We start from the raw sequence: 48,883 nt of genomic DNA, 5'->3' as shown, positions 1-48,883 counted from the left end.
GGCTGGCAGGCCAACGGGTCGGAGTCGGTGCAGGTGCGAGAGCTGGCGCAGCAGCACTTCGGCGGCAACTCATCGGCTGCGGTGCAGGTCGTCATCCACTCCGACCGCGACACCATCGACAGTCCGACGATGCAGGAAACCATCGCGAATGCGACGGCTGTTTTCGTAGATGATTCTCGGTTCGGCGATGTCGTGCCTCCACAGCCGGGGATGACGATCAGCCGCGATCAGCACACCGGCATCCTGATCGCCGGTGCGAACGCGAACACCGATGACATGGTCCGGGCCGTCGACGAGGTCAAGGGGGAGCTCACCGAACTGTCGCGCGATGGTGTCGAGGTGTATCCCACGGGCGCCTCTGCCCTGTGGAGCGACTTCAACAAGGCCAATCACGACGCGATGATCAAGGCCGAGCTGTTCTCGTGGCCAGTGACTCTGGCGATCATGGTGTTGGCGTTCGGTTCGCTCGTGGCAGCGGGTTTGCCGCTGCTGCTGACGATCGCCGGCCTCATCGCGTCAGCCGGCGGTCTGGTACTTCTCAATCAGGTCACGCCGATCTCGGTGTGGGCCATGAACTTTGCAATGATGTTCGCCCTCGCACTGGGAATCGACTACGCCCTGTTCATCGTCTCCCGATTCCGGGATGCCCTCAACAACCACACCAACAAGACCCACGCGGTCGCCGAAACTATGGACACCGCCGGTAAAGCCGTGGTGCTCTCGGGTCTGACCGTGCTGGTGAGCCTGTCGGCGGTGTTGCTGGTGCCCGCTCCTGCGGTGCGGACGATGGCCGTGGGCATCATGCTGGCGGTGACGTTTGTCCTCGCGGCCACGTTGACGTTGCTCCCGGCCACCCTGGGTGCACTGGGTCCGAAGGTGAACGCCGCGGCGCTCCCGTACGCCAAACGCCAGCAACACCGTTCGCCGCTGTTCGAACGCTGGGGCAAGATTCTGCACAACCACCCATGGCCGTTCGCGCTCGGATCGCTGGCCGTGCTGATCGCGCTGGCCATCCCGGTCATCGGCCTCAAGGTCGCCATGCCCTCGATCTCGGTGGTCCCCGAGGAGGCACCCGTGCGCCAGGGATACGAATTGGTCCAGCAGCAGATGGGCGAGGGCGCCCCCGGCATGCTCCAGATCGTCGCACCCTCGGCCCAGGCACAGCAGGCTGCCACCGCAGCTGCACAGACACCCGCAATCAGCATGGTCACCCCGCCGCAGCCGGCGCTCGACGGCACCGACTACGTGATGATGCAAGCACTGCCCGCAGTTGATCCCTCCGATGCCCAACTCGGCGCCATCGTCGATGACCTGCGTAGCGCACTTCCCGGGAATGCGCTGGTCGGCGGCGCCCCGGCCGAGAACCTCGATCTGCAACAGGCTCTGGGCGACTACTTCCCGCTGATCGTCGGTATCATCTTGGTTCTCGGGTTCGTCCTGCTCCTGGTCTCACTGCAGGCCCCACTGATCGCATTGATCGGCACAGTCGTCAGCCTCCTGTCGACTGCGGCTGCGTTCGGTGTCGCCAAGCTCATCTTCCAGGACGGCCACCTGTCCGGGCTGCTCGGGTTCACCCCGCAGGGCTTCCTTGACGGCTGGGGGCCGGTGTTCTTCTTCGCGATGATCTTTGCCATCGCCATGGACTACACCGTCTTTCTGCTCGCCACTGCAAAAGAACACTACGAGCGCACCGGCGATGCCGACACTGCACAGATCGACGGCATGGCTCACTCGGGACGAATCATCTTCGCCGCCGCGGCGGTGATGGTCGCAGTGTTCTTCACCTTCGCACTGGCAGACCCGTTGCCACCCAAAGAGATGGGCATCATCCTCGGTGTGGCTGTACTGCTCGATGCGGTACTCATCAGGCTGATGCTGCTGCCCGCCCTACTCCGCCTCACCGGCCGGGCCGCATGGTGGTCACCGACCTGGCTCCGCAAGATCCTGCCCGCGATCTCGTTCTCCCACTGAATACACCACCAGAAAGGCCTACGACCCGATGAACAGACGAACAACCGCACCCACGTGGACCGTCGAACGAGCAGTGCCACTCCTGGCAGGATTGATGATTCTCGCGAGCCTGGCCCTGGCCACCAGCGTCTCGACCTGGTGGCTGCTGCTGACCGCCTTCGTAGCACTGAACCTGCTGCTCTTCGCCGCCGTCGGCTGGTGCCCCGGCCAGCCTGCTCATGCACCGCCTCGGACTACCGCGCCGCGCCGAACTCCACTAGATCCGAACACGAAACCCCACCCGGAAGGAAAGCTGTTATGTCACTGTCCATCTCCACCGTTCTAACCGTCCCGTTCGACGAGGCGGTCGCACGTACCCGTGCCGCATTGTCCGAGCAGGGTTTCGGGATCCTCACCGAGATCAACGTCAAAGACACCCTGAAATCAAAAATCGACGTGGACATGGAAAATTACCTGATCCTGGGTGCCTGTAACCCACCTTTGGCGCACCGCGCACTGGGGGTCAATCGGCAGATCGGACTACTTCTGCCGTGCAACGTCGTGGTCCGCACCGACCCTGCCAATCCATCGAACTCGATCGTCGAAGCCATGAATCCCGACCTGATGGTTGAGGTGTCCGGGGAAGCTGAACTCGAACCCGTGGCCACCGATGCATCAGCCAAACTCACCGCCGCTATCGCTGCGCTGGAAGCCGCAGCATCCGCTTGAACCCAACAGTCCGCACTTGAAGGAGTAAAGATGAGCGCAGTGACGTTCTATTTCGACCCAGCATGCCCGTTCGCCTGGGCCGCGTCTCGGTGGCTTGTCAACACCGCGCAGCGCCGCGACATCGAGATCGATTGGCGGCAGATGAGTCTCGCGGTGCTCAACGAGGGCACAGATGTTCCTGAACGGCAGCGGCACCACGTCGAAGTCTCTCAGCAACTGGGCCGTGTCCTGGCCGCCGCCCATGACCGGGCCGGCGACAGCGCACTTGGACCGCTCTACACCGCCCTGGGCCAGCGGGTGCACCAGCAGGGCGCCGACGTCACCACAGCGATGGTGGCCCAAGCGCTCACCGAGAGCGGCCTCGATCCCCAGCTCGCCGACAGCCTCGACGACTCCACCTACGACAGTGCAGTGCGCGTGGCACACCAGCAAAGCCAAGACAGCCTCGGCGACTCCGGTGGTAGCCCCATCATGTGCATCGACGGCCAGTGCTTCTTCGGGCCAGTACTTACCGCCATTCCCGATGACCACGACGGGGACCAGCTGTTCGACGCCCTGCAGACGCTGTCGGCAACAAGCGCCTTCGCACAACTGCAACGACCACACAGCGGACCGCCGACGTTCAGTTCCTGAGACCGTTCGCGGTAACGCATCGGCGCAGCGACGGAAAACGGGGCACCGGACTAGGCATGCCTCACGTCCGGTCCTGGCCGCAGCTAGCCGCACAGTTGCCGCGCGGAACTGCTAAGCGGGGGCGCCGACGCCAGGAAGCCCCAAAGCAGTTGTTTTCGTAGCTGAGAGACGCTCAAGATCGGTGCGCTTGCGGGCCAAGAACGACAGGGTAAGGGCGATGCCCTCGACCTCGCCGATCCATCCCTTTGTCTGGGCAATGTCTCGGCGGGCATGCAGGTCTGTTTCGAGTTCGTTGAGTCGGTCGAGCATGTCCGGGCTGACGTGCAGCATCGGGCATCGGATGCATGCATGTTCATGTGCACAGGGCGTGCCGTAGGGCCGCCCGCAGGTCCCGAGTTCGACTTTACGTTTGTCGAAATGTTCTTCGAACTCGCCCCATTCCTCGGGCGTGACGGGGCGGTATTCCTCGGAGTTACGTTGTGCCCGGCGGCGTTCGAGGTACTGCTGGTAGTGACGGACCACGTCCTCGTTGAACACTGCGACGTAGCCGCGGGTTGTTTGCAGATTGGTGTGACCGAGCAGGGCGGCTCCGATGTGGATGGGAAGGCCGTTGTTGACGAGTTCGGTGGCGAACAGTCGCCGTAGATCGTGGGGGGTAAAGCGCAGTCCCTCGAATTGGGGGTGCTCGGCAGCGACGTCTAGGCAGATGCGCGCGAGCGCATCGTTGAGCCATCCGACGCTGTTGCACCGCGCCACCGGTCCCTGCGAGTTCTGAAATAGATACGGCAGGGCTGGTCCGACTGTCGATTCGTACGGGTCCCATCGTTGCAGCGCCGGGATTGTGCGGCCGCTGGAGGTGTGCCGGCCGATGATGGCGGCGACGATGTGAAAGAGCTCCGCCGACATGGGGATAACTCGTTCGCGATCGCCTTTGGATGGTGCAATCACCAGGAGTGCGACTACTTCGCCGCCGGGCCGGGTGTATTGGCGAACGCTCAGTTGGGTGAGTTCGAGGAGCTCTTCTTGCCGAACTCCTGCCAGGCGCAGCACTCCGAGCAGCGCCCAGTCCCAGAAGGCGCGGTCCTCAGCCATCTGGAGATTGAGGATGTCGCCGGTGCGATGGCTACGGACGCGAACCCGGGCGGCGCCCGAGCGGTCAAAGTCTTTGTGTTCACGGTCGGTGGCCACTCGAGTGAACCGCGCGCCGACGTGCTCGAAGGTTTCGTCAATCGCCGCGGCGCTCGCCCGAGTGAGGAACTCGAGCGTGGCCTGCCGTTCCCGCTCGACGTGCGCGGTCATCGCAGGCAGCATCGGCTGACGCTCGCGGGTGCGGTTGGCGATGCGCTCACTTTGCCGGCGCCGTTCCTGGCTGTACCCGGATGTCGCGGACGCGGGGAGCGGGCAGGGAGCGACCCACTGCGCCCATCGTTCCGGTTCGATCGCCGACCAGCTTTGCAGGTCGAGGTAGAGTGCGCGCACCGTCATCAGGATGTTGTGAAGATCGGTCCGCGGGTGGGTACCTGCCGGTGTTCGAACAACCGAGACGTCCTCAAGCCACAATGCGTACGTGGCGGGGCTCAAGTGCAGATCCTGCTGGCCCGGGGATACTCGTTCGACGGTCTTCCAGAAGGTTGATGCCAATGTCCGGGACAGGGCTTGGAGGGTGTTGTGATCCATCCCTTCGCTGCTGCGGTGCCGGAGATAGTCGATCAGCAGGGTGCGTACACCCTGATTGCTGAGGTGGTATTGGTCGACGAGCTGCTCGACAGATCGGGGCCGGCGGGCGCGCGCCAGCGCCAGAGTGCTTGGCGTCCCGGGCCCGAAATGGCCCATCCTGACCAGGGCCTGCCACGCGAGATGCACACCAGGACGCTCCGCGTAGGCCCTGTCACCGCAGGCGTCCATGTGAGCTCGCGCGTAGAACATCAGGGCTTCGGGCGTGAGGTCGACCAGACCAATTTGCTGGCTGGTCAATGCGAAACACAGTTCGTTGCGAGCCTTGTTCCGCTGCATCACTCGCGCATCGATGCTGCCCAACTCCACGTAGAAGGCGTCGAGTAGTGGATCTTTCTGCGCCGGCCCGAACGATGCGCCGTACTGGGCCATCGTCGAATAAACGCAGCGCGACCACACTGGGAGAGATCACCCGCAACGCGGATAGGCTCTTCATGCCGTCGACATGTGAGCCGCTCTTCATAGCTCCGTGGGTGATATCGGTGATGGTGCGATCGCCGGAGTCGAGCCCGCTCATCACCCACCGCTCCTGCCACGTCTCACCAGGCAAGGTCGCCAAATAGTTGGTGAACATGCGGATAGACAAGGACCGCTTCTGTCTCGTGGACTTCGCCTGCGGCCAGGCGTGCGTCGCCGCTTCTGTCAGTTCAGCCGCTCCTGCGGCAGACAGATCCCCGAATGGGGCAGGCAGGTTTGGCATCGCGGGGGCCGGCGTGGTTGTCGTCGGTGCAGGTGGATGCCGAAGGCACTCTGTCAAATCCGGCAGAGGGCGGCGACGCGTCCGCGAGGTGGTCGTGCCTCGTGATCTAGTCACCGAACACCACCGAGAAGTCGGCAGCGTCGTAGTCCGCGTGAAGATGCAGCGCGGGGGTTGGTCGAGCGTAGAACGCAGCCATGGTCTCGACCATCTCTTCCATCCGGGGGACGGTGTAGCGGCTGGTGGTGCGCAGATCAGCATGGCCGAGGACCGTTTGCACCTCAGGAAGGGTGAGCGTTCCGTCGGTTGCCATCCGGACCGCCGCGGTATGCCGCAAGTCATGCAGAGTCCAGTTCGTTCCTAGGACTACGTTCACGCGTTGGAAGACGCGTCGTGCAGCCGAATAGCTCAGTGCACGTTCAGGTTTCCTCAGCGTCCGCCACAGCGGGGCAGCAACATCGGGGTTGGTCGCTGTGTGAACATACCCAGCCAGCCACAGGAGCGCTTCGGGCGACACAGGAACCGGGCGCCGCATCCGGGTGCCCTTGGATATCACCCATATCCGTTGATGGTCCCAGTCCACATCACCGTTTGTCGCGCCTAGCAGCTCTGAGGCCCGGGCGCCGCTGCTGACGAAACACAGCAGCAATGCACGGTCGCGAGGACCGCGTAGAACCTCGAACAGCTCGGACCACAATGAATCGGGTATCGATCGAGGTAAGGTGTCGGCCGTCTTCTGCCGCAACCGCGCCCGACGGTGGCGTTGACGAGATTCGATCGGGCTGCGGTGGGCCAACGCTCGTCGTCGTTGTGGGGACTGCGGCACCGGGTTGAGAACGGGACCCTGCCCGGAATGCCCATGGAAGGCGTAGAACTGGTAGGTCGCAGCAAGTGCAACGTTGATCGTCGACGGGCTGTATCCCAGCGCGAGTTCAGGCTTGCCAGTCTTGAGATTGACTGCCCCAGCCACGTTCGTCGACGCGGGCGACCGGCGACGTTGAGGATTGCTGGCACTGCGCAGCCAGCCGACCATCGCGGCCACATCGGACTCGGTCGCATGATTCCAGCTGACACCCAGAAACCAGAGAACGCGAAACCACGTAAGGAGTGAATAGCAGTAGGCGCGAACCGTTCTCGTGCTGCGATCGCACATCACCAGGTCTCGAACCCACACGTCAATCGCATCGACTCGAGCTCCGTCAGCATCAGCGACCCCGTACGGCACCACAGTCGAGCTATCCGAGATGACCGAACCGATCCGAGGCAGCTCCACGACACCATCCATGAGTGCATACCGTTCATTCGACGCTTCTGCGTCCATGTTGCCCCCAGGATTAGGTCGAACCCTAGCCCGTTACGGCTCTCCTGGTGCAGTTAACTCTCCAGGCGGGGGAGCGCCGGCCGGGCTGGTAGGTCGAGGTGACTCTTTTGGTCACAATGCCTTCTAGGCCATGTTCTTTCGCGGTGTCGAGCATGGCCTGGATGTCGACGTTCGTCCAGAACGGTGGAGTCTGTACGGACTTGCCCGACAGTGCCAGCTCGTCGAGGATCTCGCGGCGCTCGAGATAGGGCAGACGAGTGGTGTCCTGCCCGTCCAGCTCCAAAATGTCGAACACATAAAACTGCGCCGGCGTGGCCGCCACAAGCTGGCCTGTCGGCTTCTGTACGTGCATGCGCCGCTGTAGGCGGCTAAACGAGGGTCTGCCCTTGGGGTCCAGGGCCACGATCTCACCGTCGAGGACCGCCGAGCGCCCATCGAGGATGTCCGGAATGGCCGCCACCAACTCGGGGTAGCTGCTGCTAAAGTTGTTTGAGTTCCGACTGAACAAACGCGTTGTCTCCGAGCGGTTTTCGGCGATGCAGCGAACTCCGTCCCACTTAAATTCCACCGCCAACCCCTGAGATCCTCCTTGTGGAGGTTCTCCCAGGGTGGCGAGCATGGGGGAGGGGGCAGGCGGCATGGGTTCAGTGTGCCCGCCGCGGTGAACCCCAAACGAGCTTCCGGGGCAGGGTCGATCAGACGATGATGGTCACTCCGCCCGGACCGAAGTGGCCCTGGGCGGCAGTGATGGCGGCGAGCGCCGAACCGTAGCTGACGGGGGAGTGCTCGGCCGCTGCCCGGCCATCGCCGGGGCGAGAGGTCCAGGACCACTGCCCGTCGCCGGCGAGCTGGTGCACATCGACCCGCACGTCGGAGCCGCCCACCGTCAGGTCTCAGCCTTTTCATCGACAGGTGCGGGAGGCATCTTCATGATGATGACGTCATCACTGCCGATGTAGCGGTAGCCGTACGCCCCTGTCGAGAGCAGCACGAGTCCAGGTTGACCCTCGTCGGGTTCAGGTGGGTATGGCATACCTCAAGTCTCACATGCCCGCCCGACAACACCGCCACAGTCGTTGGTCTGGCCCTGGCGGTGTCTGGCCGTAGCATCGCTGCTGCGGAGGAGTTGAAGGCTCATGTGAGGAGTCCAGCGTGTTCGACGACCGCCATCCGCCCTCTCGGTGTCCGAACGGGCACCAGCTCGGCCCCAACAGGGTGCTGGTGGGCTGGGACAGCCTTCGCCGGCCGCCGTGCCGGTCCTGGACCTGCCGCACCTGCTGGGCCGTGGTGCACGCGACACCCCAAGAGAAACCAGCTGTCATCCATCCGCACGGACTATGAACCAAAAGGCAAGGTGCTGCCGCGGCACTCGGTAACCCGACTACCTTGCCCTCGACATGGTGCTGGTGACGTCAGTCAGTTCGAGGCCAGGAGGCGAGCTTTTGACGAGCAGATACTGGCGTGCAGCCGTCGCGGGTCCTGTCCAACAAGTTGGTAAACGACTCCTCGCGACACTGCGGTGGCTAGCGGCAGCAGGTTGGGTCCAAGACCTGCCGCAGCGCTTGCAGCGCGTCGGTGTGGGCACGGTAGAAGACGTTCATGCCGCGACGTTCGGGGTGGACCATCCCGGCTTTCTTGAGCTGCCCGAGATGGTGGCTGACGGTCGGTTCAGAGAGCCCGACGGCGGCCGCGAGGTCGCAGGTGCAGACTTCGCCCGCGTCGTCGGTGAGCAGGATGGACATCAGTTTGATCCGAACCGGATCCGCCAATGCCTTCAGCCGCAGCGCCACCTGTAGGGCCGCGTCGTCATCCATCGGGGAGGCCGAGACGGGTGCGCAGCATATGGGTGCGGTCATGTCGATCACCGGCAACGTCTTGGGCATGGATCCGATCTTACGCACGGTATTGACATATGTCGAAGAGGTCGGCACTCTGGGTGGTGACGGTAGTTCGATGTATGTCTCACAGGTGGAGGTAGTTATGTCCCGTATGCAGTTGGCGCTCAATGTCGACGATCTTGATCAGGCGGTCGAGTTCTATTCGAAGTTGTTCAATGTTGCTCCGGCCAAACGCAAGCCGGGTTATGCGAACTTTGCCGTGGCCGAGCCGCCCCTGAAGCTGGTGTTGCTGGAGAACCCGGGCCAGGGCGGCACCATCAACCATCTCGGGGTGGAAGTGGAGTCCAGCGACACCGTGCATTCGGAGATCGCCCGGCTCAGCGGCGAGGGCCTGTTCACCGAAGAAGAGATCAACGCGACGTGTTGCTTCGCCACCCAGGACAAGGTGTGGGTGACCGGCCCGGCCGGGGAAAAGTGGGAGGTCTACACCGTGCTCGCTGATTCCGATACGTTCGGCACCACCCCGAAGTTGTTGGAAACCAACCATTCTCCGGCCGAGGAATCGGGATCTGCGTGCTGCGGGACCACAGAGTCCGCGCCGGTCGACGCTGCTGCCCGCTAGGGGCACTGGTACGAGAGCAACTGTGGCGGGCACCTGTGGGGGTGCCCGCCACAGGTATGTGTCCTGGCGGTTTAGGTGGTGAGGCGGGTGTGCAGGTCAGTGACCCGTCCGGCGATGTCGTCGCGGACCAGGCGCATCCGCTCGATGCCGTCGATGCCGCGTTCGGAGGGCTCGTCGGTGTCCCAGTTCTCGTAGCGGGGCCCGTCGACGACCGGCGGCTGGGCTTCACGGCCGAGGGTGACCACCACGTCCATCTGCGCCAGCAGGTCAGGATCAATAGCCCGGGGTGTGTTGGCGGAGATGTCGACGCCGACCTCGAGGAGCGATTGGGCAGACAGTGCGTTGATGGTCGAGCCGGGAGCGGTGCCCGCAGACTGTACGTCGATCGAGTCGCCGGCGACCTTGGTCATCAGGCCGGCCGCCATTTGCGATTTGCCGCCGTTCTTGACGCAGACAAATAGAACACGAGGAGTCGAACTCATGGTGACAGGCAATCCTTTTCGGTGTTGAGGGTCTCGGGGGTCAGAGGTGGATTGGTGTAGGGACGTGAGGTGTCGATGCCGCTAGGTTCTCCAGTGCGCTGATGCCGACAGGCTCGGCGGGCAGCATCGGGATGACCGCAACACGGTCATGGGTGGTGGTGATCGCCGCGATCTCGTCGAGTTCGGCGGCCGCCCGCCGGGCCAGTAGCGGGGACGTGGGGTGTGCGGCAGCGAGCGAATTGTTGATGACCCACGCCCACGGGGTAATGCCGGCCCGCTGCAGATCCTGCTGCAGGCCCTCGGCCTCGAGGCGCGGGGTGGTCTCAGCCAGCGTCACCAGCAGTACTTTCGTCTCGTCCGGGTTTTGCAGCCGCATCATGGGGGTGGTGAACGAAGTCTGCTCGCCCATCTGCCGGGCGATCTCACGGTGATACGAACCAGTCGCGTCGAGCAGCAACAGGGTGTGCCCGGTGGGTGCGGTATCGACAACAACGAAGGTCCGCCGTGATTGGTTGATGACCCGGGAAAAGGCCTGGAACACAGCCACTTCCTCAGTGCACGGTGAGCGCAAATCTTCGGCCAGTGTGGCTCGGCCCTGTTCGTCGAGGTGCGCACCTTTGGTGGCCAGCACCCGCCGGCGGTACTGCTCGGTCGCCTCGGCAGGGTCGATGCGCGAGACCGTCAGATTGTCCAGATGTCCGGTCAGGGTCTCGGCGAGGTGGGCAGCGGGGTCGGTGGTCGTCAGATGCACCTGGTGGCCGCGGCTGGCCAAGGCCACCGCGATCGCCGCGGCAACGGTGGTCTTGCCGACCCCACCTTTGCCCATACACATGATCAGCCCGTGGCCCTGAGGCTCAAGCTCGTCGATCAGCGCTGACAGCGGTGCGGCGTCGACGTCGGCGGCTGGCGCTGGCTCGAGCTGCTGATCACTGCTGGCAGGGCGCAGCAAATCCGTGAGGGCGCCCAGTCCGACGATGTTGGTGGGTTTGAGTTCGATGTAGTCGACCGGCAACGCCTGCAGCTCACGGGGGAGATGGGCGATGGCCCGTTGCTCGCGGTCGAAGATCGCTTGAGCCAGAGGGTCATCGACGTCCGGGCGTGGCAGGACGCCGTTGATGACCACGTGTTGGGTGGTCAGTCCGATAGCGGCCAGTTCGGCGTGGGTGCGGGCGATTTCGGCCAGGGTGGAGCGCTGAGCGCGGGCCACCAGGACGAGCCGGGTGCGGGCGGGGTCGGCCAACGCAGCAACCGCGCCGGCGTACATGCTGCGCTGCTTCTCCAGCCCGGACAGCGGTCCGAGGCAAGAGGGGTCGCCTTTGCCGTCGTCGAGGAACTCGGTCCACGACCCGGGCAACTGGAGCAGGCGGATGGTGTGCCCGGTCGGTGCGGTATCGAACAGCACGTGATCGAACCCGGCCAGGGCAGCACCGTCGTCGGTGAGCAGGGTGGTGAACTCGTTGAACGAGGCGATCTCGGTGGTGCACGACCCCGACAGCTGTTCGGTGATGGTGGCCAGCTCAGCCTCGGGGAGCAAACCTCGGACCGGTGCGATGATGCGTTCGCGGTAGGCGGCCGCGGCCTGCTCGGGATCAATCTCCAACGCTGACAGTCCTGGTACTGCGGGGATGTCGGTGATGGTGTTGCCGATGGTCAGCCCGAACACCTGACCCACGTTCGACGCCGGATCCGTACTGACCAGCAGCACCCTTTTACCCGCACCTGCCAGGGTGATGGCTGATGCGCAGGCGAGGGAGGTTTTCCCGACCCCACCTTTGCCGGTGAAGAACAGAAACCGGGGCGCTTCGTTGAGGAACTGGAGATGCGACACGGTCAGCAGCAACCGGACTCGGCGTCGCTGTTGGTACTGCAGCAGCTGCTGGTGTCGGTGAGCGTCAGCAACCCGGCGGTGGGCGCAGCGGCCTCAGGGGCGGGCAGGCCGGCCCAGGTGGCGAGCTGGCTTCGCGTCGGGTAGGTGCCGGTCATGGCCGTCACTCCGTTGACCAATGCCAGTGGCAGGCCTTGCGATCCGGTCAGCTGTAGGAACGCTGTGACTGGTTCGCGCTCAGCGAAGGCCATCGGCTCGCTGGCCAGATTGAATCGGGTGATGTCGGCGCCCTGGCTGCGAAGCCAGTCGATGTCGGCGGAGAAGGTGATCAGGGCTTGATCGACGTCGTCGCCGCACACGCCGGTGGCGCAGCACAGTGCTGGTTCAAAAATCTCGATACTCATCGATGTCACGCTTTCTAGATGGGGGTCAGGAGACGGTGGCGGCGACCGGGGGTACGGAGTTGGTGGTGGTGTCTGCGCGGTCGGCGAGCCAGCGTTCGGCGTCGATCGCTGCGGCGCATCCGGTCCCGGCTGCGGTGATCGCTTGCCGGTAGGTGTGATCGACCAGGTCTCCGGCGGCGAACACCCCGTCGATGGAGGTGGCGGTGGTGGGGGATTGCACCTGCACGTAGCCGGCGTCGTCGAGATCGATCTGGCCGGCGACCAGGGCGCTGCGCGGGTCGTGCCCGATGGCCACGAACATGCCTGTCGCGGCCAGGGTGGTGTGCTCGCCGGTGATCGTGTCGCGGACAACCAACCCGGTGACACTGCCCTCACCGAGGACCTCGATGGGTTCGGCGTTGGTGAGGAACGCGATCTTGGGGTTGGCTTTGGCGCGTTCGAGCATGATCCGCGATGCCCGGAACTCGGTGCGGCGGTGGACCAGGGTGACGCTGCGGGCAAAGCGGGTCAGGAAGGTGGCTTCTTCCATCGCCGAGTCGCCGCCGCCGACGACCACGATGTCCTGGTCCCGGAAGAAGAACCCATCACAGGTCGCGCACGCACTGACCCCACGGCCCAGGAGTTCTTGTTCGCCGGGAATGTTCAGGTAGCGGGCCGCGGCGCCCATCGCCAGGATCACCGCATGAGCCTGGTAGGCAACTCCGCCGGCGTGGGCGGTCTTGATCGGCCCGCGCAGCTCGAGCTGGTCGACGTCCTCGGTGCGGATGTCGGTGCCGAAACGTGTTGCCTGCTCCCGCATCTCCTCCATCAACTCCGGGCCCATGATCCCGGCGCGGAAGCCGGGGAAGTTCTCCACCTCGGTGGTAGTCATCAGCGCCCCACCGAACTGGGTGCCTTCGAACAGCAGCGGTGCCAGTTCGGCGCGGGCGGCGTAGATCCCGGCGGTGTACCCGGCAGGGCCCGAGCCCACAATGATCAGATCGTGCACGGTCGGTGTCATTGTTCTCCTGGTTGAACAGTCATCAGGTTGAGAGTTCGTTGATCAGCGGGTGGTGGGCTGGGAGGTGAGCTCGGCGATGAGCGCCTCGACGCGGGTCTTGATCTCGTCGCGGATGGGCCGGACCGCCTCGACCCCTTGACCGGCGGGGTCGTCGAGGACCCAGTCCCGGTAGCTCTTGCCGGGGAAGATCGGGCAGGTGTCGCCGCAGCCCATGGTGATCACCACATCGGAGGCCTGCACCGCGTCGGTGGTGAGGATCTTCGGGGTCTGGGCGGTGATGTCGATGCCCTCTTCGGCCATCGCTTGCACCGCTGCGGGGTTGATGCTGTCGGCGGGGGCGCTGCCGGCGGAGCGGACCTCGATCGCGTCGCCGGCCAGATGGGACAAGAATCCGGCAGCCATCTGTGAGCGGCCGGCGTTGTGCACGCACACGAACAGCACGCTGGGAGTGGTGGTCATGGGTCGAGAACCTTTCGTCAGGGAGAAATGCAGAAGGGGTGGGAGCGGGTTCAGGCGGGAACAGCAGTCAACTGTCGCAACAACTCTTGGACCCGGGTGTCGAGGTCATCGCGGATGGCGCGGACCACCTCGAGGGATTGTCCGTGGGGATCGTCGAGGGTCCAGTCCAGGTAGCGCCTGCCCGGGTAGATCGCGCACGCATCACCGCATCCCATGGACACGACCACATCGGCCGCGGCGACGACATCATCGGTGAGCGGCTTGGGATACTCGGTGCCCAGGTCCAGACCGATCTCCGCCATCGCTTCGACCACGACCGGGCTGATGGCGCCCACCGGTGCCGAGCCCGCCGACCGCACATGCACGCGGCCCTTGGCGTAGTGATCGAGCAGGGCGGCGGCCATCTGCGAGCGGCCGGCGTTGTGCACGCAGATGAACAGCACTTCGGGCACGTCTTTGGGTGCGGCGCCGGTGGATTGGGCCAACGCGGACAGGCGGTCGGTGGCGAACCGGCCCGCCAGCGACGGAAGGTGGTTGTAGATCGTCGCGGTCCGGCGCAGCGCCGTGTAGGACTCGAAGACGTAGCGTTCCACCGTCTGCGGGGAGAACACACCTTCGTACTTGTCGGCTAGGGCCTCGGCGGTCCGGGACAGCAACGCTTGGGGCATCAGCAGTTCGGGTTGGGCGCGGTGCTCGGACATCTAAGACTCCTTGGTCACAGACGAGATGGCAGAGGGTGCCGGGGTGAAACGCTTACGCAGAGCCAGAGAGACGTACACCAACCCGACCAGGACCGGGACCTCGATGAGCGGGCCGACCACACCGGCGAGGGCTTGCCCGGAGGTGACGCCGTAGGTAGCGATCGCGACGGCGATCGCGAGTTCGAAGTTGTTGCCCGCCGCGGTGAACGCGAGGGTGGTGGTGCGCTCGTACCCCAACCCCATCACCGCTCCGAGGGCGTAGCCGCCGCCCCACATGACGGCGAAGTACACCAGCAGCGGCAGCGCGATGCGCACCACGTCCCAGGGTTTGGAGGTGATCTGGTCACCTTGCAGTGCGAACAGGATGACGATGGTGAACAGCAACCCGTACAGCGCCCACGGGCCGATGCGGGGCAGGAACTTCTCCTCGTACCAGGTGCGGCCCTTGGCTTTTTCGCCGTAGCGGCGGGTCAAGAACCCAGCCAACAGTGGGATGCCCAGGAAGATCAGCACGGACTTGGCGATCTGCCATGGGGAGGCGTCGATGGTGGTCTGTTCCAGGCCGAGCCAGCCCGGCAGGACCGAGAGGTAGAACCAGCCGAGCACGGCGAACATGACGACCTGGAAGACCGAGTTGATCGCCACCAGCACGGCTGCAGCTTCACGATCACCGCAGGCCAGGTCGTTCCAGATGATGACCATGGCGATGCAGCGGGCCAGTCCGACAATGATCAGTCCGGTCCGATACTCCGGCAGGTCGGGCAGCATGACCCAGGCCAGGGCGAACATCAGTGCCGGCCCGAGGACCCAGTTCAGTGCCAGCGACCCGAGCAAGAGTTTGCGATCGCCGGTGACGGTGTCGAGGCGGTCGTAGCGAACCTTCGCCAGGACCGGGTACATCATGATCAGCAACCCGATCGCGATCGGCAGCGAGATGCCATCGATCTCGACTGCGCTCACCACATCGTCCAGGCCCGGAATCATCCGGCCCAGCAGCAGGCCGGCGACCATGGCCACGCCGATCCACACCGGCAGGTAGCGGTCCAGGGTGGAGAGTTTGCCGACAACGGCCGGCTGGTCCGTGGTGGTACTCATGCCGACACCTCGTCCGAGGGGGCCTGCAAAGCAACGGCAGGCTCACCCAGGACAGCGGAGAGCTGTTGCAGGGCCGCGGGAATCACCCAGTAGTACACCCAGGTGCCGCGGCGCTGGCAGTCCAGCAGGCCCGCCGACCGCAACACCTTCAGGTGGTGGGAGATGGTCGGCTGAGACAGATCGAACGACTCGGAAATATCGCAGACGCACGCCTCACCACCTTCGTGGCTGGCCACCAAACTCAGCAACCGCAGACGTACCGGGTCGCCGAGAGCTTTGAACATCCGGGCCAGATCGCCGGCCCAGTCCTCGGTCAGCGGCTCGCGCACTAGAGGGGAGCAGCACGGAGCGTCAGGCTCCACCTGTTGTTTCGACATACGTCTATATTGACGGTGATCGATTCTGCGGTCAAGTGAACTCCTGGCTAACGACAGTGGTCACCCCAACCAGTTGCATAGATGGCGATCTATTTGTCATGTGGGCGCCCGGCCCCGTTCACCCTGAATGCATATAGACCGCGTTCTATACGTCTGGTGCGGGGCGCGAGTCCGCCCGGCGGATGCTCATCAACAGAGAAGGAACAATCACGTGTTTACACTTCCCAGGCGCGTACTGGTAGCGGTCGCGGTGTCGGGTGTAGTCCTTGGCAGTGCGGCGTGCGGTGGCCAGGATTCGGGTGGCTCGGGCGATGGGATCAGCGGCGAGGTCAGCGTGGACGGTTCCTCGACGGTCGAACCGCTCAGTTCTGCTGCGGCCACAATGTTTCGCGATGAGGAGGCCGGGGTCAATGTCACGGTCGCCACCTCGGGAACCGGCGGCGGGTTCAAACGTTTCTGCGCCGGTGAGACCGATATCTCTGACGCCTCCCGTTCGATCAGCAACGAAGAGAAGGCTGCCTGCGAGGCCAAAGGCATCAAGTACACCGAGATCGTGATCGCCAACGACGGACTGTCGGTGGTGGTCAATCCCGGCAACGACTGGATCGATTGCCTGACCACAGCCCAGCTGGCCACCATTTGGGGACCGGGATCGGAAGGCAAGGTTACGAGCTGGAACCAGGTCGATCCGTCCTTCCCGAACGAGAAGCTCGACCTGTTCGGCGCGGGTACCGACTCGGGAACCTTCGACTACTTCACCGAGGCCATCAACGGGGAAGAGGGCGCGATCCGCACCGACTACACCCCCTCCGAAGATGACAACCTGACCGTGCAGGGTGTCAGCGGATCGACTGGCGCACTGGGCTTTTTCGGTCTGAGCTACGCCGAAGAGAACGCGGACGCGGTCAAACTGGTGGGCGTCGACAACGGCAGCGGCTGCATCACCCCCAGCAAAGAAACCGTGCAGGACGGTACCTACGCTCCGCTGGGCCGGCCGCTGTTCATCTACGTCAACAACGCCAGCTACACCGACAAGCCCGGCGTGCGGGCCTTCGTCGACTTCTACGTCGCCAATGAAGAAAAGGTTGCCGAAGACGCCCTGTTCATTGACCTGACCGACGAGCAGCAGCAGACCGCGCAGAAAGAACTCGCCAGCCTCGTCGGCTGAGCGGCACGGCCATGAGCACCACTACTGTCCTGCCGCAAGGCTCCCCAGATATCGAGCCCTCGATCCAGCGCAGCTCCAATCGCCGCGGCGAGCAAGTGATTCACGGTGTGTTGCGGCTGTGTGCCTGGTTGTCCATCGCGATCACCGTCGGGATCGTCATCTCATTGCTGATCCCGGCGCTGAGCTTCTTTCAAGACGTCTCGGTCTGGGAGTTTTTGACCGGGACCCGGTGGGCGCCGCAGTTCGCCAATCCCTCCTTCGGTGTCCTGCCGCTGGTCACCGCGACGCTGTGGACCACGGGGATCGCGCTGGCGGTCGCGGTGCCGTGTGGGTTGGGGGTGGCGATCTATCTCGCCGAGTACGCCCGCCCGCGGGCCCGTAAGATCCTCAAACCGATCCTGGAGCTATTGGCTGGAATCCCGACGGTCGTGTTCGGGTTCTTCGCGCTCTCGTTCGTCGCGCCGACCATCCTCAAAGGTTGGTTGAACCTGGAGGTGGGGACGTTCTCGATCCTGGCCGCTGGCCTGGTGATGGGTGTGATGATCATCCCGACCGTCGCCTCGTTGTCCGAGGACGCCATGACCGCTGTGCCGCAGGCACTTCGGCAAGGATCGTCCGCGTTGGGCGCCAACCGGATGCAAACCTCCCTGCGGGTGGTGTTCCCGGCCGCCTTGTCCGGGATCGTCGCGGCCATCGTCCTGGGAATCTCGCGGGCCATCGGCGAAACCATGATCGTGGCGATCGCCGCCGGCGCCCGTCCCCAGATGGTCACCGACCCCACCATGGAGGGCGCCACCATGACCGGCTTCATCGCCCGCATGGCGTTGGGTGATGCCCGCGTGGGGTCACTGGAATACAACACCCTCTTCGCGGTGGGCCTGCTGCTGTTCGTGATGACCCTGGTTGTCAACGCCGTCAGCATCCAACTCGTCCGCCGCTTCCGCCAGGAGTACTGACATGGCCATCACCACCCCCGCCCGCCCCCAGCCTGCGCGCGAGCACACCCCGATCCCCACCGGATCACGCAGCAAAGAACGCAGTCCCGCCGCCCTGATCTTCCTGATGTTGTTGTGGCTCAGTCTGTTCATCGCCTTCGCTACCTTGGTGGCGTTGATCGTGACCACTTTCGTCGAAGGCGCCGGCCGCCTCGACACCGGGCTTCTCACCGAGTACCCGTCCTCGCGGCCAGATGAAGCCGGGGCGCGTCCGGCGATCCTCGGATCGCTCTGGGTCATCGGCACCACCGCGATCCTGGCGATCCCGCTGGGTATCGCCGCGGCGGTCCACCTCGAGGAGTTCGCCGACAAACGGCACTGGTTCAACAAGTTCATCGAAGTCAACATCCAGAACCTGTCCGCGATCCCCTCGATCATCTACGGCATGCTCGCGATAGGCACCCTGGCGCTGATCGGTGTCGGCAACAAAAACATCGTCATCGGCGGCGCGCTGGCGCTGGCGTTGCTGATCTTGCCGGTCATCATCATCTCCACCCGCGAAGCCCTGCGGTCGGTGCCGCGGGAACTGCGGCACGGCTCACTGGCTTTGGGATCAACCGAACTGCAAACCGCGTGGCGGATCACCCTGCCCTCCTCGATCCCCGGCATCGCCACTGGCACCATCTTGGCGCTCTCGCGAGCGCTGGGGGAGGCCGCCCCGCTGCTCCTGCTGGGAGCCCTGGTGTTCATTTCCTTCGACCCCAACGGCCTGATGAGCGGCTTCACCACCATGCCGATCCAGATCTACGGATGGACCAACGCCCCCCAGGCCGGTTTCCACGAGCTCGCCGCCGCCACCTCCATCTTGCTTGTGGCGATCCTGCTCGTGATGAATGCGCTGGCGATCGTCATCCGCAACCGCTACCAGCGTCGCTGGTGAGCACCAACAGAAAGCCTTCCACCATGAACAGCGCCACCCCCGGATCCACCGACATCACCACGGCAACCGAGACCGCCGCCGACGCTGACACGGCCACGCCGATCTCCACCCGCCCCGCGAACTTCCTGAACCGGCGGCTGCCCACCAACCCCTTCCAGGTCCTCGAATGCACCGACGTGCACGTCTACTACGGCGGTTTTCAGGCCGTACGCGGGGTGTCGATGCCGTTCGCGCACAACGAAATCACCGCCCTCATCGGCCCGTCAGGGTGCGGCAAGTCGACCATTTTGCGCTCGCTGAACCGGATGAACGACCTGGTCGACGGGGCCCGCGTGGAAGGGCAGGTCCGCTACCGCGGACAAGACATGTACGGCAAAGGTGTCGACCCGATCGAGGTACGCCGACGGATCGGGATGGTCTTCCAAAAGCCCAACCCGTTCCCCAAATCCATCTACGACAACATCGCCTACGGCCCCCGCGTGACCGGCATGAACGTCGACTCCATGGACGAGCTCGTCGAGCAGGCACTGACCCGCGCCGCCCTGTGGGATGAAGTCAAAGACAAACTCAAACAGTCCGCCTACGGCCTGTCCGGCGGACAACAACAACGCCTGTGCATCGCCCGCACCATCGCCGTGCAACCGGACGTCATCTTGATGGACGAACCGTGTGCCTCACTCGATCCCATCGCCACCATGCGCATCGAAGGGCTGATGACCGAACTGCGTGATCAATACACGATCATCATCGTCACCCATAACATGCAGCAGGCCGCCCGCGTCGCGGACCGTACCGCCTTTTTCACCGCCACCGTCGACGACACCACCGGCGACCGCACCGGGGAACTCGTCGAATTCGACCTCACCAAAAAGATCTTCGAAAATCCCGCTGACCGGCGCACCGAGGACTACATCACCGGCCGGTTCGGCTAAACCGCCATGACGATGACCGCCGATGCGCGCCCGGGCCGCCGCCTCGTACCGGCCTGGGTACGCGCGAATGCCGGGCCCGGGTCGGTCGTGCTCCTTGATCCCGACGAACAACCCGCGGCCGCGCTCGCCGACCGGCTGCGCTCGCTCGGCGTGCACGTACGGCTGTGCCAGGACCCGGTCCACGCCGCCGCGATCCTCGGATTCGAAGGCATTGCCGTGGTAGTCGTCAACGCCTCGATCGGCGCCGAAGCGATGCGCCGGTTCGTGGAAATCGTGCACGGAAAGCTCAATGTGACAGTGCTGTTGGCCTACAGCCCCTGCCAGATCACCGACATCGGCCCCGCGGTCCTGGCCGGTGCCCGCCCCCTGCTCGCGTTGCCGTATGACCCAGCCAGCTTTGTCGCAGCACTCAAACAAAGCGCCACCCCAGCCCCGCCGCCACCGGTCATCACCGTCGCAGGCTTGGTCCTGGACAGGGCCAGCTACAGCGCCTCGATAGACAATCACCGACTCGGGCTCAGCGCGTTGGAGTTCGAGCTGCTGCTCGAGTTCGCCTCGCACCCAGACACAGTCATCACCCGAGAACGGTTCGCCCAACGATTCTGGCCGGACTCTGCGGACCCAGACGGCACCATCATGGCCGCCGTCAAACGCCTCCGCCGCAAACTCGACGCCCACGGCATCGGGCACGCCATCAGCACCGTGCGCGGCGTCGGCTACCAGCTGGTGTCGAGCACCCTGCGCGCACCGATCACCGGCTGACCCCGCAGCGGTCAGCAGACGTCGAGTTCGCGGACCAAACCCTGCACACGGGTGGAGATGTCCTCCACGATGCGGCGAACCTCACCGGCCGGACGCCCTACCGGGTCGGCGACCTGCCAATCGACGTACCGGCGACCCGGGACCACCGGACAGGCGTCCCCACAACCCATCGTCACCACCACCCCCGATGCACGCACCACCTCGCTGGTCAGCGGCCGGGGAAACTCGGTCAACCCCGCCACACCCCGGCGCACCAACTCCGAACGCACCACCGGATCCACCCGCGCCGCCGGCAACGAACCCGCCGTACGCACCCGCAACCGATCCCCGGCGACCGACCGCATCAACGCGGCCGCGATCTGCGAGCGACCTGCGTTGCGCACACACACGAACAACACATCACGCCGAAAATCATGATCAGCATCTGCTGCCTGCACCAGGGCAGTGAGCCGCTCGGCAGCGAACCGGGCCGTGAGCGCCGGCAAATGCACACGCACCGTTGCCCGCGACGCCAGCAACTGGTAGCTATCCATCACGAACTCCGAAATCGTCTCCGGCGCAAAATGGTCGGCATACTCCCGCGCCAGGTCCTCAGCGATCCGCCGCAACAACCGACCATGATCACCCGGATCAACCCCCGCGGCCGACGCGGCCGTATGACCGACCGCCGATCCACCGAAGCGCGCCAACGCATCTGCAGACGGCCGATAGCGCACGCCATCGACAATCAACAGACCGACCCGCGCCATCACCGCCAACTGTGCCGCGAAACGATCACTATCGCCGCCGGGACCGGCGAGGCCGGCCGCGGTCACCTCGGTGTCCGAACTCAAAATCAACGCCAGCAACTCAAGCCGGTCGGGGTCAGCCATGGCCGCGATCTGCGCGCGCCGACGATCGTCATAGCCCACCATCTACTGCCGTTCAGCGAACGTCGACGCGTGCGGCCCGATCAGCGCAGCAGATCGGCGATCGCGTCCAGGCGGGTAGGCACGATGTGGTACCAGACCTCTCGCCCGATCGGCTCGCGCGCGACCACACCTGCCTCGGTCATCACCTTGAGGTGGTGCGAGACCGTCGGCTGCCGCAACCCCAGAGCCAAGGTCAGTTCGGTGACCCGGGCCCGCTGATCGGCGCTCGTGTGAATGAGACTCAGAATCTGCAGCCTGGTCGGATCCGAGACCACCCGCAACACCGTTGCGGTGTCCTCGGCCTGGGCCCGGCTCAGCGCCGCACGGACCGGGAAATGGACGGTACCCGCCGCAGCAGAATCGACGGAAGGTGTCGATTCGCTGCCGGTCGCCGATGCCATGAGACAAGATTAGCCCGCCCCCGGATCTACCGTGACGGCACAACCTGCACCGGCTGCACCCCCAGCTGGTCGAGCAACGCCAGAACCCGGGTACGGATTTCCTCGCGAATCGGACGCACCGAGTCCAGGCCCTGCCCCGCAGGATCGTCGAGCTGCCAGTCCCCATATCGGACACCAGGAAAGACTGGGCACACATCGCCACACCCCATCGTGATCACCACATCCGATGCCTCCACCGCATCGGGGGTCAACACTTTGGGCTGCTCAGGCCCGATATCGATACCCACCTCAGCCATCGCCTCCACGGCGACCGAATTAATTTGATCGGCGGGCATCGACCCGGCCGAGCGGACCTCTACGGCACCGCCGGACAGGGCCGTGAGAAACCCAGCGGCCATCTGCGAGCGCCCGGCATTGTGAACACAGACGAACAGCACCGACGACGAAGAATCAGACATACCGCTATTTTGACAGCTATCGAATCAGGCTGGCAAGTGAACTCTGGGAGTCAACACGCCGAGACCCTCCGCTAGCGAGTTATCCACAGAAATTCGTGTCACACTCAAACCGCGCTAGAGGTATGCGCACAACCGGCCCGATGGCCGGTTTTTTTGTGCCCGCTGGTTCTCTGCCAGTTGGGCTGTCACTGTCGCGCACTTATGCATCTGCCGGTCACCGTCCCCTACGGGGATCGGTCTGTGCGGCGTGCGCGGCGCACCTCAGAAAGGGGTGACCCATGTTCGGTGACGTATCCGCGTTCTGTGCACTGGGATTCATCATCGCTATCACCATCGTGGTGGTGGGCGTACTTCCGCTGGTCTACATCGTGGTCCTCATCGACCGCGAGTCACCGGCTCGCAGGGTCGAGGGTCTTCTCAAAGCCCTCTCTGCGGTGCTGCGGGCCTGGCGCCGGAAATAACGTCCGACTCCACGCAATACCCATGGAGAAACTGATGTCGCCATAGCGCGCTGCGCCTGACTTATCGCGCCGCCACAGCGCGGGCCTGCATGTGTGCCCCGCGGTCGAATCTGATTCGACGTGCGGGGCTCTTTTATGCCCAAAACCACTGCCGTGAATGCTCTGAACTGGGATACGATCGCGTGGGACAAGGAGTGTCATGGGGTGTTCAGGTCCAGAGGGGTAGCGTTTCCCATCCCCGCGGAAAGCCCATCTCTGCGGTCGTGCGGCTACTGAGCTGGTCGAAGCTGGTGGTGACGAGTTCTTTGACCTGGTGTGTCCAGGCACTTCCGGGCGACGTGGTGCGCAGAAGGACCCCGATCATGCACAGCGTCCCGAAGACCCTCTCCGACTGATCCTTCGGAAGCCCATCGAATCCTGGTACGGCCCGCAGGGCGGCGGTGGTGGCTGGAGGAAGTTGCCGATTCCATAGTCGGCTGTGGTGAGCGCAAATGTTGCGGACAACGCTGAGTTGGAGCAACCAACTCTCCAGGGCCGGATGTTGGCGCCATTTGCGTCGCTGCTGGCGCTGGGACGCCGCAGAGGCGCGCGGATCGGGCGGTGGGGGAGTAATCCCGAACCAGGTACTCAGTTCCTGCTGGTCTGCGCTGCGCATTCCGGCGAAGAGCTTGGATAGGTCGGCGAAGTCCAAGATGTCAGTCAGTACCCAGATGGGTAGGTGTCCACCGTATTTGGTGAAGTGATGATCGACGAATGCGTCGCGCCCTCGACTCCTGGCGATTCGACCACGAGCGGTTTTGAGCCATCCGGAATGTCGAAACCAGGGCGGAAGTTGGCCGGATTCTCATGCGCCATCGGGTCGATCTCGCCGAGGAGGTGACCTAGCTGGCTGCGCATCGCAACTTCTATGCGCTCGACGCCGCTGTGCACCTTGCTTTTGAGGTGCCGATCGAACTCGTACAACCTGGCCACCTCAGCGAACGACGTGCCAGTGCTGAAGGTGTCCAACGGCCGCTGGCGATCAGATGGATTGGCCTCCCGGAAGGGATACCAGTAACCACTGAGCTGGTAATAGCCCGCGGCGGTGAGCCACTGCATGGTCTCTGCGTCCTCACACACCATGCCCCGGCCCCGAAGGCGTGCGACCTGATCGGAGATGGCGAGAAAAGGCTTGGGCGGCAGGGGAGTGGCAGTCACTCAATGAATATAAATCCGGCCCACTCCCAGAACCGAAGTTCTAGGGCGGGCCGAACGATTGAGTCCACTATATGGGAGTCGCTCGACACCTGGCAAGTCTGCCGACTCAGCTGACGGGACAGGAGCACGAGCCAGTGCGATCGACCTCAACCACGGCAAGGCCCTGCGATCTAGACGTTCACGTTGGAGCGCGATCTGCGCGCTGTTCACGCAGGTGCTGTCGCGTGCGGTCGAGTTTCGGCCGCACCGTCGGCGGCTACGTTCGTGAGACCGGTCTCGATGACGGTGTGATGCGTGGGATCAGTCGAACGTAGATGATCATGCCGACGAGTTCGACCAGGGTTTGGGTGACCACCACGACGGCTGCCAGGGCCAGCGTCTGCGGTAGGGCGAGGGCGAGCGGGAGCACGACCAGGGAGTTGCGGGTGGCGCCGGAAAAGATCAACGCCCGGGTGGCGGGCACATCAAGGTGTGCTGCTCGGCCGACTGCCAAGCCGACGATGGCCATGATGATCAGGAACCCGACGAAGATCGGTACCACGGCGATCAGCGACGACCATTGCGTGCGTACCGCCTCGATCTGCGAGGCAACCACGACAGCCAGGGTGAGCATCATGACCGGCACCATCGCGGCGGCCATGGCATCCATGACGACGATCCCGGCGTGGTGGCGCCGGGCGATGGCCTGGGTGATGGCGGCAAGACAGAGCGGGACGACGATCAGCAAGACGAACGCCTCGACGAACGGGCCGATATCAACGATCTCGACCAGGTCCGACCCCACGAACAGCCACAGGTACACCGGCAACAATGCCATCTGCAGGAGCATGATCAGCGGCGCACTCGCCAGCAGCCGCTCCGATGCCGCCCCCGCCAAGCCACTGAAGACAATGACGTAATCAATGCACGGCGCCAGCAGCACAAGCAGGACCCCGACCAGCAGGGCCTGATCGTCAGCAATGAAGCGGGTGAGTGCAAAGACGACGACGGGCACGACGACGAAGTTCAACACCACCACACTGACCAGGAACCGGCCGTCGCGCAGCGAGGCCCTGATCTTCTGAAACGGGACCGCCAGAAAGGTCGCGTAGAGCAACACGATCAAGACAGGGTTGATGGCGTGCTCGAACGTGGTCGCAGAGTTCGGTGCCGCGATCCCGATCAGGGCGCCGGCCGCCAGGGCGGCCAGGTACAGCGGTATCTGGAACTTTTCGAGCCAGGCCACCGCCGGTGATGACGTCAGGCCAGTCATGATGCTGCGTTCTCGGCGGGTGTGGTCAGCCAGGCGCACTCGGGGCTGCACGCGGAGTCTTTGTCGGGGGTGTCGTCGAGACGGGCCAGCGCCGAAGTCAGCGCCTGGTGCAGCGAGGTGAGCCGGGCGATGGATGCTTCGGCGTTTGCGATTTGCTGCGCAATCGCCGGTCGCAGTTCGGATTTGACGGCACGGCACGTATCGGTCTCCCACACCCGCAGGAGCAGCTTGATCTCCGGTAGCGACATCTGCAGAGCCTTGGCTGCGGTGATGAACGCCAGGCGTTCCTGCGCCCGCTCGGTGTAGACGCGATAACCGTTCGCGGAGCGTTCGGCCGGCAGAATGCCCTCGGTCTCGTAGTACCGCAGGGTGGTCGCAGGGACCCCGCTGCTGGCGGCGAGCTCGGATATCCGTAGATCTGGCATGCCCGAAGGGTAAACGTTCGAGTCGACTCGAAGGTCAAGCCGCGGTGGCCGCGATCACGGTCAGTGAGGTCGCAGATCCCGCCTCAGGGTCGGGAGGTCCAGGTCAACGGGGTGGGAGTTGGGAACAGTGCAGCTGGCCCGTCGCCGTCGTCGCAGAGCGACCAGGATGCCGACCGCCGCGAGTGCGACGACGATGAGCAGAGCAGGTATCCACAGCGAGCCCAGGAGGCCTGCCGCTCCGATTCCACTTAGAACCGCCAGTAGTGGACCGGCGCAGCACACCGCGCATGCTCCCACCAGCGCAGCCAGCGCGGTGCCGGGGCCGCGCCGGGACCTGCCCTGGGTGCTCATGCCGGTTGTCCGAACAATTCGCCCAGCAGCGGTGCGGCCTCTCGCGGTGCCCGGACCTGCACCACCACCACCTCGCCGCCCGCGACGGTCATGGTGAACGTGTAGAACGAACAGCATTGCTGTTCTGCCACAATCAGATACGCAAGCTGGCTCACCAAGACTGCGTCATTGTCGAAAGTCAGCTGCACACCCACACCGCTCTCGGTGTCCTCGAGTTCGGTCCGGTGGCGGGCGCGGGTAAGTATCTGCTGCCACTGCATGGTGCGCTCGCCCAACTCCTCCCGGCCCAAGGAACACGCAATAGCAGGGGAATCGGCGTCAGCGCCGCCGACGGGAGTCGCCGCGTCGACGACCCCGAGGTCAGCGATCCCAGCAGGCATCTGCACCGGAACCTGGCTGTCGGTGATCATGCAGCCGCAGTCCGGTCCGCTGCTGCCCGCAGGGGCAGGTCCCGACAGACCGGACCGGACACTGCGCAACCGCGCGGCGAACGCAGACAGCTCGGCCAGTCGGTGATCGGTCTCAGTGATCTGCTGATCAATCAGCGGCAACAACTCCGACCGCACCGACGAACACGTCCCAGACTGCCACGCCTGCAGCAAATCCCGTATCTCGTCGAGAGCCAAACCCATCAGCTTGGCCGAAGAGATGAACTCCAAGCGCTCGACCGCCGCCTCGTCATACACCCGGTAACCGGCAGGTGTCCGCTGCGCAGTCAGCAACCCCGACTCCTCGTAAAACCGCAGCGTCGAGGCCCGAACGCCAGACCGCTGCGCCAGTTGCGAGATGCGATATGTACCCATGACCTCACGGTAAACCTTCAACACGACTTGAAGGTCAAGCTCAACTCTAAGTAGCCAAGCGCACGTGCTCGCCGGCTGTAAGGTCGTTGCGGGCGCCTGGTGGTACTCGAGTCGTCTTCGGTGCGCGGGAAGCACCCCCCGAGCTTGGGGGCAACCCTATTGCAGCTATCCGCCACCACCCACAGCGGCAATAGGCGAACTGCGCCGAAGATAGTGGGTGGGCGATCTGCGGCGGTCGTTCGCCTAGCCTGGTCCCTTGGCGGTCCTGTGTGTGGTTCAGCGGCGAAACTTCTGGTTCACCCTTTTCTGAATACACCGATATCTGTATAATCCGGGGTGTGAACACAGCAACAGTGATTGCTCATGACGCTCTAGCCCGCTTTGGGTATGCGTTGTCGGATACGACGCGTACGCAGATCATGCTCAGCTTGCGGGAAAAGCCCTGTTATCCAGCGGAGTTGGCCGATGCGATCGGAGTGTCTCGGCAGACGCTGTCCAACCACCTGGCGTGTCTGCGGGGGTGCGGTCTGGTGGTCTCTACCCCAGAAGGGCGCCGCAGCCGGTATGAACTTGCCGATCCAAGAATCGGGAAGGCTCTCGACGACCTGCTCGGGGTCGTGTTGGCCGTGGACCCGTCATGTTGCCCTGACGCGCCGACGCAGGGGTGCTGCTGATGTCTGCTGATCTGGGATTGCCGTCCACTGAGGCCATACGCCCTTCACCTGGGCGGCGGCAGGTGCTTGCACGTCGTATCCGCTATTTCGTTGCGGCAACGATCATCTACAACGTCATCGAGGCTGTGATCGCCCTCAGCGAGGGCGCCAGAGTGTCATCGACCGCGCTCGTGGGGTTCGGTCTTGATTCGGTCATCGAGGTGTCGTCGGCGGCGGCGGTGGCATGGCAGTTCGCCGGCCGCGACCCCGAGGCCCGCGAAAAGGTCGCGTTGCGGATCATCTCGTTCTCATTCTTCGCCCTGGCCACTTACGTGACCATTGATGCGGTGCGCGGCCTATTCGGCGCGGGCGAGGCCAGGCACACAACAGTGGGAATCGCTTTGGCTGCTGTGAGTTTGGCGATCATGCCCATACTCTCGCTGGCCCAGCGCGCGGCCGGCCGCGAGTTGGGATCGCTGTCCGCGGTGGCCGACTCGAAACAAACTCTGCTGTGCACGTACCTGTCGGCGGTCCTGCTGGTCGGTCTCATTCTCAACAGCACGCTGGGGTGGTCCTGGGCCGACCCGATCGCGGCGCTGGTCATTGCCGCTATCGCTGTCCGTGAAGGCATCAACGCATGGCGAGGCGATACGTGCTGCCCTCGACCGACCGGCCTCGTCGAGGTGTCCGAGGAGTGCGAGTGCTGCACTCCGGAGCCGACGAAAGAGTGAGTGCGATGGCCGCGAACCGCACGGCCGCTCAGGTGCTGTACGCCGCCGAGATGCGGGCCGCTCGGTCGGCTGTGACCGCGGCAGAGCAATGGGGCCATCTGGAACGAGCACACATTGTGTCCCAGTGTCCCAGCCTTATCCGTGGCTGCACACCCGCAATCACGTCGCCATGCTGAGAGTGGCTCTACGCCAACGCGATCGGCGAGAGGCATTCGGGTAGTTGGTACGTATGGTTGTCGCCGCACCGGGGTCGCTGAGCGGGCGTTGCCCGGAAGGCAACACCGGACGAACCGCAGTAGGCCTGACCACCGTCATGCCGGTACCGGATGATCTCGTTGACGGCATGTCCACTGCCGAGCGGTAGCCGGGCGTGCGGCCGCCGCGCGGGCGCGCGGTTTGGGTTAGCGATGTCGGGCTGCACGCGGAGTGCACCAGGCCAGGTCCGTAGAACTAACTACTATCATTTATAGTAGTTTGGCGGGATGGTTTCCTCGGCGGCACGTGTGTGCAAAATGATTGTTGGCCTCGCGTTCGTGGCACTGGGTCTGAGTCTGGGTGCCGGGCCGGCGGCGGCACATAGTTCACTGGTCTCGTCGAATCCGGCCGCCGACAGTGTCCTTGAGCAGCCGCCCACCTCGATCGAGTTGGTTTTTAATCAGGACATTTCCGAGAGTTTCGCGACCATCGCGGTGCGCGACGGCACCGACGCTCAGGTCGAGGTCTCAGCACCCTCTGTGGCAGGGCCCGTCGTAACTGCCCGTCTGCCCGCCGGTCTCGCTGCAGGTGGTTTCACCGTGGGATACCGCGTGGTTTCTGCGGACGGGCACCCCATCACCGGAGAGTTCACCTTTACCGTCGCCGCAGGTGTGACCGCCACCAGTGCAGAGGGGGTAGCGCCGGCGATCCCGGGCAGCGCCTCGGCTACCGACAGGCCCGCCCAGGACGCCCATCGGGGCGATGACCCTGATGGCTCGTTGGAGTCGAATTGGATCGTGGTGGTGGTAATCATCGCTGTCGTGCTGGGGTTGGCCACGATTGGTGGTCTGTTGCTCTTTAGTTCACGCCGCCACTCTGATGAGGATCCGACAGACCGGCCAGGAACCGACGACGGTAATTGATGTACGGAGTGTTCGGCCTATCCGGTGGGTGACCAAGCGGGCAGGGGCGTTTGAAACGTTCGCCATTTGGCAGCAAAAACTATGACGTCTAGTAGTTTTAGGCGATGACGGCTATCGCACCCCGGGTGAGAATGGCCGTGGTGCGGGCAGGCGCGGCCTTGTTGTGGGTGGTCGGTGCGGCCGGCTGGCTGGTGGTGGGTGCGGGCCCTGCGGCGGCGCACACCTTCCTGGTGTCATCAATGCCCGCCTCGGGCTCAGAGCTGCCGGAAGCGCCCCGGGTGATCGAATTGGACTTTAGTCATCAGGTGTCCGACACCGTGGTCTCGGTGAGTTTGGCCAGTGGCCAGGGCGCACTGCGACTGGCCCCGGCGGTGGTGTCTGGGCCATCGGTGAGGGCGTCGGTGGTGGGTGCGGCCCCACCGGGGTGGTACGTGATCAGCTACAGCGTGACCTCCGCCGACGGTCATCGGCTGGTCGGGGAAATCAACTTCGTGGTGCGCGCAAGCACAGGCGAGACAAGCGGGCCCGACGGAGCCCTAGATCTTCCTGACGGTGTCGTGACCGTGCCGACTTCTGATGCTCGGCCGGCGGCCGAGCAATCGTATGGCCGCGCACTGGGGGATGACGGGATGCTGCTGGTCCTCGGCGGCGGTGTCATGGTGGGTTTGGTCATGATTGGTGCGATCTTCGTTGGCTCGGGCCGGCGCTGAGACCATGCGCAGCTTCGCATCTCGGGGTTGCCGGATCAGATGCCGCTAGGCGATGAGTGCGCAGTAGGCGGCCGAGGCAGCGGCCATAGAGATGGTGGCCGCTAGGGCCGCGCCTGCTATCGGCAGCACTGCCGCCGCTGCGTAGGTCAGAGGCCGCGGGCTCGGGGAGGTCTCTGCGGCGAGGACGTGCAGGCGCCGGTCGTTGGTTGTCTGGATGTCGTGTGCGGCGGCGTGATAACCCACGCCGTGCATGGTCGGGTTGGTGGCCTGCTGTTGGAGGACCCGGCACAACGCCGAGCGGACTGCCGCGCGGCTGGTGGTGCGGGCCGCTGCGCGGTCGGCGTCGAGTTCGACGAGCATCGCCAGTGCGCCAGGTGCGCGGGCCAGCAGCGGGACGATCGGCAGCGTTCGCGCCAGCAGGGCGCTCAGCGCCACGATGCGGTGGTGGCGCCCGTGCAGATGAGCTCGCTCATGTTCGAGGACTGCTGCTGCCTCGGTGGGAGTGAGGCACGTGTAGAGGCCTTCGGTGGCGACCACCAGGCCGGGGCTGCCGGCGACGCTATAGGCAAACGGCAACGGATGATCGAGCCATAGCTCTCGGTAGCGGCTGCCCGGATCCTGCCTAGTTCGTGCGAGAACGGTCAGGACATCGTCGTGGTAGCCGCGAATCTTGGTCCGCGAGCGGCGCTGCCGGCGTCCTACTGCGGTGAAACGACCCAAGAAGAAGACCGCTACAACAGCGACCCCGCCGACCGCGATCTCCGACACCCAGGGCGCCATGGTGTGCTGCGCCGAACTCAGACACCGAATCCATATGTCGGTCAGACTTTCGGCCGGAGCGTGATCGGGCCAGGCCACCACCACGCCCGCCGATAACGCAAGGAAAAAGAAGGTCGCGATGCTCGCTAGCCACCCGACCATCATCAGGCGCGGGGGAACTGCGAGTGGCTGCATGGCCAGCACCCGGGGCATGACGACCCCGATCAGGACCGCAGCCAGGGCCAACGTGGCCGCGAGCGTCACCTGCGGGCCTTGCGGGGAAGGTTTCTGCGGAGTGCATCGGTTTCCTCCGGAGTGGCAGTGCGCGCAAAATGCATCAGGACTGCGGTGGGGTCGTCGCTGGAGTCGAGGATGTCGCGCAGCGCCTGGGAGGTGACCTGCTCTCGGGTGTTCGTGGCGGTGTAATGGTAGGCGCGGCTCACTTTGGTTCTGGTCAGAAAGCCCTTGCTGTGCAGATTGGTCACCACGGTCAAAATAGTGGTGTACGCCAACTGCCGGTCAGCCATCGCCGCGAGGATGTCGTGGACCGACAACTGTTCGGGAGCGGCGTCCCACACGAGCTCCATGACGTCGGCTTCGAGCGTGCCCAGCTGCTTCATCGTTCTATTGTCTCTACTGGCTGGGTGATCGTCCACCGGCGCCTCATCCGAGGTCGACCCCTCGATTGCGAAGCCACTGCGCGGGGTCGAGTTTGAGGCCGTCGCTTTGCCAGACCTCGTAATGTAGATGGGGGCCGGTGGAGTAGCCGCGGTTACCGACGGTGGCGATCTGCTCACCGGCCTGCACCCGCTGACCCGCACTGACCAGGGTCTCGTTGATATGTCCGTACACCCCGATCGTGCCGTCGTCCTGCAGCACCCGGATCCACAGCCCGAACCCGTCCGCAGGGCCAGACTCGATGATCTCCCCGTCACTGGTCGAAACCACCGGAGTACCAATGACGTTGGCGATATCGAGACCGTAGTGCGTTGTACCCCAACGGGAGCCGTAGCTGGAGGTGACGGTGCCGTACGTCGGTGCTGCCGAGGCCAACCGGGGCGGCGGGGTGGGTTCAGGCGGGGCGGGGCGGCCTCGTTGGGCCACGAGGTCCTCGATGGCAGTGGTCAACGCATCGAGCGGCGCGGGCGGCGCCGCCGGGGCCACCTCGACGGCGGAGCTCTGCTGGGTACTGACCGGTCGCACGGCGCCGGGCTGCGAACTCGCGGTCGGTCCGGCCGCGGTCACGGTGCGTGCGACGGGTTCGGCCACCGGTTCAGGCTCATGGGTGAGCGCGGTGGCTGCGGTACCGCCCGCTGCGAGCAAGACCACCGCAGCCACCAGCGATCCGCTGATACCGGCCGACCGCGTGACTGCGCTGCTGCCGCGCTCGTGCCGCTGGTCGAGTTGCTCGCAGTAGCTCGACACCCCATCTGGGCTGCGGTCGGTCTGGGCGCACACCGCCCGCTCCCACGGCGCGGTCGCCACCGACTGCACGCTGCAACCGCCGCGCGATGGGGCCGGCGGCTGGGGACGGTGCCTGACAGGGGTGGCGCCCGTACCCGGTGCGGGTGTGCGGGTGTGCGGCCGGCGAGCCTGGGCAGGGTGCGGCTCGCTCGGTCGCCGCGAGGACTGCGGCGGCGCGGAGACCAGCGGGCGGGGCTCGAGTACCGCGGGCCGGTGGCGGCCCGGACGTGGCCGGGCCGGTAATGACTGGCCGCCGGCGAGGTGCGGGAGAGGTGGTGCGGTGCCGAGCGGTCCGCGCAGCGACGTGTCGCGGGCGTTATGTGGGGCGGGGTCGGGTCTGCGGTGCCGTGCCAAGTGAAGGTCCTTCAGTTCAAGTCGGGCCATGCAACAAAGTGATATCGGGCAGGACTCGAACAGGTTACTACTATGTTGGTTAGTTTTTCACTTCTCGGGGCAGGCCAAGGTTGGGCTGTGTCGCAGCGGGGAGACGGACCAGGCAGGGGTGCGGTCATTTGGGATGGGCACCGGGGGTGGGCGGGGAGCGCCGCCCCTGGCGGGAAGAGTTGGGTCCCTCGCCGGGGTTCGACGCGGCGGGCGCCATGCGCTTGTCCGTAAACTACTAGGAGTCTTAGTTGTAGTGCGTGGTTGAGGAGCGTAACCAGTGCCAGAGCGCCATCGTATGGCTGATGTCCAGATCAATCGGCGGGGATTGTTGGCACTAGGTGGAGGTGCGGCAGCTGCCGCTTTCCTGGCGGCCTGCTCAACAAACAACTCGCCCCTGTCCACCTCGTCGGCGAGCTCGTCGCCCGCTGTCGCGGGGGTACCGGGGGGAGCGGTCACCTTCACTCCGGCCCCGGGCACCCAAGGGTTTGATCCGCTGGGCGCGGTTTTGGTCACCGTTGCCGGGGGGACGTTGTCGGAGGTGGTCATGACCAACGATCAAGGCCGGGTCATTCCCGGCATCATGACCCCTGACGCGGTGACGTGGAAACCCGAGACCCCGCTGGGCTATGACAGGACCTACCAACTGGCGGTGACCAGTCGTGACGACACCGGCCGCAGCAACGAGGTCATCAGTTCGTTCGGCACCGTCAAGCCCGACAACCTCACCACCGCGTCGTTGGTGTCCACCGGCGGGGGAACGCTCGCCGAGGGCGCGACCTACGGCGTGGGAGTGGTCGCGGTCATCAAGTTCGACGAACCCATCCCGGACCGGGCCGCCGCGCAGCGGTGTCTGTCGGTGCAGACCGAGCCGCCGGTGCAGGGGCAGTGGAGCTGGGTCGATGACCAGAATGTGCACTACCGGCCCCAGGAGTACTACCCGCCGGGCACCGCGGTGGCTGTGCGCGCCGACATCTACGGGGTCGACCTGGGCAATGGGCTTTATGGGCAAGAAGACCTTGCCCGATCGTTTGTCATCGGCGACTCGCATGTCTCCATTGCCGACGACACCACCAAACAGGTGACCGTGTTCAACAATGGGGAGATGGTCCGTACGATGCCGACGTCCATGGGACGCGGGGGCACCGAAACCGTCAACGGGCGGACCATCCACTTCTGGACTCAGCGGGGCATCTACACCGTGCTCGACAAGGCCAACCCCGTCATCATGGACTCCTCCACCTACGGACTACCGGTCAATTCGCGTCTGGGCTACCGCCAGAGCATCAACTACGCGACCCGGATCAGCAACGACGGCATCTACTTGCACGAACTCACCGACACCATCGCCCAACAAGGAAACACCAACATGTCCGCCGGGTGCCTGAACCTCAATCCGGACAACGCCCGCTGGTTCTACGACTTCTCTGTGCCCGGAGACATCGTGGAAGTCCGCAACACCGGTGGTGAGCCCCTTGCCCAATGGCAGAACGGTGACTGGAGCGTCCCCTGGGATGTCTGGCTAGAAGGTAGCGCGCTCTGAAGTGCTTTAGTGAGACTCGCCCGGTGCCCCGGGAAGCACTACGTCACGAGAAAATAAAAAGTGGTAGGCAATTACTGCGCCAACCACGGCAGCGCCGTAGTCATCTGCCGCCACAACTCAGGTGCGAGGCTGCGGACAAAGGTGGCGCTGAGGTGATGAACATCGTGGTAGACCACGATATTGCCGATGACTGCCGGACACAGGTCCTCGTCGCAGAACCCTTCCGACAGGTCCAACGGGGCAATGGTGGAGTCTGTGCCCATGATATCGAGGGTGGGGTTGGTGGGAGAGAGCGCTGACTGTCGAGGCGTTCCGCAGGTTTCGGCGTTGCCGCCGTCGGCCAAGCACGACGGGGTGTCGATAAGGCCGGCCGCGTTATGGGGCCACACCGTATCGCGCATACCCAGCACCGGTATTCCAGCTGAGGCGAACTGAGCGAAAATGGGCAGATAGGTGGGAGGAACCCAGTCGCCGGGCGCGTCATCTCGGGGACGGGTTGTGTTGGTGAACACCGCATCGGGACGGTCGGCGAGGATCTGATTCATCGCTTCCCGCACCCAGTCAGCGCAGCCAGGGTAGGGGACTCCGCGCTGGGTGGGCATCGGATCGGTGGACAGCGGGCAACCCATCTTGAGATAGGTCTTGACCTTGAAATTGTTCTGCTTTCCGAGTGCATCGAGCGCGGTGATCCAGAACTCGGCGTGCGAACCGCCGGCCAGGGCGATGGTGTGGGTGGCCGTGCGATCACCGTACGTGCCGACGCGGACGGTGGAATCGTCGAAGCCGCTGATATACCCCTCAAACGATGTGACGGGCAGGTCTTTGACCACCTCGAGCGGTGAGGGTACCGGGTCCACCGTGGCCACAGGTGCACCCGTCAGCAGCGCGCGAGCGCCGGGATAGATGCGCGGATCCAGGTTGGTGGTATCGACCCGGATGGCGGCGACGTGGCGTTCCCAGACCTTGATCCCGACGCCGCTGAGCAGGACGCCAACCACGAGCAGGCCGACGGTGACCCGCGTCTGGGCAGCGGCCGTGTGGCCAGACCGCTCCTGCGGCCCGGTCTCGGGGCGGGCGAGGGCAGATCGAGGTGCCGACGGCCTCGCCCGCAGGGGTACTTCGACGACGCGGCAGGTCAACCATGCCAACGCAATGGATGTGCCCAACACGATGAGCCCGTCGACGACGCTGACCGCGTTGATCTTTCGCCAAGACAAGTAGAAGATCAGGACTGGCCAGTGCCAGAGGTACAACGCGTAAGCTATCGCGCCCAACCAGACGGGAACGCCGGTGGCGAGGAGCCGATTGACCAGCGGTGGTGTGGTCGAGACCGATGCCGGCGGGCTCCCCGCGACGATCAGCGCCACCGTGGCCGCCACCGGTACCAAGGCCCACGGACCCGGATAACTGGTCAAGCCGTCAATCCACCAACCGCTGGTGAGGATCAGCCCCAGACCCGTGATCGCCAGCAGGCTACGGACCCAGAAGCTTGCGATGGTCGGCGCCACCACCGCCAGCAGGCCTCCGGTCAACGGTTCCCAAACGCGTGCAATGGTGTCGTAGTAGTTGAAGGACTGGTTGACCGACATCCGCATCGTTGCCCAGTAGAACGACATCGCCGCCACCGCCAGGATGGCGGCGGCAGCGACCACCTGCACCACTACGGGGCGCGCCAGTACCGGCGTGAGGATGCGGCCCCCGCACTTGAGCAGCACCCCGATACCCAGCGCTGCGAATAGGGTGATCACGAAGAATTGACCCTGTACCGCCATCGACCAGACATGTTGCAGCGGACTGTTCACCGAACTGGCAGCGGTGTAATCGCGAGAATTGAACGCCAAGTACCAATTTTGGTAGTACAGCGTACTTGCCACCACTTCGCGTCCGGTCGACAGCCACCGGGTCTGGGGAAGCAGCAGTATTGTGGCGCCGACGACAGCGATCAGTACGAGTGCCAATGTCGGCAGGAGGCGCCGCCCCAGCCGCACCAATCGGGGGAGGGGGGGACACCGCAGGCCACCACCTCACCACCGGCGACTGGGCCGCGGTGACCTCTCGCAGCAGTGAGCCGACAAAAAAGTAGCCGGACAGAACCAGAAAAACATCAACGCCGCCCGAAACCCGCCCGAACCAGATGTGAAAACACGCGACCAGCATGATCGCGACCCCGCGCAGACCATCGAGATCGAGACGATGCGCGACCTTCTGTGCTGCCGATCCCGGCGGCTGCCTGTCGCGTACTGCGACCCCGATGACCGGTCGTGCCACGGGATGTCCTCGCTCTCTGGCCCGCGCCGCCGTACAACTGCACGGACGAAGCCTCACTACAGTGATAGCAACTACTATCGTGCATAGTAGTTGCATCTGGTAGATGTCCGGTCATGCCACACACCCACGATGGGGGTGTCGACAATGAACCAACAGGAGTGTGGAGACACAGCGTGATGGCTGCATCGGTGGGGGAGCAGTTCTCCTCAATGGTCTCTGGTGGGCCAGTGCTGCTGGCAATAGGCGCGTGTGCGGTGGCGGGACTGGTGTCCTTCGCCTCGCCGTGTGTGATCCCACTGGTACCGGGCTACCTGTCCTACCTGGCCGGTCTCACCGGGGCCGCGGCCATATCGCAGCCCACACCGTCCTCGGCCGCCGGTGTCTCGGTTCACAGCCAGCGCCGGGCGCAGTGGCGCGTGGGCGGTGCCGCACTGCTGTTCGTTCTGGGTTTCACAGTGGTGTTCGTGCTGGCGACGGCGACTGTCTTCGGGGTGACCTCAGCACTGACGATCAACCGGGAACTCTTGCAGCGCATCGGTGGGGTGGTGACCATCGTGATGGGCCTAGTGTTTTTGGGCGCCTTCCCCGCGATGCAACGCGAGGTCAGATTTCACCCACGCAAAGTCTCGGGTCTGGTGGGTGCGCCGCTGTTGGGCGCGGTCTTCGCGCTGGGATGGACACCGTGTCTGGGTCCGACACTGGCGTCCATCATCGCCACGGCCAGCGGCACCGCAGATACCACCGCCGCCCGTGGCGTGGTGCTCATCGTGGCGTACTGCCTGGGCCTAGGGCTCCCCTTTGTGGTGTTGGGCTTCGGTTCAGTGTGGGCGGTGCGAGCGGTCGGACTGTTGCGCCGCAACTCGCGCCGCATCCAGCTTGTGGGTGGAGTCCTGATGATCATCGTGGGAATTGCGCTGATCACCGGTATCTGGGACTACTTCGTTGTATGGGTACGGGACATGTTCGTCACCAACATGACCTTGCCCATCTGAGGCAGTTCCTGTCCGCCAGGGGAAGCGGGAGAGTGCCTGGATGCGGACGACGCCGCAATCACACCAACGTTGACCAATACCACCAGAACCGCTCGGTAATTAGAGCGATCACCGCTAGCACCCACAGCACGGGTCCTAGAGAATGAACCGCCAGGATGGTATCGAGTGCACGACGCAGCAGGCCAGGAGGGCAGTAACTGTCGGCGGTGCGCAGACTCACGTACCAAAAGGCCACCACAACAACCACCCACACAGCCATGCAGTATGGGCACAGCGCCTCGATGCGGTACAGGCTCTGCACGATCAGCCAATGCACGAAGACCAAAGCTGCGGTCATGCCCACCTGCAGACCGATCATCACCCATCGGGCTGGGCGGCGTCCCACCAAAGCTGCGACAGTGGTCAGAGCGGCGAAGCCAGCGATACCGAGCAGTGAGTTGGGAAACCCGAACACAGAGGCTTGCGGGGTGTCCATCACCGAGCCGCAGTTGACGATCGGGTTAATGCTGCAGGTTGGTGTATAGCCGGGATTGGTTGCCAGTTCGAACTTTTCGACCGTCAGGGTGAATGCCGAGACCAAACCTACGGCCCCGCACACACCAAGGACCCAGGAAAGCAACTGCGGGAACAGTACTGACTGCTGAGGTGTCAGTGGGGCTGTTGAGCTCGTCACTTCGCCATCGCGGAGGTGAGCGCTGAGCTCAGCTCCTCGTAGCTGCCGGGTTCGACGGCGGTGTGATTGATATAGAGCGTGGGTGTGGCGCTCACCCCGCGAGCTTTACCGTCGGCGATATCGCGGTCGATGAGTTCTCGGGTGGCTTTGGAGTTGTAGTCCACCGCGTATTGCTCCATGTTCAGGCCGAGTTCTTGTGCGTAGCTGGAGAACAGCTCATCGAGTGGCTCCTGCTGCTCGCCCCACTGCTGCTGGGTTTCGAACAGCTTCTTGTACATTGCCTCGAACCGACCTTGTTGCGCTGCCGCCGCAGCTGCCCGCGCTGCGCGGTCGCCGTTGAAATGACCCGGCAGCGGGAAGTAGCGGACCACAAACGTGACCTGGTCGCCGTAGGTCTGGCGCAGTCGCTCGACGGTGGGATACATCGCCCCGCACGCTTCGCATTCGAAATCCAAGAACTCCACGAACGTCGCCTTGGAGTCGCTGGGTGCCGACAGCCGTTGCGAATCGGCCCGGACGGGCGCTGCAGACTGTTCTGCCTTACCGGTACCGCCGGCTCGTGAGACCACGAACACCACGGTCAGCGTAAGACAGAACACGAACACCACTGCGAGTGAGACCTTAAGATTGCGGCTCACGGACGTGCCTGCTCGGCTGGCATTTGAGGGGTCTGAACTGGCACTTCGCTCACTCCTGTCGCCGTACTACTAAGATGCCTAGTAGTTTACGTGTGTTTTGTCCCTGCCCGGTACCGCTGGGGTGCCGGGCGAGGGGACAACAGAGTCGGGTGAGGACGGTGCTGTGGTGCTCGAGGTTCCTGACGCTCCGCCGACCATCATGGGCATGATGCGGTGGGATCTGCCCCCGATCCCGCTGCTCGCCACCCTCGGCCTCGTCCTCGCCGCCATCTACTGTCTCGGGTTGGCGCGGCTTCGTCATCTCGGCCGACCGTGGCCGTGGTACCGGTCGCTGAGCTTTCTCTCTGGCTGCCTGATCTTGTCGGCCGTGACCGGATTGGCCATCGAGGGATACGGCGTGGGGTTGTTCAGCGCTTTCATGTTTCAGCACATGACCCTTTCGACGCTGGTACCGCCGCTGCTGGTGATGGGTTCCCCGGGGCTGCTGCTGTTCGCGGCCGTTCCCGACGAGGGCAGAGGCCGCCGGATGCGCCGGGCGACGCTGCGGATGGCGCGCTCGCGGGTCAGCAGAATCGCGCTGCACCCAGGGTTTGCGATCCCGGTGTTCTTGTTCAGCTTCTACGGGCTGTACTTCTCATCGATCTTCGACACACTCAACGACAGTTGGCTGGGACACACCGGGATGGAAGTGTTTTTCCTGGTCAGCGGATTGCTGTTCATCATCCCGATTCTCTCGATTGGGCCCCTACCGATGCGCCAGTCCAATTTGGGCCGGCTCCTCGACATTTTCCTCGAGATGCCGCTGCACGTGTTCTTCGGAGTCGTGTTCATGATGGCTCCGACCGTGCTGGTCGCCAGCTTCGCGGACCCGCCGCCGCAGTGGGGGATCAACCCCGTCGATGATCAAGCGGTCGCCGGCGCTCTGGCCTGGTCCTACGGGGAACCGGTGGCGCTGCTGATCGTGTTGATCTTCGCCTCTCGATGGCGACGCGACGAAGAGAAATCGGTGACCTCACCCAACGACTACGACGAGGTGAAAGACGCCGAGGATCTCGAGGCCTACAACAACTTTCTCCGCACTCTCGGTTCTCGCCGATGATGAGCTGGCGGCGGGAAGAGAACAGGCCGGGCAGGTTCATTGCTGTAGCAGTGGCGATACTTGCCTGGGTGATGACGGCCTGTGGCACCGGTGATGATGCAGTGCAACAGGGTGATTCGTTCGAGTTCGTCTCACCTGGCGGCCAAACCGTCATTTTCTATGATCCACCGGACTCGCGCGGTCAGGTCGGTGAACTCATGGGCCCAGATCTGCTCGACGACAACAGCACGATCAGGCTGTCCGACTTCGCCGGCCAAGTGGTGGTCATCAATGTGTGGGGGTCCTGGTGCGGGCCATGCCGCGGAGAGGCCCCAGCCTTGGAACAAGTGTATGAGCAGACCAAAGACTTGGGGGTAGCGTTCTTGGGCATCGACTTCCGCGACCGTAAGGAGTCCGGACGGGATTTTGTCGCCGACCGCGCCGTGACCTACCCGTCGATCTACGACTACGACGGGCGCACGCTGGCCACCCTGACCACACCAACCTCAGTGGTACCCACCACGGTGGTCCTCGACCGGCGCCACCGCGCCGCGGCTGTCTACCTGCGCGCGATCACCGCCGACGAGCTGCGCCAGAGGGTCGAGCGCATCGCCGCCGAACCCTAACGGTCCGCCGGGCACGAGATGACGACGTCACGTGGACACCCCCAGTGCGCACCCCGACTTTCCGTTCAACCGATAGGGCCACCATGACCATTGACAACAGCGACACCGACAAAGACTGGAGCAACCCGCGGGCGGTCCGCGCGGGAGCGATCTACCTGGGAGTATTTGTCCTGGTAGGTATCGGATTTCTGGTGGCCTACCGGCAAACCGACTCCCGATTTTGGGGGTTCTGCGCACCGGCCGTCTTCATGCTCGGTGGGCTCGGCGCGTTCGTCCACACCTATCGCGCGTGGCAGCGCGGCGGCCTGTGGCCTCTATGGCAAGGCGTCGGCTGGGCGCTCTTTATCCTGATGCTGGCCACCCTGGGCCTGCCGGTCCGCGATCTGTGACACCAGTGCAACTATCGTCAGGACGAGTCTTTGCCTTATGAGTGAATCCGTCACGCGTCGACTGATCCGCGACGTGCTGATTCTCAACGGCGCCCGGATGGCCACGGTCGTTGTGACAGTCATCGCGCTCTACTTCGGTGCCCGGGCTCTGACACTCGATCTACCGATCCTCCTGGCCATGGCGGGCGGACTCGTTGTCGCCCTGGCGGCGTCGGCAACCTTCCTACGACCGCTGCGGGCGCGAGTGAACGAGGGCATCGCCGCCGTGGACGCCCACCGCAACGAGCGCCGCGGTTCAGCGCCCCGATAGCGAGCCGACATCGGCAGGGCAGGTCACCAGGTAAGTTCGTGACAACCCGAGCCCGATACCGGCTCGACCTGCACGGTCGCGTGCTCGAGGTGGTGCTTGCCGGCGAGCATCTGTTGCGCCGCGAGCAGGACCGCGGAGTGGTCGGCGGCCGGCTTCGCCACGATGTGGGCCGAGGCCACCTCCATCCCCGAGGTCAAGGTCCACACGTGCAGATCATGCACCTGCACAACGCCGTCCAGGTGGACCAGGTCCGCGCGCACTTGATCGACGTCGACACCCGACGGCGCGTGCTGGAACAGGATCCGCAACGCTCCACGCGCCAGGGTGTAGGCGCGCGGCAACACGAACAAGCCTATACCGACACCGATCAGGGGGTCGGCATACCGCCACCCGAATAGGAGCGTCACCAGACCGCTGAGCAGCACACCGACCGAACCGATCATGTCGGCCATCACCTCGAGGTACGCGCCTCGAATATTGATGCTCTCTTTCGCTCCGGACTGCAACAACAGAAAAGCGATGATGTTCATCGCCAGGCCGACCAAGGCCACCAGCACCACAGGAAGGCCAGGCACCTCGGGGGGATCAGACAAGCGCTGGGCCGCCTCATAGAGAATCCAGCCGGCGGCCACGAACAGTAGCGCTGCATTGAATAGTGCGGCAAAGACTTCGGCGCGATAGAGACCGAAGGTCTGATCGGTCCGTGAGGTGCCGCGCTTGGCCAACAACACTGCGGCCAAGGCCATGAACACGCCGAGCACATCGGTGAAGACGTGGGCCGAATCGGACAGCAGCGCCAACGATGACGTCGCGAACCCGACGATGATCTGGGTTACCAGCGTGATCAGCCCCAGGCCCAACGCCATCGCCAGACGCCGGACATGTCGACCCGACGCGCTGGCGGCCTCGCCAGGGGCCAGTGCGGCGTGAGTGTGATTGTGGCCGTGCCCCATGGTCATCTCTCCTCAACTTGTACACATAGTGATATGCGCATGTATGCAAGTATGAACGAAGCCGCACCCATGGACAAGCTACTATTTCAGATAGTAGCTGCGTGGTTGACTCCCGGCCTGCGGCCGTCCCCTTGGTCGGACTAGTGGATCTAACTACTATGATGGATAGTAGTTAGATGTAGGGTTCGGTTGCCGGATGAGTTGGGTGGATATATGAGTCTGTTGGATAAACCGGCGAAAGTGGAACCGGTCCGGCCCTTTCCGGCCCGGACAGGGCCCAAGGGGTCGTTCATCTACAAGATGATCACCACGACCGATCACAAAACCCTGGGCGTCATGTACCTGGTGGTGTGTTTCGCGTTCTTCCTCATCGGTGGCCTGATGGCCTTGCTGATCCGCAGCGAACTCGCCGCACCGGGGCTTCAGTTCCTGTCCACCGAGCAGTACAACCAGATGTTCACCATGCACGGCACCGTGATGCTGCTGATGTACGCCACACCGATTGTCATCGGCTTCGCCAACGTCGTTCTCCCGCTGCAGATCGGGGCCCCTGATGTGGCGTTTCCCCGTCTTAACGCGTTGAGCTTCTGGCTGTTCGTGTTCGGCTCGAGCGTCGCGCTCGCCGGCTTCATAACCCCCGGCGGCGCCGCCGACTTCGGCTGGACCGCCTACACCCCGCTCACCGATGCGATTCATTCGCCGGGGGCTGGTGCAGATATGTGGATCTTGGGCCTGGCCGTCTCGGGTTTGGGGACCATCTTGGGTGCGGTCAACATGATCACCACCGTGGTCTGCCTGCGTGCACCAGGTATGACGATGTTCCGGATGCCGATCTTCACCTGGAACATCCTGGTGACCAGCGTGCTGATCCTGCTCGCATTCCCGCTGCTGACCGCCGCGCTGATGGCGCTGGAGTTCGACCGCCAGTTCGGCGGCAACATCTTTGACCCGGCCAATGGCGGCGCTATCTTGTGGCAGCACCTGTTCTGGTTCTTCGGGCACCCCGAGGTCTACATCATCGCACTGCCGTTCTTCGGCATCGTCTCGGAAATCTTCCCGGTCTTCGCCCGCAAACCCATCTTCGGCTACACCGGATTGATCTACGCCACCCTTGCCATCGCCGCTCTGTCGGTAGCGGTGTGGGCCCACCACATGTACGCCACGGGGGCGGTACTGCTGCCGTTCTTCTCGTTCATGACCTTTTTGATCGCGGTCCCGACCGGGGTGAAGTTCTTCAACTGGATCGGCACGATGTGGAAGGGCCATCTGACCTTCGAGACACCGATGTTGTTCTCGATCGGCTTCATCGTTACGTTCCTTTTCGGCGGTCTGACCGGTGTCCTGCTGGCCAGCCCGCCCCTGGACTTCCAGCTCTCGGACAGCTACTTCGTGGTGGCGCACTTCCACTACGTGCTCTTCGGGACCATCGTCTTCGCCACCTACGCCGGTATCTACTTCTGGTTCCCCAAAATCACCGGCCGGATGCTCGACGAGAAACTCGGCAAGATCCACTTCTGGCTCACCTTCGTCGGATTCCACGCCACCTTCCTGGTGCAGCACTGGCTGGGCAACGAGGGCATGCCGCGGCGCTACGCCGACTACTTGGCCTCCGATGGGTTCACGACGTTGAACATGATCTCGACGGGTGGCTCCTTCATCCTGGGCGCCTCCACGCTGCCGTTCTTGTGGAACGTCTTCCGCAGCTACCGCTACGGCGAAGTCGTGACCGTCGATGACCCGTGGGGCTTTGGTAACTCGCTGGAATGGGCGACCAGTTGCCCACCGCCGCGACACAATTTCACCGAACTTCCCAAGATCCGGTCCGAGCGCCCGGCGTTCGAGCTGCATTACCCGCACATGGTCAATCGGATGCGGGAGGAAGCCCATGTTGGGAAGGGTCACAACAGCAAGAAGACAGAAGAGGCCCGCCGCGAACCGCTCACGGTGGGTACGCACGAGTCCTCCACCGACCCGAACCCGTAAGCAACAGATGCCTCAGCGCACCGTGCTTCGCCGCGGGTTTCTTGTCGGCGTCGGCGGAGCTACCGTGATTGCCCTTGCTCTTGAGCCGGTGTTTCGGCAGATGTTGCAGGACCGCCAGTATGACCTGGGGATGCTGCAGCTCGTTCTCGCCTACAACACCGGCGTTGGGTTCAGTGTTGCTGCGGGACAACCCGTCTGGATCCTGGTCATTGTTACCGCGGCGTTGTCGCTGACCCTGGTGATCTACGGGTGGCGCAGCGCCGGCAGGGTCCCGACCATCATGACCGCAGGTCTGGCGTTGATGGCCGGCGGCGCCTGCGCCAATGTCATCGACCGAGCGCTCGATGGCCGCGTCACCGACTACTTCCATACCGGATGGTGGCCGACGTTCAATGTCGCCGACGTGTTCTTGTCGGTGGGTGTGGTGGTGATGATCATCGGGGCGGTGTGGCAGGAGCGCCGGCCCGCCGCCTCGCCCCTCTCCCGATCCGATGTCCACTGATGAAGACCTTGCCCGCCCCTGGAAGGGGGCGCCTTGCGATCTCGGCGTCCACGCGGTGGACCATCGCAGCACTGATCGTGGTGATCGCGCTCATTGCAGCGATTTGGCCGCGCGAGTCTGCGGACCCGGGTACCGCCCCGGCCCCGGCCACCACCGGTTCCGCGGCGGCGTTTCCCGGCGAGCAGGCCACGGTCCCTGCCGACGAACTCGCTGCTGCGCGGCAGCAAGCCGCCCTGCAGCCGTGTCCGGCGGGCACCGCGGCGCCCGGCCCGGATTCGGAGTTGGCGGGTGTGCGGGTGCCGTGTCTGGCCGGCGGCGGCGATGTTGATCTCGGGACCGCGACTGCCGGTGCGATGTGGGTGATCAACTTCTGGGCCTACTGGTGCGCGCCGTGCCGCAAGGAACTGCCGATCTTCGCTGACTTCGAACGCCGCGCAGGTGATCGTGTCAAGATCCTTACCGTGCAGGGCAGCGAGGGTGCACAGAATCCTTTCCTGTCGCTGAACCTGCTCATCGAGATCGGTGTCGATCTACCGACCGTGATCGACCCCGATGCCGCGATGGCCGCAGCGCTGGGTGTCCCGCGCGTCTATCCGTCCACGGTCCTGCTGCGCGCGGACGGTTCGGTGGCAGCTGTCCTACCCCAGGTCTTCACCTCCACCGACGAGTTGATTCAAGCAGTCGACACCCATCTCGGACTGACCCTGTGAGCACGTCTGCAGCGGGGCTGACCGAGCCCCACTGGGGCCGGCACCTGCAGCGGCGTGTGCTGTGGCCCGCCCGCAATCTGTGGCGGTCGTTGACCTCGATGCGTATCGCGTTGGCGTTGCTGTTCCTTCTGGCCATCGCTGCCGTGCCCGGAGCCCTGCTGCCCCAGCGGGACCTCAACGCCACAAAGACCAGCCAATACATCGCTGACAACGGCACCGTCGGTGAGGTTCTCGACAACCTTCAGATGTTCGAGGTCTTCTCCAGTGTTTGGTTCACCTCGATCTACGCCCTGCTGTTCATCTCGCTGGTGGGGTGTTTAACCCCGCGGATCGCCGACCACGCCAAATCCCTCCGGGCCCGCCCGGTCGCCGCACCGCGCAACCTCGCCCGCCTACCCCGGCACGAGGTGCGAGACACCAACGGCACGCCCGAGCAGATTGCGGACACCATCGGACAAGGACTGCGAGGGTGGCGCACAACGGTACGCACCATCGACACACCCGGTCCAGGCGGTGGCTCGGTCACCACGACGGAGGTATCGGCGGAAAAAGGGTATCTGCGCGAGTTCGGCAACCTCGTCTTCCACTTCTCGTTGCTGGCCCTGCTGGTGGCAATCGCCGCGGGCAAGATGCTCGGCTACGAGGGCACCCGGATCCTCGTCGCCGACGGGCAAGAAGGGCTGTGCAACACCTCCACCGCGGTCTACGACTCCTTCCGGGCCGGCAATCTCGTCGACGGCACCAACCTCAACGAGTTCTGCATCCAGGTCGAGGCGTTCGACGCCAGCTACCTTGAGACCGGGCAACCCGACATGTACACCGCCACCCTGAAATATCAAAGCGGCAACGACATTCGAGATGGCGAGTGGAACCAGCGAGCCCTCAAGGTCAACGATCCACTGCGGGTCGCCGGTGATCGCGTCTATCTCCTCGGCCACGGCTTCGCCCCCACATTCACTGTCACCTTCCCCGACGGGCGTACCCGCACCCAGACCGTCCCGTTCCAGCCTGACGAACTGCAAACCATGATGTCGAGTGGAGCCGCCCGCTTCGACACCCCGGCTGGCCTGTACCCCGACGACGACGAACGGCGAACCAAACAGATTGCGGTGGAGGGACTGTTTGCTCCCACTGCGGTATTCGACGGCGGTCTGATGACCTCGGCGTGGCCCATCCCGGACAACCCGGCCGTGGCCATCGATGTGTACCAGGGCGATACCGGGCTAGACACCGGCCGGCCGCAGAACGTCTACAGCCTGAACGTGGACATGATCAACCAGGGTCGGCTCCTCAAAATCGAACGCGTCAACCTGCTCACCGGCCAAGACACCCGCCTGGCCGACGGCACATCGATCCGGTTCGACGGCTACCAGCGGTGGGTATCGCTGCAGGTGTCGCACGACCCCGCCCAAAAGTGGGTGCTTGTCTCCTCGATTACCATGCTCGGCGGTCTGCTGGTCTCCCTCCTGATCAAACGCCGACGGATCTGGGCACGAATCACCCCGATGCCGACAGCCGGCGCCGCGCGGTGCACCGTAGAGATGGCCGGCCTGGCGCGCACCGATCAGGCTGGATGGGGTGAGAACTTCACCGAGATGGTCGATGCGCTCCTGGCCACCTCGACACCCCATGCCCTGGACACAGCGCAGCGGCCCCCGGCGTAGATGACCTCCCACGAACCCGGGTCCGAACAGCTACCACTATCGGCAGCTGCCGATGACGGCGCTTTGCCATTTCGACAATGGTGGCTCGACAATGCGGCGGCAGCTCGAGGAGTAGCCGCGGCTCTGCGGGCGGTCGCCGCGGCGAGCTCGGGAGCATTGTTGTACGTGAGCTTTCCGCCGCGACAGCTGTGGTGGGTGGCTCCGTTGGCGGTGGCGCTGTTGATTCTGACGCTGCGCGAGCAATCTTTGAAGGCCGCGGCGGGGTATGGATATTTGGCGGGGCTCGGGTTCTTTCTCCCGCTGCTGCCGTGGGTTGGGGAGTACGTCGGGGCGGTGCCCTGGTTGGCGTTGGCGACGATCGAAGCGCTCGCGTTCGCAGCGTTTGGCGCGGTGGCTGCCATCATCGGCAGGGTGCCCGGCGCGCCGATATGGCTCGCGTGCGCATGGGTGGCGGTCGAAGCTGCACGCTCGCGCGTCCCGTTCGGCGGATTCCCCTGGGGCCGAATCGCCTTCGGGCAGGCTGATGGGCCCCTGCTGCCGCTCGCGGCGCTCGCCGGCGCCCCCGGATTGTCGTTCGTGACGGTCCTGCTTGGCGCCGCTGCGGCGGCCACCGCGATGGCGGTATGGACCCGAGATATCCGGGCGGTGGCGGTCCCGGGGTGTGCGGCCGCCGTGGTCGGACTACTGGTCTGGACCCCGTCGCAGACAGTGGACCCGGGGGAGCAGACGGTGACAGTGGCCGTCGTACAGGGAAACGTGCCGCGGATGGGGCTGGAGTTCAACGCCCAGCGCCGCGCCGTACTCGACAACCACGTGCAACGCACCCTCGAACTCGCCGCCGATGTCCGAGCGGGTCGGGTCGGGCAGCCCACTGTGGTGGTGTGGCCGGAGAACTCGTCTGATATTGATCCCTTTACCAACCCCGACGCCGCCGCCGCCATCGACCGCGCGGCCCGAGCCATAGGCGTACCCATCCTGGTGGGGGCCGTCGTAGCTCGCGATGATGGCCGATCCCGCAACACCTCGGTGGTGTGGGATCCGACCACCGGTCCGGGCCAAGAACACGACAAACGTCAGTTGGTTCCGTTCGGGGAGTACCTGCCGCTGCCCGGACTGATGAGCAGACTGTCCTCCTATGCAGGGCAGGCGGGGAATTTCGTCGCGGGGACGGGCAACGGCGTCGTCGACCTCGGCGGCATCCGGTTGGCAGTGGCCACGTGCTACGAAGTCGCCTTTGACGATTTGATCACCGAATCAGTGCGCGCTGGTGCACAACTGATCGCAGTGCCGACCAACAACGCCACCTTCGGGCGCACCGACATGACCTATCAGCAACTCGCGATGTCGCAGGTGCGAGCGGTCGAACACAACCGGGCCGTGGTCATCGCAGCCACCAGTGGCGTCAGTGCGATCGTCACCCCCGAGGGCACCGTGACACAGCAGACGGATCTGTTCACCCCAGACGTTCTTGTTGCTGATGTGCCGCTGCACACCACCACGACCCTGGCCACCCGACTTGGCGCTGGGTGGGAGATCGCGTGCACTCTTGCGGTGCTGGGCGCACTCGTTGTGGCCTTCGGTGGTTACCGACGCGCCGCATAGGTCGGTGGAATGGACTCTGCAGGGCCGGGGCGGCAGCTGGCTCTGCACGCAGGCTGCCCGTGAAGGTGTTAGGTCTCAGGGCGAGGGTCAGGCCGACTGAGCTGGGGTTCAGTGGGCTCGGGTTCAGTGGGTGCAGATGCTGTGTCGCCGGTGGTAGGGGTGGTGCCACTGCCCCCGGCAGACGTTGATGCGGACATTGCCGCGAGCATGGCGTTGTAGCTTGCCAACTCCGCACCGTCGTCGCGTTCTTCGCGGCGATCGAATCGCTTCGCC

At 64.3% G+C, this 48,883-nt stretch carries 57 protein-coding genes and 1 pseudogene; 27 read left to right on the top strand and 31 right to left on the bottom strand.

Annotation, left to right across the window (positions count from 1 at the left end; genetic code table 11):
- The 4 genes from BFL43_RS05025 to BFL43_RS05010 all read left to right on the top strand — a co-directional run.
- A partial coding sequence (locus BFL43_RS05025) for an MMPL family transporter (RefSeq protein ID WP_084890734.1) occupies positions 1-1,971 on the top strand: 1,971 nt, incomplete at its 5' end.
- Positions 1,972-1,999: 28 nt separating this feature from the next.
- A complete protein-coding gene (locus BFL43_RS05020; RefSeq protein WP_143694995.1) occupies positions 2,000-2,296 on the top strand; it encodes a DUF2892 domain-containing protein in 297 nt (98 codons plus the stop codon).
- A complete protein-coding gene (locus BFL43_RS05015; RefSeq protein ID WP_084889826.1) occupies positions 2,269-2,679 on the top strand; it encodes a DUF302 domain-containing protein in 411 nt (136 codons plus the stop codon). The genes BFL43_RS05020 and BFL43_RS05015 overlap by 28 nt, the downstream gene beginning before the upstream one ends.
- A gap of 30 nt (positions 2,680-2,709) precedes the next feature.
- Entirely contained in the window at positions 2,710-3,312 is a 603-nt protein-coding gene (locus BFL43_RS05010; RefSeq protein ID WP_084891352.1) for a DsbA family protein, read from the top strand.
- A 111-nt stretch (positions 3,313-3,423) separates the two neighbouring features.
- Here BFL43_RS05010 and BFL43_RS05005 read toward each other — a convergent pair whose 3' ends face one another.
- The 6 genes from BFL43_RS05005 to BFL43_RS04985 form a co-directional block, all read right to left on the bottom strand.
- Entirely contained in the window at positions 3,424-5,418 is a 1,995-nt protein-coding gene (locus BFL43_RS05005; protein WP_084891350.1) for a site-specific integrase, read from the bottom strand.
- A gap of 434 nt (positions 5,419-5,852) precedes the next feature.
- Positions 5,853-7,016, bottom strand: a complete 1,164-nt coding sequence (locus BFL43_RS05000) for a site-specific integrase (RefSeq protein WP_206186616.1) — start codon at positions 7,014-7,016, stop codon at positions 5,853-5,855.
- 73 nt (positions 7,017-7,089) lie between these two features.
- A complete protein-coding gene (locus tag BFL43_RS04995; RefSeq protein ID WP_276206090.1) occupies positions 7,090-7,638 on the bottom strand; it encodes an RNA ligase family protein in 549 nt (182 codons plus the stop codon).
- 121 nt (positions 7,639-7,759) lie between these two features.
- Complete coding sequence (locus BFL43_RS04990) at positions 7,760-7,948, bottom strand: hypothetical protein (RefSeq protein ID WP_084891346.1); 189 nt, start codon at positions 7,946-7,948, stop codon at positions 7,760-7,762.
- 2 nt (positions 7,949-7,950) lie between these two features.
- Complete coding sequence (locus BFL43_RS28815; RefSeq protein ID WP_168176531.1) at positions 7,951-8,097, bottom strand: hypothetical protein; 147 nt, start codon at positions 8,095-8,097, stop codon at positions 7,951-7,953.
- Positions 8,098-8,587: 490 nt separating this feature from the next.
- The gene (locus BFL43_RS04985) at positions 8,588-8,947 is read right to left on the bottom strand and encodes an Rv2640c family ArsR-like transcriptional regulator (RefSeq protein ID WP_084891344.1); all 360 of its coding nucleotides are present in this window, start codon (positions 8,945-8,947) and stop codon (positions 8,588-8,590) included.
- A 97-nt stretch (positions 8,948-9,044) separates the two neighbouring features.
- Between BFL43_RS04985 and BFL43_RS04980 the strand changes: the two genes are divergently transcribed.
- Entirely contained in the window at positions 9,045-9,524 is a 480-nt protein-coding gene (locus BFL43_RS04980) for an ArsI/CadI family heavy metal resistance metalloenzyme (protein ID WP_084891373.1), read from the top strand.
- A 71-nt stretch (positions 9,525-9,595) separates the two neighbouring features.
- Here BFL43_RS04980 and BFL43_RS04975 read toward each other — a convergent pair whose 3' ends face one another.
- From BFL43_RS04975 to BFL43_RS04940, 8 genes are read right to left on the bottom strand one after another with little or no spacing between them, the layout of a single operon-like run.
- The gene (locus tag BFL43_RS04975) at positions 9,596-10,006 is read right to left on the bottom strand and encodes a low molecular weight phosphatase family protein (RefSeq protein WP_084891342.1); all 411 of its coding nucleotides are present in this window, start codon (positions 10,004-10,006) and stop codon (positions 9,596-9,598) included.
- Positions 10,007-10,046: 40 nt separating this feature from the next.
- The gene (gene arsA / locus BFL43_RS04970) at positions 10,047-11,834 is read right to left on the bottom strand and encodes an arsenical pump-driving ATPase (protein WP_084891370.1); all 1,788 of its coding nucleotides are present in this window, start codon (positions 11,832-11,834) and stop codon (positions 10,047-10,049) included.
- A gap of 2 nt (positions 11,835-11,836) precedes the next feature.
- Complete coding sequence (gene arsD / locus BFL43_RS04965) at positions 11,837-12,235, bottom strand: arsenite efflux transporter metallochaperone ArsD (RefSeq protein WP_084891372.1); 399 nt, start codon at positions 12,233-12,235, stop codon at positions 11,837-11,839.
- Positions 12,236-12,260: 25 nt separating this feature from the next.
- Positions 12,261-13,235: a thioredoxin-disulfide reductase gene (trxB, locus tag BFL43_RS04960; RefSeq protein ID WP_084891340.1), complete on the bottom strand. Its 975-nt coding sequence runs from the start codon at positions 13,233-13,235 to the stop codon at positions 12,261-12,263.
- 42 nt (positions 13,236-13,277) lie between these two features.
- Positions 13,278-13,694, bottom strand: coding sequence for an arsenate reductase ArsC (locus BFL43_RS04955; protein ID WP_084891338.1), 417 nt, complete (start codon positions 13,692-13,694; stop codon positions 13,278-13,280).
- 50 nt (positions 13,695-13,744) lie between these two features.
- The gene (locus BFL43_RS04950) at positions 13,745-14,395 is read right to left on the bottom strand and encodes an arsenate reductase ArsC (RefSeq protein WP_084891336.1); all 651 of its coding nucleotides are present in this window, start codon (positions 14,393-14,395) and stop codon (positions 13,745-13,747) included.
- Complete coding sequence (gene arsB / locus BFL43_RS04945; protein ID WP_084891334.1) at positions 14,396-15,490, bottom strand: ACR3 family arsenite efflux transporter; 1,095 nt, start codon at positions 15,488-15,490, stop codon at positions 14,396-14,398.
- The gene (locus BFL43_RS04940; RefSeq protein WP_084891332.1) at positions 15,487-15,867 is read right to left on the bottom strand and encodes a metalloregulator ArsR/SmtB family transcription factor; all 381 of its coding nucleotides are present in this window, start codon (positions 15,865-15,867) and stop codon (positions 15,487-15,489) included. Before BFL43_RS04940 ends, arsB begins: the two co-directional genes overlap by 4 nt.
- 211 nt (positions 15,868-16,078) lie before the next feature.
- On the opposite strand from BFL43_RS04940, the gene BFL43_RS04935 reads away from it, so the two are divergent.
- From BFL43_RS04935 to BFL43_RS04915, 5 genes are read left to right on the top strand one after another with little or no spacing between them, the layout of a single operon-like run.
- Positions 16,079-17,035 carry a PstS family phosphate ABC transporter substrate-binding protein gene (locus BFL43_RS04935; RefSeq protein ID WP_240498064.1) on the top strand — a complete coding sequence of 319 codons (957 nt, stop codon included), beginning with the start codon at positions 16,079-16,081 and terminating at the stop codon, positions 17,033-17,035.
- A gap of 11 nt (positions 17,036-17,046) precedes the next feature.
- Positions 17,047-17,991, top strand: coding sequence for a phosphate ABC transporter permease subunit PstC (pstC, locus tag BFL43_RS04930; RefSeq protein ID WP_084891329.1), 945 nt, complete (start codon positions 17,047-17,049; stop codon positions 17,989-17,991).
- Position 17,992: 1 nt separating this feature from the next.
- Positions 17,993-18,910 carry a phosphate ABC transporter permease PstA gene (gene pstA / locus BFL43_RS04925; protein ID WP_084891327.1) on the top strand — a complete coding sequence of 306 codons (918 nt, stop codon included), beginning with the start codon at positions 17,993-17,995 and terminating at the stop codon, positions 18,908-18,910.
- A gap of 23 nt (positions 18,911-18,933) precedes the next feature.
- The gene (pstB, locus tag BFL43_RS04920) at positions 18,934-19,842 is read left to right on the top strand and encodes a phosphate ABC transporter ATP-binding protein PstB (RefSeq protein WP_084891368.1); all 909 of its coding nucleotides are present in this window, start codon (positions 18,934-18,936) and stop codon (positions 19,840-19,842) included.
- A 6-nt stretch (positions 19,843-19,848) separates the two neighbouring features.
- Positions 19,849-20,604 (top strand): winged-helix domain-containing protein, encoded by a 756-nt coding sequence (locus BFL43_RS04915; protein WP_084891325.1) that lies wholly within the window; start codon positions 19,849-19,851, stop codon positions 20,602-20,604.
- A gap of 11 nt (positions 20,605-20,615) precedes the next feature.
- Here BFL43_RS04915 and BFL43_RS04910 read toward each other — a convergent pair whose 3' ends face one another.
- From BFL43_RS04910 to BFL43_RS04900, 3 genes are all read right to left on the bottom strand, one after another.
- Positions 20,616-21,476, bottom strand: a complete 861-nt coding sequence (locus BFL43_RS04910; RefSeq protein ID WP_240498063.1) for a low molecular weight phosphatase family protein — start codon at positions 21,474-21,476, stop codon at positions 20,616-20,618.
- An 80-nt stretch (positions 21,477-21,556) separates the two neighbouring features.
- The gene (locus tag BFL43_RS04905; protein WP_084891323.1) at positions 21,557-21,916 is read right to left on the bottom strand and encodes a metalloregulator ArsR/SmtB family transcription factor; all 360 of its coding nucleotides are present in this window, start codon (positions 21,914-21,916) and stop codon (positions 21,557-21,559) included.
- Positions 21,917-21,942: 26 nt separating this feature from the next.
- Positions 21,943-22,374 carry an arsenate reductase ArsC gene (locus BFL43_RS04900; protein ID WP_084891321.1) on the bottom strand — a complete coding sequence of 144 codons (432 nt, stop codon included), beginning with the start codon at positions 22,372-22,374 and terminating at the stop codon, positions 21,943-21,945.
- A 278-nt stretch (positions 22,375-22,652) separates the two neighbouring features.
- Here BFL43_RS04900 and BFL43_RS04895 point away from each other — a divergent pair, with 278 nt between their 5' ends.
- A complete protein-coding gene (locus BFL43_RS04895; protein WP_084891319.1) occupies positions 22,653-22,835 on the top strand; it encodes a hypothetical protein in 183 nt (60 codons plus the stop codon).
- A gap of 208 nt (positions 22,836-23,043) precedes the next feature.
- Here BFL43_RS04895 and BFL43_RS29730 read toward each other — a convergent pair whose 3' ends face one another.
- The 6 genes from BFL43_RS29730 to BFL43_RS04865 all read right to left on the bottom strand — a co-directional run bounded on the left by BFL43_RS29730 (position 23,044) and on the right by BFL43_RS04865 (position 26,863).
- Positions 23,044-23,616 (bottom strand): Abi family protein, encoded by a 573-nt coding sequence (locus tag BFL43_RS29730; protein WP_084891317.1) that lies wholly within the window; start codon positions 23,614-23,616, stop codon positions 23,044-23,046.
- Positions 23,535-23,933, bottom strand: a complete 399-nt coding sequence (locus BFL43_RS29725; protein ID WP_168176530.1) for an Abi family protein — start codon at positions 23,931-23,933, stop codon at positions 23,535-23,537. The genes BFL43_RS29730 and BFL43_RS29725 overlap by 82 nt, the downstream gene beginning before the upstream one ends.
- Before the next feature lie 355 nt (positions 23,934-24,288).
- Complete coding sequence (locus BFL43_RS04880; RefSeq protein ID WP_084891313.1) at positions 24,289-25,284, bottom strand: bile acid:sodium symporter; 996 nt, start codon at positions 25,282-25,284, stop codon at positions 24,289-24,291.
- The gene (locus BFL43_RS04875) at positions 25,281-25,709 is read right to left on the bottom strand and encodes a MerR family transcriptional regulator (RefSeq protein WP_084891311.1); all 429 of its coding nucleotides are present in this window, start codon (positions 25,707-25,709) and stop codon (positions 25,281-25,283) included. The genes BFL43_RS04880 and BFL43_RS04875 overlap by 4 nt, the downstream gene beginning before the upstream one ends.
- Before the next feature lie 60 nt (positions 25,710-25,769).
- Positions 25,770-26,060 (bottom strand): hypothetical protein, encoded by a 291-nt coding sequence (locus BFL43_RS04870; protein WP_206186615.1) that lies wholly within the window; start codon positions 26,058-26,060, stop codon positions 25,770-25,772.
- Positions 26,057-26,863, bottom strand: a complete 807-nt coding sequence (locus BFL43_RS04865; RefSeq protein ID WP_084891362.1) for a MerR family transcriptional regulator — start codon at positions 26,861-26,863, stop codon at positions 26,057-26,059. Before BFL43_RS04865 ends, BFL43_RS04870 begins: the two co-directional genes overlap by 4 nt.
- A gap of 338 nt (positions 26,864-27,201) precedes the next feature.
- On the opposite strand from BFL43_RS04865, the gene BFL43_RS04860 reads away from it, so the two are divergent.
- The 5 genes and pseudogenes from BFL43_RS04860 to BFL43_RS04840 all read left to right on the top strand — a co-directional run bounded on the left by BFL43_RS04860 (position 27,202) and on the right by BFL43_RS04840 (position 30,075).
- Positions 27,202-27,537 (top strand): metalloregulator ArsR/SmtB family transcription factor, encoded by a 336-nt coding sequence (locus BFL43_RS04860; RefSeq protein WP_084891309.1) that lies wholly within the window; start codon positions 27,202-27,204, stop codon positions 27,535-27,537.
- Positions 27,537-28,247, top strand: coding sequence for a cation transporter (locus tag BFL43_RS04855; RefSeq protein WP_084891360.1), 711 nt, complete (start codon positions 27,537-27,539; stop codon positions 28,245-28,247). The genes BFL43_RS04860 and BFL43_RS04855 overlap by 1 nt, the downstream gene beginning before the upstream one ends.
- Positions 28,248-28,252: 5 nt before the next feature.
- Positions 28,253-28,611, top strand: a pseudogene (locus BFL43_RS04850) (DUF3703 domain-containing protein).
- Positions 28,612-28,759: 148 nt separating this feature from the next.
- The gene (locus BFL43_RS04845; RefSeq protein ID WP_168176529.1) at positions 28,760-29,365 is read left to right on the top strand and encodes a copper resistance CopC family protein; all 606 of its coding nucleotides are present in this window, start codon (positions 28,760-28,762) and stop codon (positions 29,363-29,365) included.
- A 104-nt stretch (positions 29,366-29,469) separates the two neighbouring features.
- Positions 29,470-30,075 carry a copper resistance CopC family protein gene (locus BFL43_RS04840; protein WP_084891305.1) on the top strand — a complete coding sequence of 202 codons (606 nt, stop codon included), beginning with the start codon at positions 29,470-29,472 and terminating at the stop codon, positions 30,073-30,075.
- Positions 30,076-30,120: 45 nt separating this feature from the next.
- Here the strand turns inward: BFL43_RS04840 and BFL43_RS04835 are convergent, their stop codons facing one another.
- From BFL43_RS04835 to BFL43_RS04825, 3 genes are read right to left on the bottom strand one after another with little or no spacing between them, the layout of a single operon-like run.
- Positions 30,121-31,098 carry a M56 family metallopeptidase gene (locus BFL43_RS04835; protein WP_084891303.1) on the bottom strand — a complete coding sequence of 326 codons (978 nt, stop codon included), beginning with the start codon at positions 31,096-31,098 and terminating at the stop codon, positions 30,121-30,123.
- Complete coding sequence (locus tag BFL43_RS04830; RefSeq protein WP_084891301.1) at positions 31,095-31,454, bottom strand: BlaI/MecI/CopY family transcriptional regulator; 360 nt, start codon at positions 31,452-31,454, stop codon at positions 31,095-31,097. The genes BFL43_RS04835 and BFL43_RS04830 overlap by 4 nt, the downstream gene beginning before the upstream one ends.
- Before the next feature lie 43 nt (positions 31,455-31,497).
- A complete protein-coding gene (locus BFL43_RS04825) occupies positions 31,498-32,652 on the bottom strand; it encodes a peptidoglycan DD-metalloendopeptidase family protein (RefSeq protein ID WP_346425943.1) in 1,155 nt (384 codons plus the stop codon).
- A gap of 325 nt (positions 32,653-32,977) precedes the next feature.
- Here BFL43_RS04825 and BFL43_RS04820 point away from each other — a divergent pair, with 325 nt between their 5' ends.
- Positions 32,978-34,222 (top strand): Ig-like domain-containing protein, encoded by a 1,245-nt coding sequence (locus BFL43_RS04820; protein ID WP_084891297.1) that lies wholly within the window; start codon positions 32,978-32,980, stop codon positions 34,220-34,222.
- A gap of 71 nt (positions 34,223-34,293) precedes the next feature.
- Here BFL43_RS04820 and BFL43_RS04815 read toward each other — a convergent pair whose 3' ends face one another.
- Positions 34,294-36,180 carry an acyltransferase family protein gene (locus BFL43_RS04815; RefSeq protein ID WP_346425942.1) on the bottom strand — a complete coding sequence of 629 codons (1,887 nt, stop codon included), beginning with the start codon at positions 36,178-36,180 and terminating at the stop codon, positions 34,294-34,296.
- Positions 36,181-36,666: 486 nt separating this feature from the next.
- Between BFL43_RS04815 and BFL43_RS04810 the strand changes: the two genes are divergently transcribed.
- Positions 36,667-37,482: a cytochrome c biogenesis CcdA family protein gene (locus BFL43_RS04810; protein WP_240498062.1), complete on the top strand. Its 816-nt coding sequence runs from the start codon at positions 36,667-36,669 to the stop codon at positions 37,480-37,482.
- A gap of 58 nt (positions 37,483-37,540) precedes the next feature.
- Here BFL43_RS04810 and BFL43_RS04805 read toward each other — a convergent pair whose 3' ends face one another.
- Together BFL43_RS04805 and BFL43_RS04800 are read right to left on the bottom strand one after the other, a co-directional pair.
- The gene (locus BFL43_RS04805; RefSeq protein WP_143695098.1) at positions 37,541-38,113 is read right to left on the bottom strand and encodes a vitamin K epoxide reductase family protein; all 573 of its coding nucleotides are present in this window, start codon (positions 38,111-38,113) and stop codon (positions 37,541-37,543) included.
- A gap of 38 nt (positions 38,114-38,151) precedes the next feature.
- Positions 38,152-38,793, bottom strand: coding sequence for a thioredoxin domain-containing protein (locus BFL43_RS04800; protein ID WP_084891289.1), 642 nt, complete (start codon positions 38,791-38,793; stop codon positions 38,152-38,154).
- Between the two features lie 199 nt (positions 38,794-38,992).
- Between BFL43_RS04800 and BFL43_RS04795 the strand changes: the two genes are divergently transcribed.
- The 4 genes from BFL43_RS04795 to BFL43_RS04780 all read left to right on the top strand — a co-directional run bounded on the left by BFL43_RS04795 (position 38,993) and on the right by BFL43_RS04780 (position 41,196).
- Positions 38,993-39,892, top strand: coding sequence for a cytochrome c oxidase assembly protein (locus tag BFL43_RS04795; RefSeq protein WP_084891358.1), 900 nt, complete (start codon positions 38,993-38,995; stop codon positions 39,890-39,892).
- Positions 39,889-40,497 carry a TlpA disulfide reductase family protein gene (locus BFL43_RS04790; protein WP_084891287.1) on the top strand — a complete coding sequence of 203 codons (609 nt, stop codon included), beginning with the start codon at positions 39,889-39,891 and terminating at the stop codon, positions 40,495-40,497. Before BFL43_RS04795 ends, BFL43_RS04790 begins: the two co-directional genes overlap by 4 nt.
- 83 nt (positions 40,498-40,580) lie before the next feature.
- Positions 40,581-40,886 carry a hypothetical protein gene (locus tag BFL43_RS04785; RefSeq protein WP_084891285.1) on the top strand — a complete coding sequence of 102 codons (306 nt, stop codon included), beginning with the start codon at positions 40,581-40,583 and terminating at the stop codon, positions 40,884-40,886.
- Between the two features lie 37 nt (positions 40,887-40,923).
- Positions 40,924-41,196, top strand: a complete 273-nt coding sequence (locus BFL43_RS04780; protein WP_084891283.1) for a DUF4229 domain-containing protein — start codon at positions 40,924-40,926, stop codon at positions 41,194-41,196.
- Between the two features lie 23 nt (positions 41,197-41,219).
- Here the strand turns inward: BFL43_RS04780 and BFL43_RS04775 are convergent, their stop codons facing one another.
- Positions 41,220-42,149 (bottom strand): cation diffusion facilitator family transporter, encoded by a 930-nt coding sequence (locus BFL43_RS04775; protein ID WP_084891356.1) that lies wholly within the window; start codon positions 42,147-42,149, stop codon positions 41,220-41,222.
- Between the two features lie 213 nt (positions 42,150-42,362).
- On the opposite strand from BFL43_RS04775, the gene ctaD reads away from it, so the two are divergent.
- From ctaD to lnt, 5 genes are all read left to right on the top strand, one after another.
- On the top strand, positions 42,363-44,132 hold the full coding sequence (gene ctaD / locus BFL43_RS04770; protein WP_084891281.1) for a cytochrome c oxidase subunit I: 1,770 nt from the start codon (positions 42,363-42,365) through the stop codon (positions 44,130-44,132).
- Between the two features lie 7 nt (positions 44,133-44,139).
- Positions 44,140-44,634, top strand: a complete 495-nt coding sequence (gene lspA, locus BFL43_RS04765) for a signal peptidase II (protein ID WP_084891279.1) — start codon at positions 44,140-44,142, stop codon at positions 44,632-44,634.
- Positions 44,634-45,344 (top strand): TlpA disulfide reductase family protein, encoded by a 711-nt coding sequence (locus BFL43_RS04760; protein WP_084891277.1) that lies wholly within the window; start codon positions 44,634-44,636, stop codon positions 45,342-45,344. The genes lspA and BFL43_RS04760 overlap by 1 nt, the downstream gene beginning before the upstream one ends.
- A complete protein-coding gene (locus tag BFL43_RS04755) occupies positions 45,341-47,008 on the top strand; it encodes a cytochrome c biogenesis protein ResB (protein WP_240498061.1) in 1,668 nt (555 codons plus the stop codon). Before BFL43_RS04760 ends, BFL43_RS04755 begins: the two co-directional genes overlap by 4 nt.
- 123 nt (positions 47,009-47,131) lie before the next feature.
- Entirely contained in the window at positions 47,132-48,610 is a 1,479-nt protein-coding gene (gene lnt, locus BFL43_RS04750; protein ID WP_240498065.1) for an apolipoprotein N-acyltransferase, read from the top strand.
- A gap of 68 nt (positions 48,611-48,678) precedes the next feature.
- Here lnt and BFL43_RS29130 read toward each other — a convergent pair.
- Positions 48,679-48,883: hypothetical protein (locus tag BFL43_RS29130; protein WP_143695096.1), on the bottom strand; the 205-nt coding region annotated here is incomplete at its 5' end.

It is taken from the genome of Williamsia sp. 1135 (assembly GCF_002095395.1).
Classification (GTDB): Bacteria; Actinomycetota; Actinomycetes; order Mycobacteriales; family Mycobacteriaceae; genus Williamsia.
The sequence above is the reverse complement of the archived record's forward strand: the minus strand, read 5'-3'. Positions and strand labels throughout refer to the sequence as shown.

What these genes read in the sequence shown, in the direction of transcription:
- BFL43_RS05020 (WP_143694995.1), top strand. Translation starts at nt 2,000, where the DNA reads ATGAACAGACGAACAACCGCACCCACGTGGACCGTCGAACGAGCAGTG.
- BFL43_RS05015 (WP_084889826.1), top strand. Translation starts at nt 2,269, where the DNA reads ATGTCACTGTCCATCTCCACCGTTCTAACCGTCCCGTTCGACGAGGCG.
- BFL43_RS05010 (WP_084891352.1), top strand. Translation starts at nt 2,710, where the DNA reads ATGAGCGCAGTGACGTTCTATTTCGACCCAGCATGCCCGTTCGCCTGG.
- BFL43_RS05005 (WP_084891350.1), bottom strand. Translation starts at nt 5,418, where the DNA reads ATGGCCCAGTACGGCGCATCGTTCGGGCCGGCGCAGAAAGATCCACTA.
- BFL43_RS28815 (WP_168176531.1), bottom strand. Translation starts at nt 8,097, where the DNA reads ATGCCATACCCACCTGAACCCGACGAGGGTCAACCTGGACTCGTGCTG.
- BFL43_RS04985 (WP_084891344.1), bottom strand. Translation starts at nt 8,947, where the DNA reads ATGCCCAAGACGTTGCCGGTGATCGACATGACCGCACCCATATGCTGC.
- BFL43_RS04980 (WP_084891373.1), top strand. Translation starts at nt 9,045, where the DNA reads ATGTCCCGTATGCAGTTGGCGCTCAATGTCGACGATCTTGATCAGGCG.
- BFL43_RS04975 (WP_084891342.1), bottom strand. Translation starts at nt 10,006, where the DNA reads ATGAGTTCGACTCCTCGTGTTCTATTTGTCTGCGTCAAGAACGGCGGC.
- arsD (WP_084891372.1), bottom strand. Translation starts at nt 12,235, where the DNA reads ATGAGTATCGAGATTTTTGAACCAGCACTGTGCTGCGCCACCGGCGTG.
- trxB (WP_084891340.1), bottom strand. Translation starts at nt 13,235, where the DNA reads ATGACACCGACCGTGCACGATCTGATCATTGTGGGCTCGGGCCCTGCC.
- BFL43_RS04955 (WP_084891338.1), bottom strand. Translation starts at nt 13,694, where the DNA reads ATGACCACCACTCCCAGCGTGCTGTTCGTGTGCGTGCACAACGCCGGC.
- BFL43_RS04950 (WP_084891336.1), bottom strand. Translation starts at nt 14,395, where the DNA reads ATGTCCGAGCACCGCGCCCAACCCGAACTGCTGATGCCCCAAGCGTTG.
- arsB (WP_084891334.1), bottom strand. Translation starts at nt 15,490, where the DNA reads ATGAGTACCACCACGGACCAGCCGGCCGTTGTCGGCAAACTCTCCACC.
- BFL43_RS04940 (WP_084891332.1), bottom strand. Translation starts at nt 15,867, where the DNA reads ATGTCGAAACAACAGGTGGAGCCTGACGCTCCGTGCTGCTCCCCTCTA.
- pstC (WP_084891329.1), top strand. Translation starts at nt 17,047, where the DNA reads ATGAGCACCACTACTGTCCTGCCGCAAGGCTCCCCAGATATCGAGCCC.
- pstA (WP_084891327.1), top strand. Translation starts at nt 17,993, where the DNA reads ATGGCCATCACCACCCCCGCCCGCCCCCAGCCTGCGCGCGAGCACACC.
- pstB (WP_084891368.1), top strand. Translation starts at nt 18,934, where the DNA reads ATGAACAGCGCCACCCCCGGATCCACCGACATCACCACGGCAACCGAG.
- BFL43_RS04915 (WP_084891325.1), top strand. Translation starts at nt 19,849, where the DNA reads ATGACGATGACCGCCGATGCGCGCCCGGGCCGCCGCCTCGTACCGGCC.
- BFL43_RS04910 (WP_240498063.1), bottom strand. Translation starts at nt 21,476, where the DNA reads ATGGCTGACCCCGACCGGCTTGAGTTGCTGGCGTTGATTTTGAGTTCG.
- BFL43_RS04905 (WP_084891323.1), bottom strand. Translation starts at nt 21,916, where the DNA reads ATGGCATCGGCGACCGGCAGCGAATCGACACCTTCCGTCGATTCTGCT.
- BFL43_RS04900 (WP_084891321.1), bottom strand. Translation starts at nt 22,374, where the DNA reads ATGTCTGATTCTTCGTCGTCGGTGCTGTTCGTCTGTGTTCACAATGCC.
- BFL43_RS04895 (WP_084891319.1), top strand. Translation starts at nt 22,653, where the DNA reads ATGTTCGGTGACGTATCCGCGTTCTGTGCACTGGGATTCATCATCGCT.
- BFL43_RS29725 (WP_168176530.1), bottom strand. Translation starts at nt 23,933, where the DNA reads ATGCAGTGGCTCACCGCCGCGGGCTATTACCAGCTCAGTGGTTACTGG.
- BFL43_RS04880 (WP_084891313.1), bottom strand. Translation starts at nt 25,284, where the DNA reads ATGACTGGCCTGACGTCATCACCGGCGGTGGCCTGGCTCGAAAAGTTC.
- BFL43_RS04875 (WP_084891311.1), bottom strand. Translation starts at nt 25,709, where the DNA reads ATGCCAGATCTACGGATATCCGAGCTCGCCGCCAGCAGCGGGGTCCCT.
- BFL43_RS04870 (WP_206186615.1), bottom strand. Translation starts at nt 26,060, where the DNA reads ATGAGCACCCAGGGCAGGTCCCGGCGCGGCCCCGGCACCGCGCTGGCT.
- BFL43_RS04865 (WP_084891362.1), bottom strand. Translation starts at nt 26,863, where the DNA reads ATGGGTACATATCGCATCTCGCAACTGGCGCAGCGGTCTGGCGTTCGG.
- BFL43_RS04855 (WP_084891360.1), top strand. Translation starts at nt 27,537, where the DNA reads ATGTCTGCTGATCTGGGATTGCCGTCCACTGAGGCCATACGCCCTTCA.
- BFL43_RS04845 (WP_168176529.1), top strand. Translation starts at nt 28,760, where the DNA reads ATGATTGTTGGCCTCGCGTTCGTGGCACTGGGTCTGAGTCTGGGTGCC.
- BFL43_RS04840 (WP_084891305.1), top strand. Translation starts at nt 29,470, where the DNA reads ATGACGGCTATCGCACCCCGGGTGAGAATGGCCGTGGTGCGGGCAGGC.
- BFL43_RS04830 (WP_084891301.1), bottom strand. Translation starts at nt 31,454, where the DNA reads ATGAAGCAGCTGGGCACGCTCGAAGCCGACGTCATGGAGCTCGTGTGG.
- BFL43_RS04820 (WP_084891297.1), top strand. Translation starts at nt 32,978, where the DNA reads ATGGCTGATGTCCAGATCAATCGGCGGGGATTGTTGGCACTAGGTGGA.
- BFL43_RS04810 (WP_240498062.1), top strand. Translation starts at nt 36,667, where the DNA reads ATGGCTGCATCGGTGGGGGAGCAGTTCTCCTCAATGGTCTCTGGTGGG.
- BFL43_RS04795 (WP_084891358.1), top strand. Translation starts at nt 38,993, where the DNA reads ATGGGCATGATGCGGTGGGATCTGCCCCCGATCCCGCTGCTCGCCACC.
- BFL43_RS04790 (WP_084891287.1), top strand. Translation starts at nt 39,889, where the DNA reads ATGATGAGCTGGCGGCGGGAAGAGAACAGGCCGGGCAGGTTCATTGCT.
- BFL43_RS04785 (WP_084891285.1), top strand. Translation starts at nt 40,581, where the DNA reads ATGACCATTGACAACAGCGACACCGACAAAGACTGGAGCAACCCGCGG.
- BFL43_RS04780 (WP_084891283.1), top strand. Translation starts at nt 40,924, where the DNA reads ATGAGTGAATCCGTCACGCGTCGACTGATCCGCGACGTGCTGATTCTC.
- BFL43_RS04775 (WP_084891356.1), bottom strand. Translation starts at nt 42,149, where the DNA reads ATGGGGCACGGCCACAATCACACTCACGCCGCACTGGCCCCTGGCGAG.
- ctaD (WP_084891281.1), top strand. Translation starts at nt 42,363, where the DNA reads ATGAGTCTGTTGGATAAACCGGCGAAAGTGGAACCGGTCCGGCCCTTT.
- lspA (WP_084891279.1), top strand. Translation starts at nt 44,140, where the DNA reads ATGCCTCAGCGCACCGTGCTTCGCCGCGGGTTTCTTGTCGGCGTCGGC.
- BFL43_RS04760 (WP_084891277.1), top strand. Translation starts at nt 44,634, where the DNA reads ATGAAGACCTTGCCCGCCCCTGGAAGGGGGCGCCTTGCGATCTCGGCG.